Origin of the sequence: Malaciobacter mytili LMG 24559 (assembly GCF_003346775.1) — a bacterium.
In the GTDB taxonomy this organism is placed as follows: Bacteria; Campylobacterota; Campylobacteria; order Campylobacterales; family Arcobacteraceae; genus Malaciobacter; species Malaciobacter mytili.
On the sequence record NZ_CP031219.1, the window covers coordinates 1,152,341 to 1,210,011 of the forward strand.

General features: G+C 25.8%; 46 protein-coding genes (2 of these 46 running past the window's edge). 24 read left to right on the forward strand and 22 right to left on the reverse strand.

The window, feature by feature from the left end; translation table 11 throughout:
* Positions 1-45, reverse strand: partial view of a UvrD-helicase domain-containing protein gene (locus AMYT_RS05900; RefSeq protein ID WP_114841627.1) — the beginning only. The gene continues 1,572 nt to the left of window position 1, outside the view; the window shows 45 of its 1,617 coding nt (coding positions 1-45); it begins with the start codon at positions 43-45; its stop codon lies off the left edge, out of view.
* 9 nt (positions 46-54) lie between these two features.
* Positions 55-807 (reverse strand): hypothetical protein, encoded by a 753-nt coding sequence (locus AMYT_RS05905; RefSeq protein WP_114841628.1) that lies wholly within the window; start codon positions 805-807, stop codon positions 55-57.
* Positions 808-1,017: 210 nt separating this feature from the next.
* On the opposite strand from AMYT_RS05905, the gene AMYT_RS05910 reads away from it, so the two are divergent.
* From AMYT_RS05910 to AMYT_RS05925, 4 genes are read left to right on the forward strand one after another with little or no spacing between them, the layout of a single operon-like run.
* Positions 1,018-2,085: an FIST signal transduction protein gene (locus AMYT_RS05910; RefSeq protein WP_162919476.1), complete on the forward strand. Its 1,068-nt coding sequence runs from the start codon at positions 1,018-1,020 to the stop codon at positions 2,083-2,085.
* Positions 2,079-3,734 (forward strand): sensor histidine kinase, encoded by a 1,656-nt coding sequence (locus tag AMYT_RS05915; protein WP_114841630.1) that lies wholly within the window; start codon positions 2,079-2,081, stop codon positions 3,732-3,734. Before AMYT_RS05910 ends, AMYT_RS05915 begins: the two co-directional genes overlap by 7 nt.
* A 9-nt stretch (positions 3,735-3,743) precedes the next feature.
* Positions 3,744-5,618, forward strand: a complete 1,875-nt coding sequence (locus AMYT_RS05920; RefSeq protein ID WP_114841631.1) for a sensor histidine kinase — start codon at positions 3,744-3,746, stop codon at positions 5,616-5,618.
* 59 nt (positions 5,619-5,677) lie between these two features.
* Positions 5,678-6,790, forward strand: a complete 1,113-nt coding sequence (locus AMYT_RS05925; RefSeq protein WP_114841632.1) for a sensor histidine kinase — start codon at positions 5,678-5,680, stop codon at positions 6,788-6,790.
* On the opposite strand, the gene AMYT_RS05930 is transcribed toward AMYT_RS05925, so the two are convergent.
* From AMYT_RS05930 to pgp3, 11 genes are all read right to left on the reverse strand, one after another.
* Positions 6,787-8,049, reverse strand: coding sequence for a response regulator (locus AMYT_RS05930; protein WP_114841633.1), 1,263 nt, complete (start codon positions 8,047-8,049; stop codon positions 6,787-6,789). The genes AMYT_RS05925 and AMYT_RS05930 overlap by 4 nt on opposite strands.
* Before the next feature lie 41 nt (positions 8,050-8,090).
* A complete protein-coding gene (locus AMYT_RS05935; RefSeq protein WP_114841634.1) occupies positions 8,091-8,720 on the reverse strand; it encodes an HAD family hydrolase in 630 nt (209 codons plus the stop codon).
* Between the two features lie 4 nt (positions 8,721-8,724).
* Positions 8,725-9,102 carry a response regulator gene (locus AMYT_RS05940; protein ID WP_162919477.1) on the reverse strand — a complete coding sequence of 126 codons (378 nt, stop codon included), beginning with the start codon at positions 9,100-9,102 and terminating at the stop codon, positions 8,725-8,727.
* Between the two features lie 11 nt (positions 9,103-9,113).
* Positions 9,114-11,432: an EAL domain-containing protein gene (locus AMYT_RS05945; protein ID WP_114841636.1), complete on the reverse strand. Its 2,319-nt coding sequence runs from the start codon at positions 11,430-11,432 to the stop codon at positions 9,114-9,116.
* Positions 11,433-11,488: 56 nt separating this feature from the next.
* Positions 11,489-11,896 (reverse strand): ModE family transcriptional regulator, encoded by a 408-nt coding sequence (locus AMYT_RS05950; protein ID WP_114841637.1) that lies wholly within the window; start codon positions 11,894-11,896, stop codon positions 11,489-11,491.
* A 312-nt stretch (positions 11,897-12,208) separates the two neighbouring features.
* Positions 12,209-12,775 (reverse strand): LOG family protein, encoded by a 567-nt coding sequence (locus AMYT_RS05955; protein ID WP_114841638.1) that lies wholly within the window; start codon positions 12,773-12,775, stop codon positions 12,209-12,211.
* A gap of 54 nt (positions 12,776-12,829) precedes the next feature.
* The gene (locus AMYT_RS05960; RefSeq protein ID WP_114841639.1) at positions 12,830-14,437 is read right to left on the reverse strand and encodes a sensor histidine kinase; all 1,608 of its coding nucleotides are present in this window, start codon (positions 14,435-14,437) and stop codon (positions 12,830-12,832) included.
* A 76-nt stretch (positions 14,438-14,513) separates the two neighbouring features.
* Entirely contained in the window at positions 14,514-16,994 is a 2,481-nt protein-coding gene (locus AMYT_RS05965; protein ID WP_114841640.1) for an efflux RND transporter permease subunit, read from the reverse strand.
* Complete coding sequence (locus AMYT_RS05970) at positions 16,991-17,566, reverse strand: MlaC/ttg2D family ABC transporter substrate-binding protein (protein ID WP_114841641.1); 576 nt, start codon at positions 17,564-17,566, stop codon at positions 16,991-16,993. The genes AMYT_RS05965 and AMYT_RS05970 overlap by 4 nt, the downstream gene beginning before the upstream one ends.
* 3 nt (positions 17,567-17,569) lie before the next feature.
* Positions 17,570-18,328, reverse strand: coding sequence for an MlaA family lipoprotein (locus AMYT_RS05975; RefSeq protein ID WP_114841642.1), 759 nt, complete (start codon positions 18,326-18,328; stop codon positions 17,570-17,572).
* A gap of 76 nt (positions 18,329-18,404) precedes the next feature.
* Complete coding sequence (gene pgp3, locus AMYT_RS05980) at positions 18,405-19,253, reverse strand: peptidoglycan metallopeptidase Pgp3 (RefSeq protein WP_114841643.1); 849 nt, start codon at positions 19,251-19,253, stop codon at positions 18,405-18,407.
* Positions 19,254-19,358: 105 nt separating this feature from the next.
* On the opposite strand from pgp3, the gene AMYT_RS05985 reads away from it, so the two are divergent.
* Entirely contained in the window at positions 19,359-20,069 is a 711-nt protein-coding gene (locus AMYT_RS05985; RefSeq protein ID WP_114841644.1) for a YebC/PmpR family DNA-binding transcriptional regulator, read from the forward strand.
* Positions 20,070-20,096: 27 nt separating this feature from the next.
* Here AMYT_RS05985 and AMYT_RS05990 read toward each other — a convergent pair whose 3' ends face one another.
* The gene (locus AMYT_RS05990; protein WP_114841645.1) at positions 20,097-20,855 is read right to left on the reverse strand and encodes a M48 family metallopeptidase; all 759 of its coding nucleotides are present in this window, start codon (positions 20,853-20,855) and stop codon (positions 20,097-20,099) included.
* Between the two features lie 90 nt (positions 20,856-20,945).
* Between AMYT_RS05990 and yddG the strand changes: the two genes are divergently transcribed.
* On the forward strand, positions 20,946-21,842 hold the full coding sequence (gene yddG, locus AMYT_RS05995) for an aromatic amino acid exporter YddG (protein WP_228197902.1): 897 nt from the start codon (positions 20,946-20,948) through the stop codon (positions 21,840-21,842).
* On the opposite strand, the gene AMYT_RS06000 is transcribed toward yddG, so the two are convergent.
* From AMYT_RS06000 to AMYT_RS06025, 6 genes are read right to left on the reverse strand one after another with little or no spacing between them, the layout of a single operon-like run.
* Positions 21,832-22,275 (reverse strand): YiiD C-terminal domain-containing protein, encoded by a 444-nt coding sequence (locus tag AMYT_RS06000; RefSeq protein ID WP_114841646.1) that lies wholly within the window; start codon positions 22,273-22,275, stop codon positions 21,832-21,834. The genes yddG and AMYT_RS06000 overlap by 11 nt on opposite strands.
* A 35-nt stretch (positions 22,276-22,310) precedes the next feature.
* A complete protein-coding gene (locus AMYT_RS06005) occupies positions 22,311-24,422 on the reverse strand; it encodes an alpha/beta fold hydrolase (protein WP_114841647.1) in 2,112 nt (703 codons plus the stop codon).
* A gap of 11 nt (positions 24,423-24,433) precedes the next feature.
* Complete coding sequence (locus tag AMYT_RS06010; protein ID WP_114841648.1) at positions 24,434-26,794, reverse strand: acyl-CoA dehydrogenase; 2,361 nt, start codon at positions 26,792-26,794, stop codon at positions 24,434-24,436.
* The gene (locus tag AMYT_RS06015; protein WP_114841649.1) at positions 26,782-28,887 is read right to left on the reverse strand and encodes a 3-hydroxyacyl-CoA dehydrogenase NAD-binding domain-containing protein; all 2,106 of its coding nucleotides are present in this window, start codon (positions 28,885-28,887) and stop codon (positions 26,782-26,784) included. Before AMYT_RS06015 ends, AMYT_RS06010 begins: the two co-directional genes overlap by 13 nt.
* A gap of 1 nt (position 28,888) precedes the next feature.
* Entirely contained in the window at positions 28,889-30,157 is a 1,269-nt protein-coding gene (locus tag AMYT_RS06020; RefSeq protein ID WP_114841650.1) for a thiolase family protein, read from the reverse strand.
* A 9-nt stretch (positions 30,158-30,166) separates the two neighbouring features.
* A complete protein-coding gene (locus AMYT_RS06025) occupies positions 30,167-31,876 on the reverse strand; it encodes an AMP-dependent synthetase/ligase (protein WP_114841651.1) in 1,710 nt (569 codons plus the stop codon).
* A 423-nt stretch (positions 31,877-32,299) separates the two neighbouring features.
* Between AMYT_RS06025 and AMYT_RS06030 the strand changes: the two genes are divergently transcribed.
* The 16 genes from AMYT_RS06030 to AMYT_RS06105 all read left to right on the forward strand — a co-directional run bounded on the left by AMYT_RS06030 (position 32,300) and on the right by AMYT_RS06105 (position 53,688).
* The gene (locus AMYT_RS06030; RefSeq protein ID WP_114841652.1) at positions 32,300-34,873 is read left to right on the forward strand and encodes a bifunctional aconitate hydratase 2/2-methylisocitrate dehydratase; all 2,574 of its coding nucleotides are present in this window, start codon (positions 32,300-32,302) and stop codon (positions 34,871-34,873) included.
* A 116-nt stretch (positions 34,874-34,989) separates the two neighbouring features.
* On the forward strand, positions 34,990-35,583 hold the full coding sequence (locus AMYT_RS06035) for a TetR/AcrR family transcriptional regulator (RefSeq protein WP_114841653.1): 594 nt from the start codon (positions 34,990-34,992) through the stop codon (positions 35,581-35,583).
* Positions 35,570-36,460, forward strand: a complete 891-nt coding sequence (locus AMYT_RS06040; protein WP_114841654.1) for an NADH-quinone oxidoreductase subunit B family protein — start codon at positions 35,570-35,572, stop codon at positions 36,458-36,460. The genes AMYT_RS06035 and AMYT_RS06040 overlap by 14 nt, the downstream gene beginning before the upstream one ends.
* A 3-nt stretch (positions 36,461-36,463) precedes the next feature.
* Complete coding sequence (locus tag AMYT_RS06045; protein WP_114841655.1) at positions 36,464-37,819, forward strand: nickel-dependent hydrogenase large subunit; 1,356 nt, start codon at positions 36,464-36,466, stop codon at positions 37,817-37,819.
* A 265-nt stretch (positions 37,820-38,084) separates the two neighbouring features.
* Positions 38,085-39,320, forward strand: a complete 1,236-nt coding sequence (locus AMYT_RS06050; protein WP_114841656.1) for a hydrogenase small subunit — start codon at positions 38,085-38,087, stop codon at positions 39,318-39,320.
* A 2-nt stretch (positions 39,321-39,322) separates the two neighbouring features.
* Complete coding sequence (locus tag AMYT_RS06055) at positions 39,323-41,062, forward strand: nickel-dependent hydrogenase large subunit (protein WP_114841657.1); 1,740 nt, start codon at positions 39,323-39,325, stop codon at positions 41,060-41,062.
* Positions 41,063-41,081: 19 nt separating this feature from the next.
* Positions 41,082-41,765, forward strand: a complete 684-nt coding sequence (locus AMYT_RS06060; RefSeq protein WP_114841658.1) for a cytochrome b/b6 domain-containing protein — start codon at positions 41,082-41,084, stop codon at positions 41,763-41,765.
* 80 nt (positions 41,766-41,845) lie between these two features.
* Positions 41,846-42,430, forward strand: a complete 585-nt coding sequence (locus AMYT_RS06065) for a HyaD/HybD family hydrogenase maturation endopeptidase (protein WP_114841659.1) — start codon at positions 41,846-41,848, stop codon at positions 42,428-42,430.
* The gene (locus AMYT_RS06070) at positions 42,414-43,940 is read left to right on the forward strand and encodes a Kae1-like domain-containing protein (protein WP_114841660.1); all 1,527 of its coding nucleotides are present in this window, start codon (positions 42,414-42,416) and stop codon (positions 43,938-43,940) included. Before AMYT_RS06065 ends, AMYT_RS06070 begins: the two co-directional genes overlap by 17 nt.
* A gap of 281 nt (positions 43,941-44,221) precedes the next feature.
* Positions 44,222-45,382 carry a hydrogenase small subunit gene (locus tag AMYT_RS06075; protein ID WP_114841661.1) on the forward strand — a complete coding sequence of 387 codons (1,161 nt, stop codon included), beginning with the start codon at positions 44,222-44,224 and terminating at the stop codon, positions 45,380-45,382.
* 3 nt (positions 45,383-45,385) lie between these two features.
* Positions 45,386-47,116 (forward strand): nickel-dependent hydrogenase large subunit, encoded by a 1,731-nt coding sequence (locus tag AMYT_RS06080; RefSeq protein WP_114841662.1) that lies wholly within the window; start codon positions 45,386-45,388, stop codon positions 47,114-47,116.
* Between the two features lie 9 nt (positions 47,117-47,125).
* A complete protein-coding gene (gene cybH / locus AMYT_RS06085) occupies positions 47,126-47,797 on the forward strand; it encodes a Ni/Fe-hydrogenase, b-type cytochrome subunit (protein ID WP_114841663.1) in 672 nt (223 codons plus the stop codon).
* A complete protein-coding gene (locus tag AMYT_RS06090; protein ID WP_114841664.1) occupies positions 47,794-48,357 on the forward strand; it encodes a HyaD/HybD family hydrogenase maturation endopeptidase in 564 nt (187 codons plus the stop codon). Before cybH ends, AMYT_RS06090 begins: the two co-directional genes overlap by 4 nt.
* Positions 48,341-49,996, forward strand: coding sequence for a hypothetical protein (locus AMYT_RS06095; protein WP_114841665.1), 1,656 nt, complete (start codon positions 48,341-48,343; stop codon positions 49,994-49,996). The genes AMYT_RS06090 and AMYT_RS06095 overlap by 17 nt, the downstream gene beginning before the upstream one ends.
* A 9-nt stretch (positions 49,997-50,005) precedes the next feature.
* On the forward strand, positions 50,006-52,240 hold the full coding sequence (gene hypF / locus AMYT_RS06100; protein WP_114841666.1) for a carbamoyltransferase HypF: 2,235 nt from the start codon (positions 50,006-50,008) through the stop codon (positions 52,238-52,240).
* Positions 52,241-52,341: 101 nt separating this feature from the next.
* Positions 52,342-53,688 carry a sodium-dependent transporter gene (locus AMYT_RS06105; protein WP_114841667.1) on the forward strand — a complete coding sequence of 449 codons (1,347 nt, stop codon included), beginning with the start codon at positions 52,342-52,344 and terminating at the stop codon, positions 53,686-53,688.
* 23 nt (positions 53,689-53,711) lie between these two features.
* Here the strand turns inward: AMYT_RS06105 and AMYT_RS06110 are convergent, their stop codons facing one another.
* Positions 53,712-53,987, reverse strand: coding sequence for a DUF3817 domain-containing protein (locus AMYT_RS06110; protein ID WP_114841668.1), 276 nt, complete (start codon positions 53,985-53,987; stop codon positions 53,712-53,714).
* A 303-nt stretch (positions 53,988-54,290) separates the two neighbouring features.
* Here AMYT_RS06110 and AMYT_RS06115 point away from each other — a divergent pair, with 303 nt between their 5' ends.
* Positions 54,291-56,669: a methyl-accepting chemotaxis protein gene (locus tag AMYT_RS06115; RefSeq protein WP_114841669.1), complete on the forward strand. Its 2,379-nt coding sequence runs from the start codon at positions 54,291-54,293 to the stop codon at positions 56,667-56,669.
* A 1-nt stretch (position 56,670) separates the two neighbouring features.
* Here AMYT_RS06115 and AMYT_RS06120 read toward each other — a convergent pair whose 3' ends face one another.
* Positions 56,671-57,324, reverse strand: a complete 654-nt coding sequence (locus AMYT_RS06120; protein WP_114841670.1) for a hypothetical protein — start codon at positions 57,322-57,324, stop codon at positions 56,671-56,673.
* 117 nt (positions 57,325-57,441) lie between these two features.
* Between AMYT_RS06120 and hypB the strand changes: the two genes are divergently transcribed.
* A protein-coding gene (hypB, locus tag AMYT_RS06125) for a hydrogenase nickel incorporation protein HypB (protein ID WP_114841671.1) crosses the window boundary here: on the forward strand, positions 57,442-57,671 show its beginning. It continues 568 nt past the right edge of the window; the window shows 230 of its 798 coding nt (coding positions 1-230); its start codon is at positions 57,442-57,444; the stop codon falls past the right edge of the window.

The following is a 57,671-nucleotide window of genomic DNA, read 5'->3' on the forward strand; positions in this document are numbered from 1 at the left end:
CTCTTTTGAGTTTATAATATCTAATTGTTCTTTGGTTAAATTCATCTAAAACTTTTAAATATAAGGAGTTATTTGTGGTGGAAACTCTTTAAATGACTCTTTTATTGCTTCTGTAATTGAAGCTTTATATTTTAAATTTTGCATAGGTGTTGCAAACTGAAGTAAGCTAATAGCACCTTCTAGTGATTTTTCTTTTTTATAAACAAAAGCTACTTTTTTCCCAAGTTTTAAGGCATTAGTATAAATAGCTCTAGCATAATCATCTATATAAGGAAACTCTTTTGAGTTTATTTTTTCTCCCCAAGAAAAGAAAACAAACTTTCCACTAGGAATTAAATTTTGTGCATCAAGATACATAATATCTCTATCAAATTCAGTATTTTGATTTGAATTATATTTTTCTAAATCACTATTAAATTTTACTAATAGGTTAGAAGCATCAATATTTTTTTCATTTAAATTAAATAGATTTCTTATTTCAACAACTTTTCCTTTAAACTCTTCTTTTTTCATAGCATTTTTAAAAACAGTTAAATATGTCTCTATTTTTATCTCTATTAACTTAGAAAAATCATTAAAATCTTGTTCTAATAAAAACTTATTAGAATCATAACCTACTGGTGTAACTAAAGGATTATATAAAAAAATTGTTCCAATAATATTTTTTTTTCTTAATTTAGTATTGTTTATTAACTCTTTTAATTCTTTGGCTGTTATTATATCTTCTTCGTCTTTATTGATATAAAGATAACTTTCTGTTAAAAATAGTTCTTCATATTTAGTTTCGAATTTTCCAAAATATTGCATCAGTTTCCTTGTTATTAAATCTTGTGGAATTTTATCTAATTTTTTCACTTACATAGCTTATTTGTCTTTTTTTTCACTTAAAATAAAAAAGATTATAATTTAGCTAGGAAAATTTAATAATTTTGATACTTTTATGATACTATTACTTAGTAAAATAACATTGTAAGGTATTCTATGATGTTATACTGTATTGTAATGAAAGGAGTTACAATGAGTATCGACATAAAATATTATAAAACTTTAGATACTTTTGTAAGGGATTGTAAAGGGGATAATAATAGATATTTACTTTTTATTGCACAAGAGTGTAAGTTTTATATTTCATTATTAAAAAATTCAAAAATTGAAGCATATGGGGCAATATTCCCAGAAATTATTCTAGATACAATAAGTTATAAAGAGGGCTTAATAGCTTATAAATTAAATAAAAATGAAAAAGTTTTTCTTCAACAAGATATAAATAATTTAACATTAAAAGAAGATGACTTTGAAAATATAAATTCAGTAATTACATTTGTAGATGGCTTAAGTTTAAATATAAACTCTTATTTGGATTCTTTATATGAATTATTAGCTCCTGAGACACAAGTAATAGGTGGAGGAGCTGGAAAAATTCCTTTTGAACAAAAAGAGAATATTTTTTCAAATGAAGGGATTTATAAAGAGGCAGCTTTAATAATTTGTTTAGAAAATAAAATAAAAGTAGGTTTTGAACATGGTTGGAGTTTAATGCAAGAACAAGCAATTGCAACTTTAAGTAAAGAAAATACTCTTTTTCAAATAGATTATATAAATGCATATGAATTTTATAAAAGTATGATTGAAAAAGATTTAAATAAAACTATTTTAGATGAAGAGTTAGAAACTTATTTAAAAACATATCCTTTGGGTTTAGTTAAATTTGATAATGAAATTTTAGTAAAAGAAATAATAAAAATAAATAAAGATAAATCTTTAGTATTAGGTTCTTCAATACCTCAAAATTCTATTATAAACTTTTTAAAAGGTGAAAAGGATGTGGTTATAGAAGCATCTAAAAAAGCTGCATTAAAAGCAGTGGAAAATTGTAATAATAAACAAAAAGCAGTTTTTTTATTTGAGTGTGTAAGTAGAAGATTATTTTTAGATGAAAATCATAAAAATGAGATAGAAATAATAAAAGAAAATATTAATGAAAAGCTTTTAATTGGTCTTTTAACTTTAGGGGAAATTGTAAACAACAATGATATGAACATAAACTTTTATAATAAAACTTGTATTGTAGGTGCCTTATGTTAGTAGAACAATTAGCCTTAACATATAAATGTCATAGTGCAATAGGAAATAGTTTAGATTTAAAAGAGATGTTAAAAGAAGTTTTAAAAACTTTTATAAATGAAACTTTTGCACTTTATGGAACTTTTTATTTATATGATGAAACAAAAAAAAGTTTAAATAAAATAATTAGTATTGGTAAAATTAAAGATTTTAATATTGAAGAGTATAAAGATATATACGATAGTTTTAATATCTTAGATAATAAAAACAATCCTACTCAAAGGGTTTTAATTCTTCCTTTAGATAGAGGAATAATGTTTTTTATATATAGCAAAAAAAATATGAATATGAGTTTTTTAGGTTCTATGTTTCAAGGTCTAGCTCATAAATTAAATATTAGTATTGACTCATGTTTAAATGTAAAAATTATGAAAAAAAGAAATGAAAAACTAAAGATTTTAGCTTTAGAATTGGAAAGACAAAGAAAAGAGTTAATAGAAGCAAATAAATATAAAAATGACTTTTTAGCAAATATGAGTCATGAATTAAAGACTCCTTTAAATTCTATTATTGTTATTTCATCAGTTATGAAAAAAAACAAAAAAGGTAAATTAGATGAAGAACAAGTAAGAAATATGAATATTATTAATAACTGTGGTAATGATTTACTTATTTTAATTAATGATATTTTAGATATTTCGAAAATTGAAGCAGGGGAATTAGCCTTAAATTTAAAAAAAGTAAATATTGAAGTTTTAATTGATAACTTATATGAAAGTATGAAACCACTTTCTGATGAAAAAAATTTAAAATTTATAAAGACTTTTGAGATAGATAATACAGATATTTTAACAGATGAATCAAGATTAAAACAGATTATAAAAAATCTTTTAAGTAATGCTTTTAAATTTACAGAAAATGGTAAAGTTGAAATAAAAGTAAAAGCAGATAGCGAAAATATCTTTATTTCAGTTATTGATGAGGGTATTGGTATTTCAAAAGATAAACTTTTAAATATTTTTGATAGATTTAAACAAGCAGATGGAAGCACTACTCGAAAGTATGGCGGAACAGGTCTTGGACTTGCAATTTCTAAAGAATTAGCTCATCTTTTAGGCGGAGATATTAAAGTAAGTAGTGAAGTTAATATGGGAAGTGATTTTCAAGTAATTTTACCTAAAAAAGCAATTATTAAAAATATTTCTGATGATAAAGTTGATATTTCAAGTGGGGAAGAGACTGTAAAAACAGATGAAATTGTATTTTTTAATATGGAAGATAGCCTTAAGCTTGAAACAATAGAAGAAGTGGATATAAATAGATTAAATAATCTTTTAATAATTAATGGTGATCATAGTTCACTTTTTTCAAGTTTAGTTGCATTTAAAAAAGATGGAGTAAACATTGAACATACAAACTCTATTGAAAATGCACAAAAAGTTTTACAAAATAGTATTTTTGATGCTTTAATAATTGATATTGAAAACTCAAAAGAACAAAATATTAAAGAATTAATAAAAGTTGCAAAGAAAAATAATACTTTATTTGTTGCAGTAGGTGATGAAAAAATTGAAGATATAGATGTTAATATTTCAAGAAATAGTATAGATATTTCTTTTGTAAAACGAGTTCAAAACTTAGTAAAAGCAAAAAAAAAGAATTTGGATTAAGAGGGTAATATGTATAGTTTTAAAAACTCTTTATCTTTTTTAGTATTTAAAAAAATATTTATTTGGTATTTTTTTATTGCAACTATTTTTACAATTTATGAAATATATATGCAGTATAAAATAGTAAATAATAATATAATAAAAGAGTTAAATATTGCTAAAAACTCTTTTGAAAAGATTTTACAAACAAGTATTTGGAATTTGGATATAAAAAAGATAAATGAGGATATAAAAGCTATTTTAAACTCAAAGAATATTATTGGTATTTCTATAAAAAGTTTAGATGAAGAGATTATAAGTAGAATTGGAGTATTACCTTTTGAAGAAAAAAAATATACTTTATATTTACTAAAAAATAAAGAAGAAGTTATTTTTAATGATTCTTTAGAAAAATTTACTTTTTTTATAGAAAATAGCAAAAAATTAGGTGAAAAAAAACTAGCAGTAGTTGATTTTTATTATTCAAAAGATACACCTTATGAGATGATTAAAGAAAATATTTTTTTAATAGTAGCAATAACATTTTTAAAATTATTTGTCTTGTTTTTATTGTTTAATTATTTTCTTAAAAAAATTATCACTAAACCTCTAAAAAATTTAATAGAAGCTACAAGGCATCTTGATGGTAGAAATAGGGTATTTGTAGATACTAATATTAAAAACAATTATCACACAGAATTAAATGTATTAACTGATAGTTTTAATTATATGTCAAAGAAAATTTATGAAGATTTTGAAAGTTTAACAAAATTAAATGTCATATTAAAAAAACAAAAAAAAGAGTTACTTGAAGCATATGAATATAAAAATTTCTTTTTGGCAAATATTAGTCATGAGTTAAAAACTCCTTTAAATCCCATCTCACTTATCTCTTCAACTATGATTAAAAATAAAGAGAATAAATATGATGAGGTAACAATTGAAAATTTAAAAATAATAAATAAAGCTTCAGCAGAATTAAAACTATTGATTGAAGATATTTTAGATTTAATAAAAATAGAAGCAGGAGAAGTAAAAGCAAATTTTGAAGAAGTAGATTTGCAAGTTCTTTTTAATATTTTAATTTCTTCGTATAAAGAAGTTATAAATGAAAAATCTTTAGAACTTAACTATAACGTACAATTAAGTAACTCAAAACAAATAATTGATGTAAGAAGATTTAACCAAGTTTGTAGAAATCTAATAAGTAATGCAATAAAATTTACAAAAGAAGGAAGTATAAATATCACTTTAAAAGATGATAAAAATAATATCTATTTTGAAGTAATAGATACAGGAATTGGAATTGATTTTAAAGATATTGATAAAATTTTTACTACTTTTAAGCAATTAGATGCTTCTACTACAAGGAAATTTAATGGTATGGGTGTGGGACTTGCTATTTCTAAAGAGTTAGCTAAGCTTTTAGAAGGTGATATAAAAGTTTTAAGTCAAAAAGATGCGGGAAGTACTTTTACTTTCTTTTTTAAAAAACAAGATAAAAGTAAAATTGGTATAAAAAAGCAAGAAGAAAATCTTGAGTTATGCTCTTTTTCTTTAGAAAATAAAAACCAAAACAATCCTTGTATAAAAATAAAAGTTTTTATTTTAAATGATAATCCTTTACTTTTTTTCAAATTAGGGGTTGCTTTAAATAAGCAAACTTTTATAAATTTAGAACAAATTAAAAGTTTAGATGAGTTGGGAAGTTTTGAAGATAGAATATATTTGATTATACAAGCACAAGAAAATAAAAAATTAGAAGAGATTAAACAGATAAATAAAAATTTAAAAATTATAGCTTTAGGTAATATTGAAAGTAACTTATATGATAAGTTATTTGAGTTTCCTTTTGAAAACGAATGTTTAATAGAATATATAAAAGAAGATTATAAAAAGAATTAAATATATATTGTTTTAAATATTTGTTAAAATATTTATAGATAACTTTAAAAGGTTTTATTATGAAAAAGTTTAGTATTTTACTTGTAGATGATGTAGCTGAAAATATTCACTCTTTAAAAATGATGATAGAAGATAGTTTTGATGTGGATATTTATAGTGCTTTAAGTGCTCAAGAGGGTATGGAAATCTTAATGAAAAATGAGATAAATCTAATACTTACAGATATTCAAATGCCAGAAATTGATGGATTTGAATTTGCAGAGTATTTAAAAGGTATCGAAAAAACTAAAGATATTCCTTTGATTTTTATTACTGGAATTTATGATAAAGATGAGTATAAAAGAAGAGGGTATGATATTGGTGCAATAGAGTATATTACTAAACCTATTGATGATATTTTACTTGATGCAAAATTAAAAGTTTATATTGATATTTTTGAAAGAAGTAAAAAAAGAGAAGATGAAATTGAACAAAAAAATGAGATATTAATTCATCAAGCTAAAATGGCAACAATGGGAGAAATGATAGGGGTTATTGCCCATCAATTAAAACAACCTTTAAATATTCTTTCTTTATATTGTAATGATGTAAAAGACTCATATAAATTTGGGGAAATAAATGATGAATTTATAGATGAATTTACAAAAAATACTAAAAAAAATATAGATTTTATGAGTAAAACAATTGATGATTTTAGAGACTTTTTTAATCCAAAAAAATCAAAAAGAGTTTTTGAACTTAAAAAAGTTATTGATACAAGTTTAGAATTACTTTCAAAACAATTGGAAAATAATAATATACAAGTAAATGTTGATGTATCAGAGGAGACTGTTTTTGGAGTTGATTCTGAATTAGAACAAGTTATATTAAATCTATTAACAAATGCACAAGATGCTTTTATTGAAAGAAAAATAGAAGAAAGAGAGATAAAAATATCAGCTGGTTCAAATAAAAATTATACGATTTTAGTTTTTGAAGATACCGCAGGTGGAATTAAAGAAGATAATTTAGATAAAATTTTCGATCCTTATTTTACTACAAAAGAAAAAGGTACAGGAACAGGATTATATATGGTAAAACTTGTTGTAAAAACAAGTTTTAATGGAGATTTAAAACTGGAAAATAGCTCAAGAGGAGCTAAATTTATCCTAGTTTTACCTTCTAAAAGTTAATTTAATATAATAGAAGGATCTAGCTTTTTAAGCTGGATTTCTCTATATTTAACCACATCATTTAAATCTTCAATTCTTTTTCTTTTTAATTCTAGCATCTCTTCTTTTCTTTCTATATCTAGTTTCCTTTCAAGAAGTTCTTTTTCTAAAACATGTGTTTTTTCAAGTAAAGCTTCTTTTTCTTTTTTTACTTTTGCTAGCATAATTCTATAGTCTTCAAACTGTTTATTTTTAGCTTTTAAAATATGTTCTTGTTTTTCATCAAAAGTTAATTTTTCAGTTTCTAAATGTTTTAATTGATTAAGCCTTGTTTGATTTTTCTTTTTTTCATTTTCAATTTCTTCTTTTAGTAAAACTATAATATTTTCATATTTTGATATTTTAAGTCTTAATTCTTCAACTTCTTTTTTATAAATTAAAATCTTTTGATTTTGTTCTTGAATATTTTTAAGTACTTTTTTCTTAAATTCCCTTTTTTCTAAATTCTCTTTTGTTGATACAAATCCAATATTAATAAAAAGTTTTTTATTGTTCTCTTCTATTTCAAAAATAGTGCTATTTACATAAAAAGGGTTATTATCACTACTTAAGTATTTTAAATCACCTTCCCAAATCTTATTTTTATTTATTATTTCAAATAGTGAATCTATAACTTCTTTTGAAATATCTGTATGAATTAACTCTCTAAAACTTGTATTTAAAATTTCATCTTCATTTTTATCAAATGATTCTAAAAATGAACTATTTATAAAAGTAATATTTCCTTCTTCATCAAATTTTAAAACAACTGCAACATTATCTAAAGCTTTTAAATATTGTTCTAATTCTTGGTTTTTTAATAAAAGCATTCTTTCATAATATTTTTTTTGACAAACTTCTTGAGATTTTAAAACAACATCTTCCATATCAATAGGTTTTAAAATATAGTGATTTGCTTTTAATTCAATCGCTTTTAAAAGATTTTCAGATTCAGATCTTGCTGTTGTGAAAATAAATGGAACTTCCTTATCTAGTTCTCTTATTTGTGCTAACATCTCAATACCACTCATTTTAGGCATATTTATATCACTTAAAACAAGATCAACAGGTGTTTTTGCAAGATGAAGTTTTTGAAATTGAATATAACCTTCAAGTCCATTTGGAGCTAAATAGACTTTTTTAAATAATCTATTTAAGGTTTTAGCTAGTTTCTCTCTAGCTACATCTTCATCTTCCACATATAAAATAGTAAGTTTTTTTAGAAATTCTACATTAATCATAGTGGTCTCTTTATAGTTTAATATTAAATTTTATCATATATTTACAAAAGTTCTTTTAAATTTTCGAACTTATCTATAAAATGTTTTGCTTTATTAAAGTTATGACTTTTAGTAAACTCATTTTTTACTATAATACAATCTATATTTGCACTATATGCTGAGTCTAAACCTCTTTGACTATCTTCCACAACAATAGCTTCATTTGCAGTTGCATTAAATTTTTCTAAGGCTTTTAAATATGGCTCTGGATGTGGCTTTGCTCTTTCATAATCTTCAACACATAAAATAAAATCCATATATTTTGTAATACCTCTATTTTTATGAATTAACTCAAAATTAACTCTTGTTGATGTTGTAACTATTGCCATTTTATATTTTTTACTTAGTTCTTCTAATGTCTCATTTATTCCAGCAATTGTAATATCTTTAGTTTGTAAATAGTGTTGATATAATTCATCTCTTTTTTCTTTAAGATTTTCAACTTCTTTTAAAGAATATCCTTGATTAAAAGCTAATTCCCAAGCTGTACCACCTCTAATCATAATCTTTTGATACTCTTCAAAAGCTAAATGAATATCTAAAGTTTTTAAAATATCGTAATTTGCTTGATAATACCAAGCCTCTGTTTCAACTAAAACACCATCATTATCAAATAAAATATATTTTTTCAATTTACTAATCCACTATTGTATTTATAAGTTTTATAATATCCATAGGTTTTACTAAATAACCTTTAATATTTAAGCTATTTGCTCTTTTTAAGTAAGGAGTTTCAGAGTGTGCTGAAAGTATTATAAACTCAATATTTTTATAGTTTTTTTGTATCTCTTCTATTAATTGTAAGCCATTCATATTAGGCATATTTATATCTGTTATTACAAAGTTTATATCTTTATTTTCTTCTAAAATTTTTAAAGCTTCTTCTCCATCAGCTGCTATAAAAAAATTTACTTGTAAATTATTTAAGATATTAGATAAGGCATTTTGTATTGAAACTTCATCATCAACAAAAAGTAGTTTTAGCTCTTTTAGTTTATTAATTTTATCTTGCACTGTTTTTCCTTTTATAACTTTTGTGGTTTATGGAAATAGTATCCTTGAGAGTAATCTATTCCTAACTCTTTTACTTTATTAAATATCTCTTCATTCTCAACAAATTCAGCAACTGTTTTAATCTTTTGTTTCTTTGCAAAAAGAATAATAGCTTCAACAACATGCCTACTAAACTCATCATTAACAATATTTTTAATTAAGGAACCATCTATTTTTAGAAAATCAGGTTGAAAATCTAATAATCTTTCAAAATTAGAATATCCAGAACCAAAATCATCAATTGCTATTTTTACATTTCCCATTAATTTTGCTAAAGATATAAAATCTTTTATAATATTAAAATCTTTTATATTTTCATCTTCTAATAATTCAAAAGTAATTCTTCCTTTAAATTCTTCTTTCATAACTGATTCTAAAAGTAAATTTCTTATTTCAATATTTTCTATATCTGTTCCAGAAAGATTTATGCTTATATCTTTATTTGTTAATTTTAAAGCTTTAAAAGAGTTCTCAATTATCTTTTTTGTGATTTTTGTATAATAACCTGTTTTTTTAGATAATTCTAAAAAATGATAAGGAGTTAAAGGTTCTTCATTTTTGTTTTTTAATCTAACTAAAGATTCATATTTTACTATTTCTTGTGTATTATTATCAATAATACCTTGAAAGTGTGATTCAAAGCAGCTATTATCATTGGCAAGGGCATCTTTTATCATTTGAAGAATTTTTAGTTTTTTTCTAGCTTCAATTTGAGCTCTTCTATAAAAATCTTTTGCATATACTACTTGTGTTTTGGTCTCTATTGCATATTTTATTCCTAAACTTACATCATCATAAATATAAGATTTTTCATTTGAATAACTTAAGCAAATTTCCATATCATAAATATTATCTCTAAATAAAACACCTTTTTCTTTAAAGTTTTTTATAACTTCTCCTAAACAAATATCGATATACTTTGATTCTAAGTATTGATTTTTAAGTAAAGCAAATAAACCATTGCTTAAATTGTATACTTTTTTTAATCCACTATATTCAGGAAAATATTCAAGTAGTTTTTTTGCAAGTTCTTCTTCAAATTGATGCATAATTGTTTCAGAATAAAAATCTTGAAAAAGTTTATAATTTACAATCTCTAAAAAGATTAAAATAGGATTTTCTATATATTTTAAATCATCTAAAAGTTGTCTTTTGGGATTCATAATATCAGTTATATCATGTCTTATTCCAATTATCTCTTTTATCTCTCCATTTATATCCAAAATAGGAGAAATAGTTGCATCAACATAATAAACATTTCCATCTTTTTTTCTATTTTTTATAATATTTTTATATGTTTTTTTCTCTTTTATATGTTCCCACATCTCTTTAAAAATTAAAGAAGACATATCTGGGTGTCTTACTATGTTATGAGGTTTTCCTAAAAGTTCTTCTTTTGTATATCCTGAAATATTTACAAAATTATCATTTACATAAGTGATAATTCCTTTTGGGTTGGCTTTACTTATAATATCGCTTTCATTTAAAAGTCTTTTATATTCACTTAACTCTTTTGCCTGATTTGCTATTTCTTGTATTTGTTTAGAGTGTTTTATATGTAAGTTGGCTTTTAATAATATTTCTTCATTTAAAAAAGGTTTTCTTATAAAATCAATTGCTCCATGTTTTAAAACCTTGGCATAGCTTTCTCTATCTTTACTTCCTGATAGAACTAAAATTGGAATATCTTTTGTATTTATATCTTTTTTTAAAATATTTATAAATTCTATTCCATCAATATTGGGCATCTCTAAATCTGAAAAAATTAAATCTACTTGCTGTTTTTTTAATATCTCTAAAGCCTCTTGTACATCTGCTGCTAAAAGAATATTATAGTTTTTAACGCTTAAAACAAGTTTCATTGTTTTTCTTACAAAAGAGGAGTCATCTACTACTAAAATAGAACTTTTATTATTTGTTAAAATATCACTTATAATAGTATCTATTTCTTCTACTAAGTCTTTTAAGGGTGCTTGTTTTGACAGATAATCAACAACCCCATGTTCAAATAAAAAGTTTCTTTTTTGAATATCCTGTTCACCACTTAATACAATTATTTTTGAGTTTTTATTGTTTTCAAGTAATGAAAGTTCTTTTATTAATTCTTCTCCTTCTTTATCTGGAAGAATTAAATCTAAAATAATAAAATTAAAAGCTTGGTTTTTTAATATCTTTTGTGAGTCTGCAAAAGTATATGCTGGAGTTATTTTATAATTTTTTTGTTCAAGTAAAACACTTAGTGCTTTACTATATGATTTAGAATCTTCTATAAGAAGTATATTTATTGGCAATTTATAAACCTTTAGAAAATATAATAATTATTTATTATACATAAATAAGGTTAAATTTAATCATGTTTGAATTTTTCAAACTCTTCATCATAAAAACAACCCAATTGACAATGGGTAACTTTAATATCAGAATTTTTTATTGTAGAACCTACTTTTTTAAGTGTTGCACCTTTTGCTTGTGCTTCTTTCCAAGCAATTTCACACTCAACTTTTTTATTTTCAGTGGTATTTTTAGTTAGTGAATTATAAATTTTATCATCCATTTCTGAAAATGTAAGTTTTCCAAAAACTCCTAATTCACAATTTGTTATAGTTATATCTAAACTTTTTGCAATTTCTGCCATATCTTTAGGTTTCATACCTATTAGTCTTGCAACTTTAAAGGCCTTTAGACAAGATAGTTTACCTTCTTCATCTAAATTTGTCATTAATAAATCTGTTTGTATATTATCTAGTTTTTTCATTTTTACCTCTATTAAGATTTAAAAAATCTTAATTAAAAAACTTATATGAATAAGTATTCAATCTATTATATATTATAATAAATATATAACGAACTTAATATAGTGTTTTTGTATATAAAATATAAAATATGTTAATTTTCTTAACAGTAAGAAAAGAGAATATAGTTTTAAGTTATAAAAGAGGAGCCAGTTTCCTCTTTTATATTCTATCATTTATCAAGGAGAGAATATACTGTGATTGAAAGTATATTGCTTGATTAAAATTCTAACTATTTAATATTAACAAAATTGTAACAAAAGATTAACAAAGTATTAATTATCTTCCCATTTAGATTTAGGAGGAGTATAGTTTATTATTCTTTGAAAAATTTCCTCTATATCATCTGAAAAGATTATCATATCATAATGTCTTTTTGTTAAAAAGCCTTCTTCAACACAATTTTTTAAAAATTGCATTAAACTATTATAATATCCATTTACATTATAAAAAGCACAAGGTTTTTTATGCATTCCTATTTGAGTATTTGACATAATCTCAAATATCTCCTCAAAAGTTCCATATCCTCCAGGAAGAGCAATAAAAGCATCACTTAATTTTTCCATCATAGCTTTTCTTTCTCTCATAGTTTCAACTTTATATAATGTTTTTAAGTTTTTATTGGCAATTTCTTTATCTTCTAAATCATAAGTAATTACCCCTGTTACTTCAACTCCAAGTTTTAAGGCTTCATTTGAAACTATTCCCATAATTCCAGCTATGCTTCCTCCATAAACCATATTAAATTTATATTTTGCAAAAGTTTTAGCCACTTCTAAAGCTTTTATTTTATATATTTGTTTATCACCAAATTTTGAACCACAATAAATAGCTATATTCACTTTGTACCTTTTTATAAATTGTAAAAGCAATATAATAATTAATTTAAATTAGAGTTACTTTAAAGGAAGGGTTATTTTAAATAAGGCACCATAGTATTGTTCATTTTCAAAGAAAAAGTTAGTATTTTTTACTTCTATTTTTCCATACATATGTTTTGATATTATCTCTTGTGACATATATAATCCAATTCCTGTTCCTTGAGATTTATGCTTTGTTGTAAAATAAGGTTCAAAAACTTTTTCAATTATATGTTGAGGAATACCATTTGCATTATCTTTTATTTCTATTATGCAATCATTATTTTTTTTATAGACATTTATAAAAATAAGTTTATTTTTAATATCGTTTAAAATCAATGCATCTTCTGCATTATTTAAAATATTTATTAAAACTTGTAATAACTCATTTTCAAATCCAAAAATAGGTAAATCTTCAATATCTTTTATAAAATTTATCTCTTTATTTTTAAACTTTGCACTTGTTAGATTTAATACCTTTTCTATGGTTTTTTTTATGAAAAAATCTTTTTTGCTTCTATTTTTTAAAAAAAAGCTTCTAAAATCATCTATTGTTTTAGTTAAATATTTAGTTGAATTCAAAATATTATCTAAGGCTTCATCAACTAAATCTTCATTTAAAACTCCAACTTCTCTTTGAATTTTAACAGCTGAGGCACAAGTAGAAATAAGGGAAAGAGGTTGTCTCCATTGGTGGGCAATATTTTCTAGCATTTCTCCTAAGCTAGCCATTTTGGATTGATGAATTAAAAGCAAATTTTTCTCTTTAAACTCTTTTTCATCTATATCTTTTTGCATAGCAATACTGCATAAATGTGAAAAAGAATCAATAAGTCGTAATTCATAAGAAGAGGGGCGTTTAGATTCTTTATAATAAAAAGTAAAAGTTCCTAAGATTTCATCAATACTTGAAAATATTGGTTGAGAACAACAGGCTTTTATTCCTACTTCATTGGTTATGTATTTATATGCTTGCCAGTATGGATGAGTATTGATATTTTTGATAATCACTCTTTTTTTTAAAAAAGCAGCAGTTCCGGAAGCTGCCACTCCAGCTGCAATTTTAATACCTTTAATATTTTTTATATATGAGTTTGGTAAGGAAGGTGCAATTGCTTTTTCAATTCTTTTTTTATCTTTATTTAAAAATAAAATTGAGCACATTACATTTGGACATTTTTCTTCTACAAAATTTATTATAGTATTTAAAATCTCTTCTAAAGGTTCTTTTTTTATTATCATCTCAAAGATAGTTTGATTTTCTTGATATAAAATTTCATATTGTTTTCTTATTGTAATATCTCTTGATATTCCTAAAATTCCTATGGGATTATTTTTTTTATCATAAATAATTGTTTTTATTGTTTCTAAATAAATTGTTTCTTCTTTATTATAAATTCTTTCATCATATGTTTTAGTGATTTTATTTTTTAAGAGTTCAGTATCTGATTGAATAAAATTCATTGCTGTTTTTTTATTAAAAATTTCAAAATCATTTTTACCAACAATTTCATTCATATTTTTATTAAAATATTCTAAATAGGCTTTATTACAATTTTGATAAATTCCATCTAAGTCTTTTAAAAAAATTAAGTCATCAATGAGATTTATAATATCTTCTGGTTTTATATCTTTTTGTTTCATACTTAAATTTTAATAAAATAAATATTAAAATTACTTAAAAGTAAAAAAAAATATTATTTTCAAAATAGAATTTTTTCTATTTTGAAAAAGGTTCAAAAAGTATAATCAATCTTGGAAGTAGTAATATTGCTGAAAGTAAAATTGTAGCCATAACTATAACTGTTAATAATCCAAAGTATATTGTTGGAATTAGATTTGATAAAACTAAAATTGAAAAACCTACCATTACTGCAACTGAAGTATAAACCATAGCAAAACCAATAGTTTTATGTGAACGTTTCATTGCTTCAATATAATTATGATCTTTTTTAAATTCTGTTTTAAATCTATGAATATAGTGAATTGTATCATCTACTCCAATCCCAATTGATATAGCAGCAATAGTAATAGTCATAATATCTAAAGGTATCTCTAGCCAACCCATAATTCCAAAAATAATAGAAATAGGAACAATATTTGCTAATATAGCAATGGTTGCTAGCATTAAAGATCTAAATAAAATTATAAACATTATAAATAAAGTTAAAATTACAAATCCCAAAGTTTTAACTTGTGAATCAAATAATGATTGAAGCATATTATTATATAAAACCATTAAATTTGACAATCTATATTCAACACTATTATCATTGATTACATTTTTTAAATCATAATTTATTTTTTTAAGTAATTCATCTCTTCTTAAATTATCATCAGAATCAATAATTCTAAGTGTAATTCTTGCTTGGTCTTTTTGAATATTTATATATGGATCTAATACTATGGCTTTATATTCATTTGGTAATTTATTATATAAAAGTGCTAATTTAAAAGAATCTAACTCTTCATTGTTATTTAAGATTTTTCCAACTTTTAACATTGTTGCTAAAGATTGAACTTTTCCCACTTGTGGAATACTTTCTAAATAATCATGAACCTTAATAATCATATTCATTCTATGTTCAGTAAACCAATATTGTTCATTATTTTCTGTTTGATTAAATTCATCTTCAAAAGAAGCCAATATATCATCACTTGAAGTTTTTTTACTGTTCTCTTCTTTTTTTGTTTCATTAAAATTAATAATAATATCTAAAGGAGTTGTTCCACCTAGTTTTTGATCAATTACTTTCATACTTTTATATATCTCTGTATCTTTTTTAAAATAAGAGATAAAGCTATTCTCAACAAGTAATTTTGAAGCACCTGTTAAAGCAAAAGCAATAAGTATAATACTTCCTATTAAAATAGTATTACCCTTAGAAGTTACTATTTTTATAGCATAATCTATAAAGTGAAGATTATTTTCAAATGTTTTATATGGTAAAACTTTATTTAATAAAATTAAAATAGTTGGAAAAACTATAAATGCAATAATAAGTGAAATAGCAATTCCTGTACTCATCATCCAGCCTAAATTAATTACGGGCTGAATATTTGATAATAATAGTGAACCAAATCCTGCTATTGTTGTAATAATTGCAAAAAAAGATGGATTTAATTTTGATAACATAGTATTTAAAATAATCTTGCTATGTGAAGAGTTTTTATAAGTAATTGTTAGTTCTCTATATCTTACAATTAAATGTAAAATAATAGAAATAGTAATAATTAACTGTAATGAGATAAAATTAGAAGAGATAACTGTTACTTCCCAATTAAAAAATCCCAACATTCCACTTGTTGCAATTACTGATAAACTACAAATTAAAACAGATAAAGCAACCCATCTAATTTGTCTAAAAATAACCCATAAAATACCTATTAGCAATAAAATCAAAGTAGAACCATAAATTACTAAATCACTTTTTACAAAGCTTATAATATCAGTGGCTATCATATTTACACCACCTAAAAATAGAACTCCTTCATTTTTATATTTTTTTAAAATTACTCTAATATTTTTTATATAGTTATGTTCTAAAATTCTTTGTTTATCTCTATATTCTTTAAACTCTAAAGTTACTTTTTCAAGTTCTTTTAGTTCATCTTTTGAGATATTTTTTTCTCTTTTTTTGCTTAATAAGTCATTTCTTTTTTCAACTAAAGTAAAAAATTGTTCATTTCTTTTTAGATTTATAATAATTGCAGTTGTTTCAAAATCATTACTTACTAAACTATTTTTATAAATTGCAGAAGTTAAAAATTCATTTTTTACAAGTGCTTTATTTATATCTTTGCTATTTTCTAATGTTTTAACTTCTTCAACTAATTTTTGAAGTTGAGCTGTAGGAGACTGAAATAAAGGTACATTTAAAATAGAAATAATACTTTGTGTTTTATTTAGTTTTAAAATATCTTCACTTAAATCTTTAATTGTTTTTAGATTATTATTAGATAATAAGTCTTTATCTTTTGGAGTAAAAGTAATAACTAAAATATCTTCACTTTTATAATTTTTAGAAACTTCTCTTGCAAAAGCTAAATCTTTATCATCATCTAATAATAAAGTTTCAGCTGAAGCATCTATTTCAAGTTTTGTTGCATAAAAACCTAAAAAAGCTATTGATAAAAATACTAAAAATAGAATTTTTTTAGGGTTTTTAAATAATATATTTGTATAAAATTTTTTTATCATACTTCATTTTTTGTTTTAAGATATTCTATTAGACTCTCTATAGATTTATCTTTTAAATATTGTTCAAATTGAGTTCTATATGTTTGAATAATACTTACTCCTAGAATATTTACATCATAAATAAACCATTGATTATTTTTATTATTTTTATAAAATTTATAATCAATAGGAAAATTTTCTTTTTCTCCAACTAAAAGAGTTTTTAAAACTAATCTATTTTTAATCTCTTCTAATTCATTAATTTGCATTTTTTGATTAGTATATAATTCTAATTTATCAATATATGAATCTTTTAATCTTATCTCAAAAGCTTTAGAAAAGTTAGATTTTTGTTCATTTGAAATACTCTTCCAATTAGAACCTAAAGCTAACATAGACATAATTTGATAATCAAATGAAGTATCCATAATTTTTATAATCTCTTTACCTTTTTGTTCTTTTGAAAGAGATTTATTTTTTAATATTTCTAAAACATTATAAATATTTTTACTCATATTTTCTTTTATATCTTCTTTTTGCATAGCAAATAGGGATGTTGTTAATAATAAAATAGTAATAAATTTTTTTAACATTGATTATTCCTTTATCTCTTTATCTCTTTTTTGTTTATGTAGCTCTTTTAAATAAGGATATAAATCAATTGCATCTTTTTTAATTTTTTCATAAACTTTTAAAGTAAAAGATGAATTATTTACTAATTTATAACTTCTTAAAGCCAAGCTCTCTTCAAATGAGTTTGCTAAATAAAAAGAAGAATGTCCATTTTTTAACGGATTTGCATAGTCATCAACTAAAAATCCTAAAAAATCCCTTAGATTAGAATTACCCCAAAATGGTAAAACAATTGGAAAACCATCTCCTACTCCCCAAGTAGCTAATGTTTGTCCAAAATCTTCATGATGATGTTTTAAATCAAAGTTATTTTCTTTTGCAACATCAATTAAACCTGCAACTCCAAATGTACTATTTAATAAAAATAGTTGTAGCTCTTCCCATGAATTTTGAAATTTAAGTTGTAACAAATTATTTATAAATCTAATGGGAAACCCAAGATTTGTAAAAAAGTTTGAAACACCTGTTCTAACTGGTGAAGGTACTACATCTTTATATGTTGTAATAACAGGTTTAGAAATATAAACATAAAAAGTATCATTAAATGAAGTCATTGCCCTATTATATCTTTCAAGTGGATCAAAATCCTCTTTTGGTGACTCAAATTCATTTGAAAACTCTTCAAACTGATTATTAACATTAAATTCTTTACTATTAATTTCTTGTGCATTTGCATAAAAACATAGTAAAAAAAATATTAATACAACTTTTATCCTTCTCAAATCTTTTTCCTTATGTGTGTTGGGCGAATATTATAGTTAAAATATGCAAAAAAACAATTAAAAGAAATTTATTTCTTTAATTATTAAGTTGATTTAAAATTAAAATAGCTTGTAAAGGGTCAATTAATTTAGAATTAATTCTTATACTAAAATGTAAATGTGGTCCTGTAACTCTTCCTGTATCTCCACTTAAAGCTATAATTTCACCTCTTTTTACATAATCGCCTTCTTTATAGTTCATCTTACTTAAGTGAAAGTAACAAGAATAAACTCCTTGTCCATGGTCAATTATAATAGAGTTTCCTGCATAAAACCTATCTTTTGCCAATACTACAATACCATCATTTATAGCTTTGATTTTTGTTCCTATTGCAGCTTTAAAATCAGTTCCACTATGAAAACTTTTTATTGTATCATTATAAACTCTTTTATTTCCAAAATTACTTGTAATTTTGCTATTCATAGGATAGATAAAGTCTTTAGTCCAAAAAATCTTAGAAGTTGAAGTATTGTAAATATCCATTGCTTCTTTATATTCATATTGAGTTCTTATCTTATCTTTTTCATTTAAAGTTACTTTAGATTTTTGAACTTTAATGATTTCACTTTTATAGTTCCCATCTTCTACAAATATCTCTTGACCAATAAATTCTCTTTTATTATTTTTTAAATAGGAGATTATAATTTTATATTTTCCACTATTTGTATAATAATCAATTGGCAATAAGGCATAAAAGCTATTAGTTTTAAAAGGGTGTACTTTAAAGTCAATATTTGACTTTTCAAAGGTTAATTTAACATCACTAATATCTTTTTGTGTAAGTTCTAAAAGTAAAGTGTTTGCATTTTTTACTTTTGTTGAACTAATTTGTATTGCAAAGAGTGAATTTATAATTAAAATTAAAAATATTAAAACTTTTTTCATAATGAAATAATAACAAAAAAATATTTATTCAAGATTATTTATAAGTATATTATTACAAAATTGATATAATTGCAAAAATTTTGAGATTTTTATTGGAGTAATTTAATGGGTAGAGCCTTTGAATATAGAAAAGCAGCAAAGATGAAAAGATGGGGAAATATGTCTAGAGTTTTCCCAAAACTTGCAAAAGCAATTGAAATTGCAGCAAAAGCAGGAGGTGGAGATCCTGAAATGAACTCTGCTTTAAGAACTGCTATATTAAATGCGAAAGCTGAAAATATGCCAAAAGCAAATATTGATGCGGCAATAAAAAGAGCAACTGGAAAAGATGCTGCAAATTATGCTGATGTTAATTTTGAAGGAAAAGGTCCTCATGGTGTTTTAGTTTTTGTAGAAACTGCAACAGACAATAATACAAGAACAGTAGCAAATGTAAAAATGCATTTTAATAAAAATGGTGGACAAGTTGTTCCAACTGGTTCTTTAGAGTTTTTCTTTGATAGAAAAGCTATTTTTGAATTTAATAAAACAGATGATATGGATTTAGATGAATTGGAATTAGAACTAATTGATGCTGGATTAGAAGAGATTGAAGAAGAAGAGGGTATTGTTTTAGTTTATGCTGATTATAAAGATTTTGGTAATTTAAATAATAAATTTGAAGAGTTAGGAATAGCTTTAACAAAAGCAGAATTAAAAAGAATCCCAAATAATCCACAAGAGTTCACAGAAGAACAACAAGATGATATTGCTAAACTAATTGAAAAGCTTGAAGATGATGATGATGTTCAAGCTGTATATACAAATATAGCATAATAGTTAAATAACATAGAATTTTCTATGTTATTTATTTTGAATTTTTTTAATTATATTTTTAATATTTTCTATTCTTGTAGTTGAATTTGGATGTGTTGAGAAAAATTCTATACTTTCTTTTTTACCTTCACTCATATTTTCCCAAAATTTTAAAGCTTCATTTAAATTATAGCCTGCTTTATGCATTAGATAAATACCTATTTCATCAGCTTCACTTTCTTGCATTCTTCCATAAGGCATTAAAACTCCATATTGACTTCCTAAACCATATGCAATATTAAAAGTTTTTGAGTATTGTGGTGCTTGAGTACTTAAAGCGATATTTCCTAAAACTTGAATACCTTGTGAAAGCATACTAGCACTTACTCTTTCTGCTCCATGTCTTGCAAGTGCATGGGCTATTTCATGAGAAATAACTGTTGCTAATTGATCATCATTTTTCGCAACTTTTAAAATACCTGTATAAACTACAACTTTCCCACCTGGTAAACAAAAGGCATTTTTAGCTTCATTTTCAATTAAGTTAAATTCCCATTTATAATCTTTTTGATTAGCTACTTTTGCTATTTTTTCACCTATTTGTTTTACTTTATTTGAATCTTTTGTATTTTTTATAACTTTTGACTCAGTTAAAGTCTTTTTATATGAACTTTCACCTAAGGCTAGTTCTTCTTCTTGTGAAATTAGTATTAGTTGGTCTCTATTTGTATATGGTGCTTTATGAGTGCAACCTACAAAAATAGAGATAACTATAAGAAATAATATAGATTTTTTTAATGTTTTCAATTTTTCTCCTTTTGATATTTAATTTTATCAAAAAAAAAATTATTTTAAGACAAATAAGAGTAAAATCAATAAAATTTATAAAGGTATATTTTGAATATTGAGCATACAAAAGGAAATATTTTAGGACTTATTACCATTCTTTTATGGTCTTCTTTAGCACTTTTTACAGTATATTCAGGTTCTATTCCTGCTTTTGAACTTTTAAGTATCTCTTTTTTTATTGCTTCTTTTATTGGTTTACTTATGCTTAAAAACCAAAAAAGAAAAGTAAAAGAGCTTTTTAAAATTCCTATTAAAGCATATATTATTGGAGTTTTTGGTCTTTTTGGTTATCACTTTTTTTATTTTTTAGCAATAAAAAATGCTCCTGCTGTTGAAGCAAATTTGATAAATTATTTATGGCCTTTATTAATAGTTTTATTTTCTGCTTTTTTACCAAATGAAAAATTAAAATGGTATCACATTTTAGGAACTCTAATAGCTTTAATAGGAGCTATTTTATTAGTTTTAAAAGGTGGCTCATTTGAATTTGAAATAAAATATTTAGCTGGGTATCTTTTTGCTTTATTTGCTGCAATTATTTGGTCTAGTTATTCAGTAATTTCTAAAACTTTAAAACATGTACCAACTTTTGCAGTTACAGGATTTTGTATTTTAACAGCAATTTTTTCTTTAATTGCGCACTTGATTTTTGAAAATACAGTTATACCTTCAAGTACAGAGTTATTTGCAGCAATAATGTTAGGTTTAGGTCCTGTTGGTGGAGCTTTTTACTTATGGGATTTTGCCCTTAAAAATGGAGATATAAAAATCTTGGGTTCTTTATCATATTTAGCTCCTCTTTTATCCACATTAATACTTGTAATAATGGGTGTTGCTTCTATGAGTATTTATATTAGTTTAGCATGTTTATTTATTATTTTAGGTTCTTTAATTAGTTCAAAAGAGTATTTAAAATTAATAAAAGGTATCTTTATTAAATCTTAATTACATAGATACCTTTAAACTCTACACAAACTTTTTCATTTTCAATAATTTGAGAAGTGATTGTAATTGAAGCACTATTTTTTTCTTGAAGTTTTCTTTTTAATATTTCAATTTGTTCCAATGTGGGCATAAGTGTTTTACAAACCATATCTTTTGTTATTGGAGTTCTATATGAAGTATCACTTTTAATAATTGCTATCATACTTTTTTCATAACCTAAAGCTTTTATCTGCAAATAACAAGCACTCCATGCTGAAATAGTTACAAGTGTACTTAAACTTCCAGCAAAACCTGTACCTTTATCATTTATATTGGGAGCTAAAGGAATTTTTGTAATTAAAGTATTATCTTTAATTGAATCAATATTTAATTGCATAAATTTTGTAAGAGGAATCTCTTTATGTAATTTTTCTTCTAAATTTTTTAAATTCAAATCTCTCTCCTATAAAAAAAAGATTTTATCATATTTTAGCTTTTTACAATAAAGTTAAGAATTTCCTCAAATACTCTTTTACTCTCTTCCCCTTTTATAATCACATGTTCATTTTGTTCTAAAACTATTAGTTCTTTATTTTTAGAGTGTATTTTTTCATATATTTCATAAGCAGAAGTGATATTTACTATTGGGTCATCTTTTGCTTGGATAATTAAAGTATTTGCATTTATTCTATTTAAACTTTTTCTAGTTTTACTCATTAGTTCTTTTAGTTGCATAATAGCTTTTACATAATGCTTATCATAATTTATCTCTGGGTATCGTGGATGATTATCTACATACTCTTTTGCAAGAGTATTTGCATTAAAAGAACTTACAATTTCATTCCAAAAATTAATTGCAGGAAGTATGGTTTTAATTCTCATATCTTTTAAATTTAAAGCTGCATTTATACATACAACTCCTTGTAGTTGTAAAAAATATTTTTTTGAACTTAAAAGAGCTAAAAGTCCCCCTGTTGAAAAACCAACTAAATAGACTTTTTCATATTTTAATGTTGCAATAGTAATAGCTCTTGAAACACTATTATACCAATCTTTATAATTTCTATTTTTTAAATCTTCTGCTACTGTTCCATGACCTCTTAATCTTGGGGCATAAACATTTAAACCTTTATAATTTAAATATAAAGCCATCTCTTCTACTTCTTTTGGTGCAGAAGAAAAACCATGTATTGCAATAACACATTTATTTGAATTTATATTTGTAAAAGTATAAGGTTGTCCTATTCTTTTATCTTTTATATTATCTATATTTTTAAATTGCAAATAATCATTTTCAAACTCTTCTTGTTCTTCTTTTTCTAAAATTTCAAGAAGTTTTGAATTAATCTGTTTTGAACAAAGAGCTATCTCTTCTTTTACAATATCATTCATTTTTTCTATTATTAAAACTTCATTTAAAATTACTCTAATAATATTTTTTAATCTTATTGTATTGTGTGTATGTTTATTTAAAAGATTTTCTTTATTTATAATATAATCATTTTTTGTTTGAATAATAATTTTATCTCTTATGGCAATTTTTAATATTTCATTAAAAGGTATATATTTTTCATAAGAAATAAGATTTATAATATCCTTTTGCAAATCCTCTTCAAAAAGCTGACAATCTTGTTTTACTTTAGTTGCTATTAAATATAAAAGTCTTTTAAAATGATTTTTACAGATTACTTCTTTAGGGTAGTGATATAAAGTAAGAGCAAAAATATGCTCAAATCTAATAGTTAGATTTTCATAAATTCTTTTCATAAATTTATGAGTTAAATCATATCTTAATCCTTCAATTGTAGTTTTATGATTTAATTCAATTCCATAACTCTCTTTTAACATTTTATGTAAAGAAATAGGTTTTAGTATTCTAATAATTGTTTTAGATTTTAGGACAATATTACTTTCTATTTCTATTTCTTCTAAAAATTTTTCATCAATATTATCAAAAAGTTTTTTAGCTATTTTTTTTAGAAAATTTTCACCATTTCTTAGGGGAGAATAGCTAATATTAATTGGTACAATCATTGTCTCATTAATATTAATTGTCTCCTCATCTTCTATTAGATATTTTCTTTTAAATTTTGTAATATTTCTAATTTTTTTATTTAGATAATCTTTTCTTAAAAGTTCGGAGTATAATGCAAAAAAAGCTGAACCTGTAAAAACACGACTCTCTTCATTATCTATTCTTACACAATAATGATTATCCATTTTTACTATATCTTTAGCTTTTACCATTCTTCCTTCTGGAAATATCATCCAATCTTTTTTTCCAGTTAAAATCTCACCTAAGATTATATTATTTCTATTTGGATGGGATTTTGGTAAAGCTCCAATATTTTTTAGAAAATTACCAAAATAGGTTTTAAATAGTCCATCATCTGCTATTACTCCTACTTTTTTACCTGTTAATTCATATAAAGCATAAGGAACTACTATTGCCTCTGTTCTTGTAAAATGGTTTGCTACAAAGATTCTAGGATTGTTTTTAGGAATATTTTCTATTCCATCAATTTTTATATCAGAATCCAAAATCTTTTCTAATATATTTAAAACATAACCACTAGAATCTATAAGTAGATCTTTTTTCATTTTAAAGCCTTTTATCTTTGCTGTTTATAAATTTTATCTTTAAAATAATCTACATGAATAACATCCATTTTTTTATTATATGCAAGTTTTAAAGCCTCATACTCTTCATTTGTAATTACTCCTACATTATGAGACTCTTCAAGCATATCTAAAAATGCAGCTTTTTTTATGCTTTCATGTTTTACAGCATATTTAATTCTATCAAGGATTTGTTTATTTTCATTTTGTAAATCAAGAGCTTCTTCTAATTTATATAAAGGATCTTTTTTATTTGTTGGTGTATATAAACCACTACAAAGTGAGTTTAGATTTTCTTTATTTGTTAAAAACTCTACAATTTTTCTATTTAATTTATCTTCTGGTTTTATTCCAATTGGATTTAACCTAATAAAAGGTAAAAGAATTTTCATAAAGCCTAGATTTTGAATAATATCCTCTCTTGCTTCTTGAATTTTATAAAAACCATATTCACAAATATACTCAACTAAAATTTTATCTTCTTGTTTTTTACTATTTTCAAACTCTCTAATAGTTGCAGTTATAAGATATAACCAAGATAAAATATCTCCAAATCTTGCACTAATATTCTCTTTTTTCTTAATGTTTGCACCAAGTAAAACTAAAGAGAAATTTGATAGAGCTGTAAAGCTTGTTGCAGACCAAATCAATCTTTTTTTATAAGCTTGCAATTCTTTAGAAGTTTTTATAAATTTTCCTCTACTTATAAAATATACAAAAGATTTTATAGTTGAGTTAATTGATAAAGCAATGTGTTTTCTTAAAACTGTATCAAAAGAGTCTATATCATTATTTTGTATAGCTAATACTTGTTTATATAAATATGGATGAGATTTTATTAACCCTTGTCCAAATTGCATTAGATTTCTAGTTAAAATATTTGCACCTTCAACTGTAATAGATATTGGTAATGCAAAATAAGCATGAGCTAAAAGATTTTTTTCACCTCTAATTATTGCTGCTCCTCCTAATACATCCATACTGTCATTTATAATCTCTCTAAATTTTTCTGTTGCATGGTATTTCATTATTGAGTTTATTACTGCTGGTTTTGCCCCATTGTCAATTGCATCTAAAGTATAATTTCTTGAAGCATTTAATAAATAAGTAAAAGCTGCAATTTTTGCAATTTTTTCTTCTACTCCTTCAAATTTATCTATACTTAATCCAAATTGTTCTCTTAGTTGAGTATAAGTGCTTACAACTTTTAAAGCAAGTTTACTTCCACCTAAACTAACACTTGGTAAAGAAATACCTCTTCCTATTGATAAAGACTCAACTAGCATTTGCCATCCTTTACCAATCCCTTCTTTACCACCAATAATATTTTCTAAAGAGATTACTACATTTTTACCAAATATAGGAGAGTTTACAAAAGCAATTCCAAGAGGGTCATGTCTATTTGAGTTATCTACTCCTTTTGTTTTTGAATCAATTAGACCAAAAGTAATACCTAAATTTTCTTCATTTGATAGTAAATGATCTGGGTCTTTTAACACAAAAGCAAGACCAATTAATGTTGCAATATTTCCTAAAGTAATATATCTTTTTTCAAAATTAAGTTTTATTTTTATCTCACCTTTTTCATCTTTAAATAAAACTCCACTTGAAGTAATAGAAGTGGCATCACTACCTGCATTTGGTTCTGTTAATCCAAAACAAGGAACCTCTTGTCCTTGTGCCAATCTTGGAAGATAATAATCTTTTTGTTCTTGTGTTCCATGTTTTAAAATAAGTTCAGCAGGTCCCAATGAATTTGGTACCATTACTGTTATTGCTAAAACCTGTGATTTAGATACAAGTTTTTCTATAACTTTAGAGTGTGCTGTTGCACTAAAACCTAATCCCCCATACTCTTTTGGAATAATCATTCCAAAGAATTTTTTAGTTTTTATAAACTCCCAAGACTCTTTACTTAAATCTCTATTTTGAAAAATTTGCCAATCACTTTCTATTGCACATAATTGTTCAACTTCATTATCTAAAAAATCCTGTTCTTCTTTATTTAAAAGTGTAATTTTTTCATTTTTTACTTTATTAAAATCAACACTTCCTTTAAAAAAATCTGCTTCTATAAAGTTTGTTCCAGCTTGCAGTGCTTGATCTTCTGTTTTTGAAATTTTTGGAATTAAACCTTTTTCTTTTATAAAATTTAAAATAGATTTTATAATAAAGTGTTGTCTAACCTCTTTATTTAAAATAACAATTGCTAAAAGAGCAAATACTATCCAAAAAAGAACACCTGTACTAAAAAATGTAAGAGAATAAACTCCTATAAAAACAAACCATAAAATGGCTGGATATGAATAAAATCCAAATATCAATAATATTAAGGCAAAAATTAGTGTTTCCATAGCTCTTCTCCTGTGCTAAAATCTAATTTAGCTTCATTTAATTTTAATAATAAATTGCTAACTTTAAATCTTTTATCGTATAAATATTCTAATCTATTTAGTTCTTTTACGATTTTTTTAATACCTATTTCATTGGCATATTTTAATAATCCACCTTTATATGGTGGAAAACCAGTTCCTGCAACCATTGCAAAATCTAAAATATCTGCATCTTTCACAATCCCTTCTTCTAAACAAAGACTAGCTTCATTTATCATAATATAAATACATCTATTTCTAATCTCTTCTTCTGTTATAATCCTTGTATCTTTTGTGTAGTTATAAACTTCTTTATTTTCAACTATTTTTTTACTTGAGTAGTCATAAAAACCTTTTTTATTTTTTACTCCTAAATATTTTTTTTCATACATTTTTTCTAAAATAGGAGCAATTGCCATTCTTTCTCCATAGGATTTATTTAAAATAGTAGCCACATGAAAACCTATATCAATTCCTACTGTATCAGCAAGGCTAAAAGGTCCCATTGGCATACCAAAATCTTTTAAAACCCTATCAATAGTAGTTATATTACTTCCTTCACCAAGAATAAATCCAGCTTCATTTAAATAAGGTAATAAGATTCTATTTACTAAAAATCCTGCACAATCACCAACAACAATTGGCATTTTCCCAGCTTTTATTAGAGTTTGCTTTACTTTATTTATATTTTCTTCTTTTGTATATTTTGTAGGAATTATTTCTACTAAAGGCATCTTATTTACTGGGTTAAAAAAATGAATACCCATAAAGTTTTCTTTATTATTTAAAGAAGAAGCTAATTTTTCAATTGAAATTGAAGAAGTATTTGATGCAATAATTGCTTCTTTTTTCATTACTTTTTCTAACTGTTTGTAAGTTTTGATTTTTTCTTCTTCTTCTTCAACAATTGCTTCAAGAGCCAAATCTATATTTTGTAAACCTTCATAATTTTGCGTATAACTTAAAGAACTTAGTTTTAAATCAACTTGTGCTTTTGTCATTTTTCTAGTTTTAATAAAAAAATCATAAAGTTTTGCAACATCACTTATTATTGTTGAGGCATTTTCTAAACTTCTTAATTTAATTCTAACTTCTTTTAAATATTTTGAAAATAACCAAATAATACCTTTACCCATAACTCCACTACCTATAATTACAACAGAGTTAATCTCTTCTTTAGTTTTTATATAATCTTTTTTTATCTTTTCACTTAAGAAAAAAAGTTCTATTAAATATTTTGATTCTTTTGTAATTGCAAGTTGTGAAAAAGTTGAAGCTTCAATTTTTAAACCTTCGTTTAAAGATAAGTTATAAGTATTTTTTAAAACTTCTAAAGCTTTGTATGGAGCTTTAAAATCTTTATTTACCTTTTGTTGTAAATTTTGTAAAGCTTTTTTAAAAATAAGCTCTCTTGTAAAAGAGAATTTTTCTAAAAATGATTTTCTATCTTTTCTTAAAACTTTATGTTCTTTTACTTTTGAAATAAAAGCATTTATTTTACTTTTTTCTTGTCCTTCATCAAAGCATTCATCAATTAAACCTATTTTATAAGCTTTTAAACTATCAATTGTTTTACCTGTAAATATTAAATCCATAGCACTTATAAGACCTATTAATTTAGGTGCTCTTTGTGTTCCTCCAAGACCTGGGAAAAACCCTAGTTTAATTTCAGGAAAAGCAAACTTTGTACTTTTATTTGTTGTTGCAATTCTATACTTGCAAGCTAATGCAAGTTCTAAACCTCCACCCATACAAGCACCATTTATATATGCGATTGTTGGAATATTAAGATTTTCAATTTTATTTAAAATGGCATCACCTTCTAATAGTGCATTATAAACTTCTTCTTTATTTTTAAATTCTTTAATTTCATTAATATCAGCACCTGCAATAAAAATATTTTCTTTTAAACTTTTTATAATAAGGATTTTAATATTGCTATTTGATGAAATTTCATCAAGCTTTAAATTAAGTTCATTTAAAACTTCAAAAGATAGTTTATTTACTTTTTCATTTTGTAAATCAAACTCTAAAGTTGCAATATCATTTATTACAGTTAGATTTATATTATTCATATTACACCTCCAGTAAAAAAGAAGCCCCTTGGCCTCCACCCACACATAAAGTTGCAAGACCAGTTTTTAAGTTTCTTCTTTTTAACTCTTTTAATAAGTGTAAAACTATTCTAGTTCCACTCATACCAACTGGATGACCTAAGGCTATTGCCCCACCATTTACATTTAAAATCTCATTATTAATTTCGCCTAAAACTTTACCTTCAAAATGTTTATTGGCAAATTCAATAGATTTAAATGCTTCAAGATTTGCAAGAACTTGTGAAGCAAAAGCTTCATTTAGTTCTATTAAATCTATATCTTTTAAAGTAATCTTACTCCTATTAAATAGCTTATGAGTAGCATATAAAGGACCTAATCCCATTTTATCTGGTTCAAGTCCTGCATAAGCATAATCTTTAATATAACCTAAAGGCTCTAAATTAAGCTCTTTTGCTTTACTTTCACTACAAATAATAAGCATAGAAGCTCCATCAGAAACTTGTGAAGAATTTCCCGCTGTTACTGTTCCATTTGCATCAAAAATTGTTCGAAGTTTTCCTAAAGCTTCAAGAGTTTGATTTAATCTAACTCCATCATCTTCAAAAATTGAGCCATTTTTTGAAATAATTGGATGTATCTCTTCTTCAAAAATCTTATTTTCAATAGCTTTTTGCGCTTTTAAATGGGAATTTAAAGCATATAAATCTTGTGTTTGTCTATCTATTTTAAACTCATTTGCTAAATTTTCAGCAGTTTTTCCCATAATTTTTCCTGAAATTGGATCTGTTAATCCAGAAATTAGGCCAATTACAGGTTTTAAATCTTGAAGTTTTAATTTTGTTAAGATTTTAAGTTTCTCTTTTATGCTTTTTGTATTGGAAATTTCAGTTAAAATATTTTTAAAAGCTTGTGTATGAAGTAGGGGAATATTACTCATAGATTCAACTCCTCCAACTAAATAAAGTTCCCCTTGTTTTGAATGTATTTTTTCAATTGCACTTGAAATTGATTGCATTCCAGAAGCACAATTTCTATGAACTGTGTATGCAGGAGTTGAAATGGGGAAACCAGCTTTTATGGCAATTACTCTTGCTATATTTGCTGCATGTGTTGGTTGGGCAACATTTCCTATTATTACTTCATCAAACTCTTTATAATCAATACCACTTCTTAAAACTAGCTCTTTTGCTATAATACTTCCAAGTTCTTCTGCTTGAATATTATTTAATTTTCCATAGGCTTTTGCTATTGGACTTCTTAATCCATCTATAACAACTATTTTTTCCATCTTAGACTCCTAATACATACTTTCAATTATATCTTTATATTTTTTTTCGATATTTGTTTTACTTATTTTCATAGAAGGAGTTAATTCTCCTCCTTCAATAGAAATATCATTTGTTATTATTTCGTATTTAATAACTCTTTCCCACTTATTTAAATCTTTGTTTATTTTAAAAATAGTTCTTTCAATAGAGTTTCTTACGCTTTTTTGGTTAAAAAACTCTTCAATACTTAAATTACTTTTTGTTTGCAAATAAATATCTTTATTTACAAAGATAAGGCATGTTACATATTTTTTATTATTTGCAATAACAGTTGCAAATTCAATATATCTATTTTTTGTAAGTGCTTGTTCTATTTTTATAACTGAAACATATTCTCCTGTTGAAGTCTTTACTACCTCTTTTAATCTACTTTCAATAAATATATATCCCTCTTCATCAATTTTACCCATATCACCTGTGTGAAGCCATCCATCAATAATAGTCTGCTTTGTAAGCTCTTCTTGGTTTTTATACCCTTTCATTAAAGAATCACCCTTAACTAAAAGTTCATTTTCTTTTGAAAGTTTTACTTGAACACTAGGTAAGGCTTTCCCACAAGAACCTATCTTACTATTTTTTGGTGTATTTGTACAGATAACTGGAGAAAATTCTGTTAAACCATAACCTTGATATAAAGGAACTTTTATATTTACAAAAAATTTATAAATATCTTTATCAAGTGCAGCACCTCCACAAACTAATTGATTTATTCTTCCACCAAAAATCTCTCTAAATTTACTATATACTAGTTTGTCAAAGATTTTATAGATAATTCCTCTATGTTCAAAATTTATTGCATACTTAATAGCAGTTATGGCAATTAGCTTCGAAATTAAGGGTTTTGTAGAGATGTTTTCTTGAATTTTATTAAAAATTTTTTCAAGAAGTCTTGGAACTACTGTCATTGTAGTTGGTCTTACAAGTTTTAAAAGCTTTGAAGTATTTTCTATTTCATCAACAAAATAAATACTCATACCTTTACTTAAATAATAACTCATAACAGTTCTTTCAAAAATATGAGCTAAAGGAAGAAGTGAAAGGGCTATTTCTTTTTGCTCTAAATAAAAAACTTCATTAATATCTTTTAACTGAGAAATAATATTTTTATTTGTAAGTTCAACACCTTTTGGAGTTCCCGTATTACCACTTGTATAAATTACTGAAAAAATAGAGTTTTCATCACTTGAAGCAAGGAACTCTTTTTCTTGTTTAAAAAACTCTCTTTCTCCTAAAATAAATAACTCATCTAAACTATAAGTTTTATTTTTTTTAATATAAAAGCTATATGTAATATATGTTACATCTTTTTTAATATCTTTTATTCTTTTTGAAGAGTCTATAAATACAAAATCAATATTTGAATCTTCTATTTCAAATTCTAAATTTTTTGTAGAAATATTTGAAAAAATAGGTACACTTATTGCTTTTATTAAATGTAAAGCAAAATCAAATATAAGCCAATAGGGTGAAGATTTAGCGAAGATTGCAACATTATCACCTTCTTTTATACCAATTTTATTAAGAGCTAAACTTAGATATTTAACTCTTAATTCAAACTCTTTTATGGAAATATGTACATATTTTCCATCTTCAATATAGTTTAAAAAATTATTATTTTCATAGTTATTTATTATATGAAAAAATAGTTCTTCATAGGTTTTAAAATTGTAAGAAATCATAGTGACTCCTTTTTCTTAAGTTAGAATAATTGTATCATTTAAATTAAAATATGTACACAAAAAAAAATTTAATTTTCCAGTTTAAAGAAAAAATAATAAATCAATCAAAAAAAATATTTTTTTAATTAAACTTCTTAAAAAAAGACTTTTTTTTTCTTTTTGTGTACAATTATTGTACAAGTAATAAAAAAAAGAAAAATTAAGTTTTTTTTTCAAACTTAGTCTTTGGTAAAAAAATATTATTAGTAAATCTTTTAAAACTATCTAAAAATCGATTTATATATAAGCATAATTGGAAATTGTACTTTTTTTGTAACTTTTTTTTACAAAAAGACAAACTTGTACATAAATATACAAAAATTGTACATTTCCTAAAGCTAACATTATGTTATACTGTCAGTACAAATCAATTAGGAGATATTAATGAGTTTAATTGCTGATTACAAAGCGCATACGCAAGAAAGATTAAATGAAGGTGGATTACCTCCATTAGCTTTAACTGCTCAACAAACTGCTGAATTAGTTGAATTATTAAAAGCAGATTCAGTTGTAGAAGCTGAATATTTATTAGATTTATTTAAAAACAAAATCAACCCAGGTGTTGATGATGCTGCATATGTAAAAGCTGCATTTTTAAATGATATTGTACAAGGAAATGTTGCATGTTCTGTAATTTCAAAAACTGAAGCTATTGAAATTTTAGGAACAATGATGGGTGGATATAATGTTTCTCCACTTGTTGAAGCATTAAAAATTGATGAAGTAGCTCAAGCTGCAGCTGAACAATTAAAAAACACTATCCTAGTTTATAACTCATTTAATGATGTAAAAGAATTAATGGATGCTGGAAATGCAAAAGCAAAAGAAGTAATTGAGTCTTGGGCAAATGCTGAGTGGTTTACAAATAAACCAGAACTTGAAAAAGAGATTACTTTAACAGTTTATAAAATTCCTGGTGAAACAAATACAGATGATTTATCTCCTGCAACAGTTGCATTTACAAGATCTGATATTCCGTTACACGCAACAGCAATGTTACAATCAAGAATGGAAAAACCACTTGAAACTATGGCTTCTTTAAAACAAAAAGGTCATCCTTTAGCATATGTTGGAGATGTAGTAGGAACAGGAAGTTCTAGAAAATCAGGTATTAACTCTGTTCAATGGCATATGGGTAGAGATATTCCAGGTGTTCCAAATAAAAGAACAGGTGGTGTTGTAATTGGTTCTATTATTGCTCCAATTTTCTTTAATACAGCAGAAGATTCAGGATGTTTACCAATTCAAGCAAATGTTGATAGTTTAGAAACTGGAGATGTAATTGTTGTTAAACCTTATGATGGTGTTATTGAAAAAGATGGAAAACTTGTTTCTGAATTTAAACTTGCACCAAATACATTAACAGATGAGATGAGAGCAGGTGGAAGAATTCCTTTAATTATTGGAAAAGGATTAACTGCACGTGCAAGAGAAGCTTTAGGTTTAAGTGCTTCAACTATGTTTATTGCTCCTGAGCAACCAGCTGATAATGGAAAAGGATTTACTCAAGCACAAAAAATGGTTGGACGTGCTTGTGGAGTTGAAGGTATTAAACCAGGAATGTATGTTGAACCAATTGCAACTACTGTAGGTTCTCAAGATACAACTGGACCTATGACAAGAGATGAGATTAAAGAACTTGCAGCATTATCTTTTGGTGCAGATATGGTTATGCAATCTTTTTGTCATACAGCAGCTTACCCAAAACCAGCAGATATTAAATTAAGACATACTTTACCAGATTTTATTAATTCAAGAGGTGGGGTTACTTTAAGACCAGGTGATGGTGTTATTCACTCTTGGTTAAATAGATTATGTTTACCAGATACAGTAGGTACTGGTGGAGATTCTCATACAAGATTCCCAATTGGTATCTCTTTTCCAGCAGGTTCAGGATTAATTGCATTTGCAGGTGTTACAGGTATGATGCCTTTAACTATGCCAGAATCAGTATTAGTTAAATTTAAAGGTGAAATGCAACCAGGTATTACTTTAAGAGATTTAGTAAATGCTATTCCTTATTATGCAATTAAACAAGGATTATTAACAGTTCCTAAGAAAAATAAAAAGAATATCTTTGCAGGTAAAATTATTGAGATTCAAGGTTTACCAGATTTAAAAGTTGAGCAAGCATTCGAATTATCAGATGCTTCAGCAGAAAGAAGTGCTGCTGCTTGTTCTGTTCAATTAAATAAAGAACCAATTATTGAATACCTATCTTCAAATATTGCTTTAATTGAAAAAATGATTGAAGAAGGTTATGAAGATGCAAAAACTCTTCAAAGAAGAGCTGATAAAATGAGAGATTGGATTAAAAATCCAGAATTATTAGAGCCAGATGCAGATGCAGAATATTCAGCTGTAATTGAAATTAATTTAGATGAGATTAAAGAACCAATTTTAGCTTGTCCAAATGATCCAGATGATGTTGCAACTTTATCTGAAATTTTAGCTGATGATAATAGACCTAAGAAAATTGATGAAGTATTCGTAGGTTCTTGTATGACTAATATTGGATTATTTAGAGCTTTAGGAGAAGTATTAAAAGGTGAAGGTGTTGCACCTGCTAAATTATGGATTGCTCCTCCAACAAAAATGGATGAAGCACAATTAACTGAAGAGGGATACTATTCAATTTTTGCAGCAGCTGGTGCAAGAATGGAAATTCCTGGATGTTCATTATGTATGGGTAACCAAGCACAAGTAAATGAAGGTTCTGTAGTATTCTCTACTAGTACAAGAAACTTTGATAATAGACTTGGTAAAAACTCTAAAGTTTACTTAGGTTCAGCAGAAGTTGCTGCTGTTGCTGCACTTTTAGGAAGACTTCCAACTGTTGAAGAGTATATGGAAATTGTACCTAATAAAATTACTGAGCAAAATAAAGATGGAGTTTATAAATATTTAAATTTCCACCAAGTAACTGCTGAGCAATTAACAAACCTAGTACACTCTTAATAGACAAACTTAAGCCATTTTTATGGCTTAAGTTCTTTTAATGCATATGAATTTTCATTCACTCTTAACAAAAAATATACTATTATTAAGTCAGATTTAAATTAAAAGGTAAACCATTGTCTGCAAAAGAGTTAAAAAAGAATAATATTATTGAAAATGCACTAAAGTTATTTTCTAAAAAAGGCTTTTATAATACTACTATTCCTGATATAGCAAAAGCCATGAAAATGAGTGTTGGAAATATGTACAATTACTTTGCATCAAAAGAAGAATTAGCAAAATATGCAATTAAATATTCTACAAATATTTTAGCAAATCAGTTAAAAGAGATTAATCATAAACAAATTTCATCAAAAGAAAAAATCTTTTTATTTACAAAACAATATTTGGAAAATGTAAAAAATTCTCCAGAAGTAATTGAATACTTCTTAAGAGTATATCTTTCAAATAGGGAAGTTTTTGCACAAGGATGTGAAGGTTTTTTATGTGTAAGTGAATTTGTAACAGAAGTTATGATATTACTTGATGAAGGTGCACAAAGTGGTGAATTTAGAGAGCAAGAGTTTTTTACTGCTTTTTCTATGATTATGGGATGCCTTGGTGGTTTTGCATTCTTAAGTGGAGAAAAAGTTTTAGATAAAGACTTAATTGAATATTCTAATTCAATTTCTGAAAATATTTATAGAGCATTAAAAAGTGATAAGGCATAAACCAAAAGTTGTTTGGATTCAAGCAATAACATGTAATGGTAATACACACTCTTTATTAAGTTCAAACTATAGTAGGTTTGAACTTTTTTTAAATAGTTTTGATTTTTTTTATCATCCTTCTCTTACTACTCAAAATTCATTAGAAGATGTTTTTTCTTTAAAAGAAATAGATTTTTTATTAATAGAAGGTGCAATAAGTTCTAATAAAGAATTTTATTCAATTTCTAATAATGATACTTTAAGTTTACTTGAAAAACTAGCAAATAAATCAAAATATATAATATGTGTAGGTTCTTGTGCTTCTTATGGTGGAGTTCATGCAAAATTTGAGGAAAATAAGCAAATAAAAGGGGTAAGTGATTATCTTATTTCATGGAATTTAGAAAAAATAAAACACCCTATAATTAATCTTACAGGCTGTCCTGTACATCCTGAATGGATACTTCAAACTCTTTTTTCATTAAAACAAAGAGAAACTATAGCCTTAGATGAAAATAAAAGACCAAAAGAGATATATTATGGTTTAGCTCATCATGGCTGTACTAGAAATGAGTATTTTGAATGGAAAGTTGAAGCAAAAAGTTTTGGAGTAAAAGAGGGATGTTTATTTTATGAACAAGGTTGTAGAGCTCCTATGACACATAGTAATTGTAATAGAATTTTATGGAATGATGTAAATTCAAAAACAAGAGCAGGTATGCCCTGTATTGGTTGTACAGAATTTGATTTTCCAAGAAATAATATGCTAGAAACTAAAAAAAATATTGGTATTCCAATGGATGTACCATTGGGAATTAATAAAAGAGCATATTTAACCCTAACAGGGGTTGCAAAAACTTTTAAAATAGATAGACTAAATAAAAAATTAATTGAGTAGAAAATGAAAACAGTTGATATAGTTGAAAGAATAGAAGGTGAAGCAAAACTAGTATGTTCTTGGAAAGAAAATAAAATTTCTGATGCAAGAATTGAGTTTTTAAATTTTAGAGGTTTTGAGTATATTTTACAAAATAAACCTATTTTAGATTCATTAGTATATACACCAAGAATTTGTGGAATTTGTGGACAAGCTCATCTAAAAGCAACTGTTGAAGCTTTAGAAAATATTTATGAAAATGTAAATGAAGCTTTAGTTATTACAAATAAAGCAAAATTATTAAGAGAAATAGGTTTAAATATAGAAATTATTGATTCCCATATTAAATGGTTTTATATGTTTATTATGCCTGATATTGCAAAATTATCAAATGATATTAAATATAATAAATATGAACCTTTAAAGGGTTCTTTATGGTTAAATGCTTCAAGAGTGGCTAGTGAGACTATTAAAGCAATAGCAATAATTGGTGGACAATGGCCACATACTTCATATATGATACCTGGTGGGGTTATGAGTGATCCCACACTATTTGATTTAACTTCAATGCAAAACTATTTAGAACAAGCAATTATTTTTTTTGAAAATACTTTAGGTGGTATAGATTTTGAAGAGTATTTAGCTTTTAGCAATATGGAAGATTTTCTAAAAACTAATGGTTCTTTAATTGATTTTAAAAATATAGCTTTTAAAAATAATTTGGAAAAAATTGGTAAAGCCTATGATTCTCATATAGTTTTAGGTTCTAGCTCTTTATTTGAAAGTGGAAAAATTAAAATAAAAAATATAAGTAAAATAGATAGCTCAAAAATCTCTGAAAGTAGTATAAATACTTTTAAAGTTAATATTTCAAAAAAAGAAAATGAATATACTTGGTCAAAAACAGCTTTATATGCCAATGAATTTTATGAAACAGGTCCTTTATCAAGGGCACTAATTTCAAATAGAAAATTTATAAAAACTATACATAAAGAGTATCAAGATAGTGTTTTTACAAGAGTATTAGCTAGGATGGATGAATTGGCACATCTTTTATATACTACTAAAAAATTAATTTCAAAAGTAGATACTAGTGAACCTTCTTTTATAAAACCTAAATATTCTTTAAATGATATTGAAACTGCAATAGGTAGTTCTTTTATAGAAGCTTCAAGAGGCTCATTATCTCATAAAGTAGAAGTAAGTAAAGGATTAATTAAAACTTATGATGTAATTACTCCTACTGTTTGGAATTTGGGACCTGGAATAAAAGATAAATATGGAGTTGCACAAAAAGCAATTGTTGGTTTAGATTCTATATCAAAAGCAGAAATAGTTTTAAGAAGTTTTGATATATGTTCTGTATGTACTACACACTAATGCCACTATTTTTGTGAATATTTGAAACACTAATTTAAATATAAAAAATAGTTATCTTTCCTATAATAAATACAAATAATAAAACCCTTTTATCTATTTTATGGTGCTTTTTGAAAAATAAGTTTTCAAAATACCCATAAAATGCTACTTTGATGCTACTTTTAATTAAAAGTAACTAAAAAAATTAAGTTTTAGATAAGTCTTTAATAGATATTTTTCCTTTAGTAAATGAATGTTCATTTTATATTGTCAAAAGGAGAGATATATGGTAGATTCTCAAGATATGGTAAAAAAAGTTTTTACCCAAAAATCTGCAAGAATTGATACAAATAAAGGTGAGGAGTACTACAACTGCTTATTTGAAAATGCAAAACAAAGAATATCTATGCTACAAAAACAGCCAGCATTAAAAGACATAGATATGATAGATGTAATTGAAAGTGAAGGTATTAATAGAAGAGATTTTATGAAGTGGGTTAGTGCTACTACAGCAACACTTATGCTTCCTCCTATGTTTGAACCTTTAGTTGCACAAGCTACAGAGCTTATGAATAGAGTTCCTGTTGTTTGGATTGAGTTACAAGACTGTGCGGGGAATTCTGAAGCACTTTTAAGAAGTTCTGCTCCTACAGTTGATGATTTGCTTTTTGATGTGCTTAGTTTAGAGTTTCATGAAACACTACAAGCTGCTGCTGGACATGATGCTGATAGACAACTTGAAGAAGCGGTTGAACACTTTAAAGGAAAATATTTACTATTTGTTGAGGGTGCTATTCCTATGGCAAATGATGGTAAATATGGAACTATTGGTGCAAGTGGAGAGACATTTCATGAACATTTAATGAGAATGTCAAAAGATGCAGCAGCAGTTGTTGCGGTTGGTACATGTGCTACTTTTGGAGGAATTCCAGCTGCTGCTCCTAACCCAACAGGTGCTGTTGGAGTTATGGATTTAGTAAAAGGTAAACCTGTTGTAAATATTCCTGCTTGTCCTGCAAACCCAGCTAATATGGTTGGTGTTATTTTACACTTTGTTTTAACTGGTCAAATCCCTGAATTAGACTCACTTTTAAGACCCAAATTTGCTTTTGGATATAGAATTCATGATAACTGTGAAAGAAGAGCACACTTTGATGCGGGTGAATTTGTTGAAGAATGGGGAGATATAGGTGCACAAAATAATTGGTGTTTATATAAAGTTGGTTGTAAAGGACCAATGACTTTTAATAATTGTTCTATTATAAGATACAACGAAGGTACAAACTGGCCAGTTGGTGTTGGTAGAGGTTGTATTGGATGTAGTGAACCTGACTTTTGGGATAAATATGCTTATGAAAGACCAATGGCAAATGCAAATATTAAAGCTCCAACTGGTGGAGTAGAAAAGACTGTTGATGAGTTTGGTCTTGGATTATTAACTGCTACAACAATTGGTATTGGACTACATGCAGTTGCAAGTGCAATTGCTGGTAAAAAATCAGAACAAAATGAGGAAGAATAAATATGACAAAAAAACATTTAGTAATTGATCCAATCACAAGAATTGAAGGACATCTTAGAATTGAAGCAATCATTGATGAAAATAACGTTGTAACTGATGCCTATGCTTCTTCTACTATGTTTAGAGGTATTGAGGAGATTTTAAAAGGAAGAGATCCAAGAGACTGTGGACTTTTAGCTATGAGAATTTGTGGAGTTTGTACAGGTACACACTACCAAAGAAGTATAGAGGCTGTTGAGCATGCTTTTGGTATTACAATTCCAAAAAATGCAAGACTAGTTAGAAACTTAATGCAAGGTGCTTTATATGTACATGACCATATTGTTCACTTCTATCATTTACATGCACTAGACTGGGTAGATATAACAGAAGCATTAAAAGCTGACCCTAAAAAAGCAGTAGCAGAAGCTCAAAAATGGGCAAGTGTATCAGGTGAACTTCCATTTAATGCAAGTGAAGATGTATATAAAGAAGTACAAGAAAGAGTAACAAAATATATTAAACAAGGAAGACTTGGAATTTTTGGAAATGCTTATTGGGGTTCAAAAGGTTTTAAATTAAATCCTGAGCAAAACTTAATAGGACTTTCTCACTATTTAGATGCATTAGAAATTCAAAGAGAACTTGGAAAAATGATGGCTATATTTGGAGGGAAAAATCCACATCCACAATCACTTGTTGTTGGTGGGGTAACTTGTGTTCAAGATATTAAAAACCCTTCAAGAATTGCTGAATTTAAACAAATTCTTAAAAAAGGTAGAAAATTCTGTAAGCAAGCATATTTACCTGATGTTTATATGGCTGGAACTATGTATGCAGATGAAGCCTTAGAAGGTATTGGTGGGGGAATTGGAAACTTTATGTCTTATGGAGATTTTAATTTAGATGATTTACCATTTTATAAAGCTTCTAAACTTTTCCCATCAGGAATTGTAAAAAATAAAGATTTATCAAAAGTTTATGAATTAGACCAAACAAAAATTACAGAAGATGTAACTCATGCTTGGTATGAAGGGAACTCAAATTTACACCCATTTGATGGTGAAACAAAACCAAATTATACAGGTTTTGGTAAAAAAGAGGAAAATATTGCTTATTTAGATACTAAAAATAAGTATTCGTGGATTAAATCACCACTATATGATGATGAGAGAATGGAAGTTGGTCCACTAGCAAGGATGATTGTAGGAGTTGCAAAAGGTGATGAAAGAATTACTAAATATGTAACTACATTCTTAAAAAATGGAAATTTACCAACAAAAGTATTATTCTCAACAGTTGGAAGAACAGCTGCTCGTGCAATAGAGACTGAACTTATGGCTGATATTATGATGCAATGGTGTGATGAATTAGCTTCAAATGTTGCCCATGGAGATTTATCTACTTGGACAGAATTTGATTTTGACAAAGTTTCAAAAGATGCACAAGGTTATGGAATGGCTGAAGCTCCAAGGGGAGGATTAGGACATTGGGTTAAGATTAAAGATGGAAAAGTTGTAAATTATCAAGCAGTAGTTCCTTCAACTTGGAATGCAGCACCTAGGGATTATAAAGGAAGACTAGGGGCATATGAGTCATCTTTAATTGGAACAAAAGTTGCTAATGTTGAGCAACCATTGGAGATTTTAAGAACAGTACATAGTTTTGACCCTTGTATTGCTTGTGCGGTTCACTTAATTGATACAAAAGGGAAAGAATTAGGTGTTTATAAAGTAGATCCAGTAGGGGGATGCCGTGCCTAAATTTAAAAGGGTTGAGAGAATGACTCCAATCATGCGAACGATTCACTGGATGAATGCGATTTGCATGGTTGTTGCAGTTGCAACTGGGTTATATATCGGATATCCATACTATCAAACATTAATTGCAGACCCTGCAGTTGATAAGTATGTTATGGCTTGGAATAGATGGGGACACTTTATTGCAGCAATTATTTTTGATGTTACTGCAATTTTAATTGGGTATCTTTATTTATTTTCAAATTTTGAAAAACCATATAAAAAAATACTTCCAACAAAGAAAAACTTTATTGAATTTTGTGAAGTATTTTTTAACTTAATGACTTTTAATAGAAGAAAAAAATTTGACTCATCACATAGTGATAGTTACAATATTATGTTTTTTACTCTATTTCATATTTTGTTAGTATTTATGTTACTTACAGGATTACAACTATATGTACATGGATTAGGTTCAGGACATAGTTCAATTGGAGCTTGGTGGCCATGGATTTTACATTTAAGTACAGACTGGACATTAAGTGTATTTGGTGGAAATATGGGAGTTAGAATTGCACATCATACAACAATGTATTTACTAATTATGTGGGTAATGTGCCATATTTATTATCAAATTTGGAGAACTATTTTCTGGCAAGAAGGTGATATTGCAATTGTATTTAGTGGATATAAATTTGCTAAAAATAAAAAAACAGAAGATAAATAAAACTTAAAGGCATAAGCCTTTAAGTTTTAATAGATTTTATAAAAATAGAATCTATTAAGACTTAAAAAAAGTGAGAATTAATGAAAAATATTGTGATTGGGGTAGGGAATCTACTTTTTAAAGATGAAGGTGTAGGTATTTATGCATCAAAATATATTGAAGAAAATTATAAGTTTGAAGGCAATTTAGAGATTATTGATGGTGGAACATTAGGGTTTAAACTAATGAGTTATTTTCAAGATTACGATAATGTAATTATTTTAGATACAGTTTCTATTGAAGATAAAGTAGGGGGGATATATAGACTTCCTTCTGATGTTTTATTAGGCTTAGGTAATTATAGAAAAACAGCCCATGAAGTTGAGATTGTTGAGATGTTAGAAATTTGTTCTGTTTTAAAAAAACATGCTCAAGTTACTATTATAGGTATTATCCCTCAAGATATTGAAAAAGTTGAAATTGGTTTAACAAATGAGATTGAACAAGCCTTTGAAGGTTTTATAAATACTGCAATAACTGAAATAGAATCAATTGGAGTAAAAGCTTTTAAAATTAATAATAAATCAATAAAAGATATTGCACAAGGACTTATTGGAAGTTATAATGGGGAACATTTAAGTAGAGTACCAAATGAAGAGGATATTAGATATGCAAATGTTTTATAAAATTGAGTTTAATAATACAAATGAATATTTTATAAATCTTATACAAGAACAAATATTTGAAGATAAAATAAATATACAAATAAAAAAATATGAAAAATTTATTATATTACATATAAATGATAGCGAAGAAAAAATAACTGAGTTTTTTCAAAACTTAGAAAAAAATCTTCCCTTATCAATCTTTTTAAAAGGTGCTAGTTTTATAGAAAAAATACCTGAAGAATTAAAAGAGTTAAGCTTAGATAACCTACAACAAAATATCTCTTTATCAAATAAAGAAATTTTAAAATTAGTAGAAAATAGAACTGTTGATTTTACAAATGAGATAAAACAGTTAAAAGAAGGTAAAATTATTGAGCTTTCTACTTCAAATGGAATAAAAAAATTTTCATTACCAAATAAGGAAAATAGAATAAAACTTCAAGAGGAAAATGAAGTTAATCTTTTTGTTTCAAATATAAATGCTATATCCTCTTTATTGGAGTGTTCTTCAAAGGATTTACAACTTTTATGTTCAATTGAAAGACCACTTGTAAAATTAAAGTTTAACTTTTTACAAAATAAGGATTTACAATACTCTTGTATCTCTTTTATTTATACAAAACTACCTGATGATAAACTTACTTTTGAATTTGCTCTTGCACTAAAAGAAGAGGGGATTGATTTTTTAATTTATAGTGATTTTAATGTAATGCAAAAAGATATACAAGTTACATATTTTAAAGATGAAAATATAATTATTAGAGGAGATAAAACTCTATTTCCTAAATATGATATTCAAGATAAAAAGGTTTATAACTCATCAGATGAGTTTTTCTGTTTAAATGGTGGAATATATAAAACTATTATAAAAAAAGAAAATAAAAGAAGTTCAAATTCAATTGGAGTATATTTTTCATATAATAGTGAAGAAAGTAAAATAAGTTTAAATCTTCCAACAAAAGGAATAAAAGATATTGTATATATTCCAAATATAGAAAATTCTATTAGTTCTTGTATGGAAGATATTGCTTCTATGGATGAAAATACTGCAAGATTAGTGGAAAACTATAAGAAAAAATTTCCTTTATATTTTAAAAAAGATTTAGATCAAAATACAAATGGATTTGTATCTATTTTAAATTTTATTGCAGTTATGCTTGGTATGAAAGACTATAAAGAGTTTGAATCTTATGCTCATTCTTATAATTCAAAAAGTGGAATACAAATAGATATGAAACTTTTTAAATATAAAGATAAAAATTATTTAGATTATAGAAAAATTGCCCACTCAATTTTTAGCTATAAACTTGCTGATGTTGATAATGCTCTTTTAGCTTTTTCATTTTATGAAAGTTTAAGTGAGTTTATAAAAAATAGTATTGAAGAGATAAATAAAGATATTGAAAGTAAAAATATAATTTTATGTGGAGATATAATAGTAAATTCTATTTTACTTTCTAAGTTGGATAAAGAATTATCAAATAATTTTACACTAGTAATTCCAAAAAATTATCCAATTGATTATTAAAGTGGGTTAAAAATACTCACTTAAAAGTAAATTAAACCAAAAAGTATTATTTTATAACCAGTTAAGATTAAGTTTGGTAAACTTTTTTTAACTGTTTATAGGAATATGAACAACAAGGAAATGTTGAGACCAAACCTTTTAAAGTTTGGTTTTTTTTGAAAATGACATATGAATGACTATTCATTTATTTTATTTTAAAAGTTTATGAGTATTAAGGGGAGAAATACTTTTAAAAAATAAATGACCGTTCATTTATTTTACTTTAATTTAAAGGAAGTATTTTGAAAACAACTGATTTATTTAGTAGGTTATCAAAGAGATTATCAAGTTTAGAAAAACTTCCAAAACTTGATGATAAAAAGTCAATACCTTCAGTTTTAGAAGAAAAAGGTATTAACAGAAGAGAGTTTATGAAATGGGCGGGAGCAATGACTGCTATGCTTGCACTTCCTGCAAATTTTACTCCATTAGTTGCTAAAGCTGCTGAACTTAGTGATAGACTACCAATTATTTGGCTACATATGGCTGAATGTACAGGTTGTTCGGAATCTCTACTTAGAACAGATGCACCAACTATTGATTCACTTATTTTTGATTATATCTCTTTAGAATACCACGAAACTTTAATGGCTGCTGCTGGATGGCAAGCTGAACATAATTTAGAGTCTGCTATTGAAAGATATAAGGGGCAATATATTTTAATGGTAGAAGGTGGAATACCATCAGGTGAAAATTCTTTTTATTTAACTATTGGTGGTCATGGAAAAACAGGTGAGCAAAATGCAAAAGAGGCTAGTGAGCATGCTGCTGCTATTTTTGCTATTGGTACATGTTCTAGTTTTGGTGGAGTTCAAGCTGCAATGCCAAATCCAACAGGAGCAGTTGCCTTATCAAAAGTTACAAATAAAACTGTTATAAATGTACCAGGATGTCCTCCTAGTGAAAAAAATATTGTTGGTACACTTCTTCATTTTATTTTATACGGTACATTACCTGCACTTGATGCTTACAATAGACCAAAATGGGCATATGGATTAAGAATTCACGATTTATGTGAGAGAAGAGGAAGATTCGATGCTGGTGAGTTTGTTGAAGAGTTTGGTGATGAGGGTGCAAAAAAAGGTTATTGCTTATATAAAGTAGGTTGTAAAGGACCTTATACTTTTAATAACTGTTCAAAAAATAAATTCAACTCACATATGTCTTGGCCAATTCAAGCAGGACATGGTTGTATTGGATGTTCTGAACCTGACTTTTGGGATACAATGGGACCATTTGAAGAACCAGTTGCAGATAGATTATATGATACTGTATTTGGTGGTTTAGGTGCTGATGCTACTGCTGATAAAATTGGAGTAGGATTATTAACTGTTACAGGTATTGGGATTGCTGCACATGCTGCAATTTCTAAATTTAAAAACCCAAAAGAAGATGAGGAGTAAAAAATGGCTAATAAAAGACTAATCGTTGATCCAATTACAAGAATTGAAGGACACTTAAGAATTGAAGTTGAAATCGATGAAAATAATGTAATTCAAAAAGCTTACTCTTCTTCAACTTTATGGAGAGGTTTAGAAACAATTGTAAAAAATAGAGATCCAAGAGATGCTGGATTTTTAATGCAAAGAATCTGTGGTGTTTGTACATATTCACATTATAGAGCAGGTATTGAAGCTGTTGAAGATGCTTTAGGTATCGTTCCTCCTTTAAATGCAAAATTAACTAGAAGTTTAATGAATCAAGCTCTGTTTTTACATGACCATATTATTCATTTCTATCATTTACATGGACTTGATTGGGTAGATGTGGTATCTGCACTTAAAGCTGATCCTGCAAAAGCTTCAAAAGAGGCTTTTAAATATGCAAAATATCCAATTGCAACAGGTGAAAATGATTTAAAAGCTGTACAAGATAAAGTTGCATTATTTGTAAAAAAAGGACAATTAGGCCCTTTTGCAAATGCATATTGGGGACATGAAACATATAAATTAACACCTGAACAAAATTTAATTGCCTTATCACACTATTTAAAAGCTTTAGAAATTCAAAGAGAATTAGCAAAAATGATGGCAATTTTTGGAGGAAAACAACCACATCCACAAAGTTTAACTGTTGGTGGAGTTACTTGTATTATGGATTTATTAGACCCTTCAAGAATGGGTGAATATTTAACTATTTTTAAAATGGCTCAAAATTTTGTTGATAATGCTTATTATGCAGATGTATTAATGGCTGCAAAAGCTTTTAAAACAGAACCTTCTGTTGTACAAAAAAGAGGGGTTATGAACTTTATGTCTCATAAAGAGATGCAGTTAAATAGAAGTGAGTTCTTATTTGATACAGGTATTATTATTAATGGTGATATATCAAAAGTTTATCCAATTAATGAGGATTTAATTACTGAAGAAGCAACACACTCTTGGTATAAAGATAATCAACCATTACATCCTTATGAAGGAAAAACAAATCCAAATTATACAGGTTTTGTAAATAGAGATACAATTGGAATGGATGGAAAAGAAATTCATTCTAAATCAATTGATGAAAAAGGAAAATACTCTTGGATTAAATCACCAAGATATGATGGAAAACCAATGGAAGTTGGTCCTTTAGCAGCAGTTTTAGTATCTTATGCTAGTGGAAATAAAAAAATTAGAAAAGTAGTTGATGAGTTTTTAGCACTATCAGGACTTCCTGTTGAAGCATTATTTACTACTTTAGGAAGAACAGCAGCAAGAATGCTTCAAACAAAAGCAATTGCTGATAATGGATTAGAAGCATTTACAACTTTAATTGAAAATTTAAAAGTTGATCAAGAAACTTATACTTCTTATAAAATTGATAAAGATAAAGAGTATAAAGGAAGATTTATTGGAGACGTTCCAAGAGGTATGTTATCTCACTGGATTAGAATTAAAAATGGAGTTGTAGAAAATTATCAAGCAGTAGTTCCATCAACATGGAATGCAGGTCCAAAAGATGCAAATGGTTTAATAGGACCATATGAATCAAACTTAGTAGGAATGAAAGTTGCTGATATTTCTCAACCATTAGAAATTATTAGAGTTATTCATAGTTTTGACCCTTGTATTGCTTGTGCTGTTCATGTAATGGACACTAAAGGTAATGATTTAGGTGTTCATAAAGTAGACCCAATTTATGGGGCAATCTGCTAGGAGCTTGCTATGATAAAAAAACATTATGAATTTTCTTTTTGGCTTAGGGTTACGCACTGGGTTAGAGCTATTGCGATTATAATCCTAACTGCAAGTGGTTTTTATATTGCCTATCCATTTATAGCTCCTGCACATAATGGTGGTGAGCCTGTAAATTTTTTAAATGCATTATTTAGATCTTGGCATATAATTTTTGGATTTTTACTAATTGCTGTTACTATTGGTAAATTTTATCTATTTTTCTTTGATAAGCAAAGTCATATTGAAAGGGCTTCTTTTAAAGATTTTATTAATCCAATGGTATGGATTAAACAGATAAAATATTATCTATTAATTGGTAAACATCCTCATGGAAAAGGGGTTTATAATCCTTTACAATTTATGGCATATGTGGGAGTTTATATCTCAATAATAGTTATTTCATTAACAGGATTAATTTTATATATACATGTGTACCATGAAGGTATGGGTGGGTTTTTATATGAAATCTTAAGACCTATTGAAGTATTACTAGGTGGTCTTGCTTGGGTTAGAGAATTACACCATATTGCAATGTGGATATTTATTATTTTCCTACCTGTACATATTTATCTTGCTATATTTAATTCAGTATATGGTAAATCAGGAGCAATGGACTCAATTTTTAGCGGATATAGATGGATTAAAAAGAACGAAAAATGAATATCTTAATTTTAGGTATTGGAAATATCCTTTTTCAAGATGAAGGGATGGGAGCACATTTTATTCACTATTTAGATGAAAAATATGAATTTACTAGTGAAGAAAATAGTGTAAGTATAGTAGATGGTGGAACATTAGCCCATAGGCTAATTCCACTAATCGTTAAATATGATTATATAATTGTAATAGATTGTATTGATGCTCTTAATTCAAAAGCTGGAGATGTATATTTCTTTGATTTTGAAAATACTCCTAAAGAGATTGATTGGCAAGGAAGTGCACATGAAATTGAGATGCTTCAAACACTTAATATGATAAAAATGAATGGTGATTTACCTAATACAAAAGTTTTAGGAATTATTCCTAAAAGAGTTGCTGATGATACTACTTTTGAATTAAGTCAAGAGGTTATAATTGCAACTTCAACTATGGAACATACTATTATTGAACATCTTAAAGATTTAAATATAACTTGTAATATTAAAAATAAAGATGTAACTATTACAGATATAGCAGAAGTTTCTTATAAAAGAGAGATTATAAATGGTCCTAAAATTTAATTTTTTATATAACTCAAATAATAGTAATTTATTATTTTTTTTAGAAAATATAGTTAATCAATCAGCTTTAGAGTATAAACTTTTAAAAAAAGAAGCTATTGAACTATATGTACAAGGAAATGAAGAAGAGTTAATCTCTTTTTCAAATGAATTAAGTTCATCTTTACCTATGTCAATTTTTTTAAAAAATAGTACAGCAGAAGTTGTACCACAAATACCAACTGAAGAAAATACTACTTTTAAATTAGAAGAATTAAACTTGCCATTTTGCTCTTCATGTTTAAAAAAAGTAGAAGATTCTACAAAACTTGATAATTTTTACAATCCTTTCGTATCATGTACTATTTGTGGTACAACTTGTGATGTAAAAGAGTTGAAACTTTTAAAAAATAATATCTCAATTGAGATAAAAGATAATAAAGAACTTTTTGAAAAAGTTGCAAGTTTAATAAATGAAGATAAAAGTATAAAAATTAAAACTTTATCAGGTGAGTTTATATTTAAAAAATTTAATCCTTCTTTAGAAAATAATACAATACTTTGTACAAATCTTGAAAATATTTCAAAAGTTTTTGTTGCTTCAAAAGCTGAAGTAGTTGCCCTTGCAAGTATTGAAAAACCTTCAATAGATTTAAGAATAAATGAAGTATTTAAACTATCAAATAATGTAAAACAAGAGATTTTAAATGTAAGATTTGTAAATGATTTAATTTTATATTTAATAAGTAAAGAGTTAGAAAAATATAATATTGATTTTTTAAGTTATGATAAAACTTCTTTATATGATTATGAAGTAACTTTTGAAGGAATAGTTAAACCTTTAGATATTTTAAAAGTTAAAATTTTAGAGAATGATACTGTTATTTTAGAATCAAATTCATATGATAAAACTTTAGATACTATTTATTCAAAATTTAAAGAAGAATCAAAAGGTCATTTTATGGTACTTTTACATGAATATGATTTTTATGAAAAAGCTATTTTAAATTTTTATTCTTCTTCAAAAAATGATGATAATATTATTTTATATTCAAAAGAGATAGATGGTTTTTTAGATATTGTAAAATATGAACTTCCCCAATCAATAAATGAAATTTTTGAGACTTTAAAAAGTGATGAAGTAGCAACTAGATTAGTTGATAATTATAAAAACAAATTTCCAAATGAGTATGAAATAGCTCTTTCTTGTGATATTTCTTCTTTAAAAGAAAACTCTATTTATTCATATTGGAAAATTGTTTCTGTTATTTTAGGTTTTACTTCTAAAATAGAACAAAATAATATTCTTTTAGAAAAAGCAATGGCTTGCGTTTTAGAAAAGGGACCTAGAATTGATTATAAGTTAAAAGAATCTGATAAGATTTTTAATAGAAATTTTTTATTATATAAATTAATTCAATCTGGAATGAGTTTTAAATTAGCAGGAGTTGATGATAATACTTTAGCTTTAGGGTATATTGAAAGTTTTGCTCATTATATTGCAACTTTAGTTGATGATATAAATAATGAAGTAACTTTAGATGGTATTAGTTTAACAGGAGATATTTTTACAAATACCTTAATTTCAAAATTGGTACATAAAAGTATTACTAAAAATTTTAAAATATACTATAATAAGGACTTCGTAATACAAAAATAAGAAGTTTTGATGGTAAAAAGTGTTTTAGTTAAAGTAAAAGGAATAGTTCAAGGAGTTGGATTTAGACCTTATGTTTATAATCTTTGTATATCTTTAAATCTATTTGGGTGGGTTAATAATGATGAAGAAGGTGTAAATATAGCTTTAGAAGCAAAAGAGAGTCTAATAGAAGAGTTTTTAAATACTTTAAAAAACTCTCCTCCTCCTCTTGCTAAAATTGACTCAATAAAAATTTTACCTAAAGAGTTTGAAGATTTTAAATGCTTTGAAATTAGACAAAGTGAAAATAATTTTAATAAATCTACAATAATCTCTCCTGATATGGCTATTTGTCAAGATTGTATTAATGATATAAATGATAAAACTAACCCTAGATATAACTATGCTTTAACTAATTGTACAAATTGTGGACCTAGATATTCTATTATAAATACTGTTCCTTATGATAGAGTTAATACTTCAATGAGTAAATTTGAATTGTGCTCTTTTTGTAAAGAAGAGTATATAAATCCTCAAAATAGAAGGTATCATGCACAGCCTGTTTGTTGTGAAAAATGTGGACCTAAAATAGAACTTTTTAATAATAAAAATAAAAAATTAAAGGAAAATTATACTGCAATTGAAGAACTTGCAAAGCTTATAAATCAAGGTGAAATTGTTGCAATTAAAGGAATAGGTGGTTTTCATCTAGTTTGTGATGCAACAAATGATAAAGCAGTTTTACAATTAAGAAAAAGAAAAAATAGACCTTCTAAACCTTATGCTGTTATGTTTAAAGATATTTTACAAGTAGAGAAGTTTGCTAATTTAAATTTAAAAGAAAAAGAAACTATTTTATCAAAAGAGAAACCTATAACTTTAGTAAATAAAAAGCAAAACTCAATTTTAAGTTCTTTTGTTGCACCAAACATTGATAGACTAGGTTGCTTTATAGCTTATACTCCTTTGCATATTTTACTATTTAGAAATTTGAAAAACCCAATAATTGCAACAAGTGCAAATTTAAAAGATGAACCAATAATAAGAAGTAAAGAAGAACTAATTGAAAAACTAGGAATGGTTGTTGATTATATTTTAGATTTTAATAGAGAAATAATAAATGCAATTGATGATAGTGTAGTTCAAATTGTGGATAATAAACCTTTAAAGTTAAGAAATGCAAGGGGATATGCTCCTACAAGTATTAAGCTAGAAAAAGTACAAAATAAGAAGATTTTAGCCCTTGGTGCAAATCAAAAATCAACTATTGCAATAGCTTTTGAAGATAATTTAGTTTTATCTGCTCATATTGGAGATTTAAACTCTATTAATTCAGTTGAATATTTTATAAGAACAATTGATACTTTTAAAAGATTTTATGATTTTAAACCAGAAATTTTAGTATGTGATAAACATCCAAGCTATGAAAGTACAAAGTGGGCATTAGCTCAAAAAGATATAAAACTTATTCAAATACAACATCATTATGCACATATTTTAAGCACTATGGCAGAATACAAACTTAAAAAGGAAGTTTTAGGTATTTGTTTTGATGGTACTGGTTATGGTGATGATGGTAATATTTGGGGTGGAGAGATTTTTATTGCTTCACAAAAAGAGTATAAAAGAGTTCATCACTTTAAGTATTTTAAACTATTAGGTGGAGAAATTGCTGTAAAAGAACCAAAAAGAATAGCTTTATCTTTACTTTTTGAAAGTTTTACTTTGGAAGAAGTATTAAACTTATCTCATCCTTTAATAAAACAGTTTTCTATAAATGAAATTAAGATGTTTTATACTATTTGGCAAAAAAACTTAAATGCTCCTCTTACAAGCTCACTAGGTAGAATCTTTGATGCAATTGCCTCCTTTGCAAATCTTATGCATATTCAAACTTATGAGGGAGAAACAGGTCTTTATATAGAGAAATATTATAATAAAAATATAACTGAAGTTTACTCTTATAAAATTGAAAATGAAGATATTGATATTTCTTTAATGATAAAAGAGTTATTAAAAGATACAGAAGTTGAATATATTTGTAGTAAATTTATTAATACTTTAGTAGAAATTATTTTAGATATTTCAAATAAATATAAAGATTTACCCCTTGTCTTAACAGGCGGAGTTTTTCAAAATAAAACACTTTTAGAAAAATTAATTTATAAATTAAAAGAAGAAAAAAAAGAATTTTATTATTCAAAAGAAATACCTTTAAATGATGCAGGAATAGCCATAGGACAGCTGTATTCTCAACTATTATAAAATATTAAATTTATAAAAAGTTTCAAAAAGTAGTTTAAAAATTGCCTTTTTTAACTTGATTTTAGATAAAATCTAGCTTTTAATATTTCATAAGGTTGGCTATGAAAACAGCAAGATTTAGTAGAATAGGTTTTATTCTTGCTGCAGTAGGCTCTGCAGTAGGATTAGGAAATATATGGAAATTTCCATATGTAACAGGTGAATATGGTGGTGGTGCATTTGTATTAGTATATTTAATTACAGCACTATTTATTGGTATTTTTGTTTTAATTGCAGAATTACTTATTGGTAAAATGGGTCAAAGTGATGCTGTTTCAATGTTTGAAAATCTTGCAACTAAGCATGGCAAGATATGGAAACTAGCAGGTTTTATTGTTGTTTTACCATTGATAATTCTTTCATATTATTCTGTAGTAATTGGATGGATTTTTCATTATATAGTAATTTCATTTAATAACTTACCAACTACTGTAAAAGAATCAACTGATAATTTTTTAACACTATTAACTGCGGATTATCAAACACAGCTTTTTTATCATACTGTAGTATTTGTAATAGTAACTGCTATTATTTTAAAAGGTATAAAAGATGGAATTGAAAAAATAAATAAAATTTTAATGCCATTACTTGGTGTTATTTTAGGTATTTTGTTTATTTATTCAATCAATATTGATAGTTTTTCAAATGCGGTACATTTTATGTTTGACCCAGATTTTTCAAAACTTAGTTCAACTGCTATTGTTGTTGCTATTGGGCAAGCATTTTATACATTATCTTTAGGTATGGGTATTATTATTACATATGCTGCTTCATTACCAAAACAGTCAAATATTGTTAAATCATCTATGATTATTGCAGTTATTGATACTGTTGTTGCAATAGTTGCTGGATTAATTATCTTTACTTTATTATTTGATAAAGGTGCAGAATCAACAAAAGGTGCAGGATTAGTATTTATTTCATTGCCTTCTGTATTTTATGAATTTGGAAATGCAGGGCAATTTTTATCAATATTATTCTTTGTTGCAATTGCTTTTGCTGGACTTACTTCTGCAATTTCAATGATGGAACCAACAGTTTTATATCTAATTGAAAGATTTAAAATGACAAGAACTAAAGCTGCAATGATTTGTAGTCTTTTCTTTTATTTATTAGGAATAGTAACACTATTTTCAAATGTTAATGAATATTCAGAGATGTTAAAAGTTGGAGAAAAGAGTTTCTTTGACTGGGTTGATTTTGTATGTTCAACAATTTTAGTACCATTTGGTGGTATTTTAGTTGTGGTTTTTGTTGGATATTTTATGGATAAAGAAAAAATCAATGAAGAACTTATTCCTTTAATGGGAAAAACTTTTGTAAAGATTTGGTTCTTTATGGTTAGATATATTATTCCTGTTGCACTTGTAGCAGTTATTTTAAATGAAACAGGTATTTTTAAATTCTAAGAGCTTTTGCTCTTAGAATAAACTTATAAACTTTTGATTTTTCTTTCTATAACGATAGCTCCAAATGGAATTAGCGAATACACAAATAATTGAAAACCAAACCCTTTATCCCATTTATATTTAGAGATTGTTATAAATAAAGCAATTGCAAAAAAGATAAATAAAACTCCATGTGCCATACCTACAATTTTTACAGGATATGGATTTTCTCCTAAATATTTAATTGGCATAGCAATAAATAAAAGTATTAAATAAGATAATCCCTCAATTAATGAAATAATTCTAAAAGTATTTAACATTTTTTTCCTTTAATAAAAGTTTGCGTATTATAGTGAAATTTCCTTTATATTATTTCTATGTCATTTCTATGTCATTTTTTTATAAAAAAAATTATTTTCTTATAATTGCTATCTTATTGCTATGTTTTTTTGTTAATATAAAATATATACTTAATTTAAAATATTATGAAAAAATTAAGTTATAGTATATAAAAAATTAATTTAACGCAATTTATAAGTTAAAAAAGTCATTTTAAAGTCTTTTATTTTATAAGTTAATCTTATAAAATAAGTTTTAGTAATGTATATTATAAGGGGAAATGTATGAACTTATTTAAAAACTTAAACATAAGGGCAAAGATATTATCAATAGTTATAACAACTGTATTAATTATTGCTATTATTATTGCTATGAAAGCTATCTATTCAATTGAAGTTTTAACTCAAAAGAATATAGAAAACTATGAAAAAGAAGCCTATGCTCAAAAAGAGATGGAATTAAGAAGCTATGTGTCAATGGCTGTTAAAAGTGTAAAAAGTTTCCATGAAAGAACATCAAAAGAGAAAATTCAAAAGCTTGTGGAAGAGGAGCTAAATAAAAATACAGATTTTTTATTTTCAATTATAAATGACCAATATGAAACTTATAAAAATAGATTATCAACAAATGAGTTAAAAGCGAAACTTATAGAAATAGTTGAAGCTACAAAATTTGGTGAAGATGGATATTTTTTTATAAATGATTTTTCAAATAATATGGTTGCTCATCCAAATAAAAGTTTAGTTGGTAAAGATTTTTCAAATGTAAAAGATAAAAATGGCGTATATTTTGTAAAAGAGATGACAAAAATAGTGGAAAAATCAAAAGAGGGGTTTATTTCATATGTTTTTAATAAACCTGGAAGTACACAGTTAGAAACAAAAATTTCTTATGGAAGAATTTTTGCTCCATATAATTGGGTAATAGTAACAGGAAGATATTTAGATAATTTAGATGAAGAGATGCAAAAAGCAGCTTTAAGAAATTTATCTGAAATGAGATACTCAAAAGATGGTTATTTTTGGGTAAATGATTCAAATTATGTTTTACTTATGAATCCTAATAATCAAAAAAATATTGGGAAAAATATGAAAGAATCACTTGATTCAAATGGAAAAAAATATTTTCAAGAATTTGTACGAGTAGCAAAAGAGAAAAAAGAGGGACTTGTTAAATATTATAAAAATAAACCTGGTGAAAAAGTTGCTAAGCAAAAATTCTCATATATTGCTTATTTTGAACCTTGGGATTGGATTGTTGGAACAGGAACATATATTGAAGATATTGAAAATAATATTGCTAAAATGATTGAGCGTTCAAATGAAGAGATAAATAGTGTAATTTTACAAATAATAATAATCTCTATTATTGTAGTAGTTTTAGTTTCTTTAATTATTTCATATATTTCAAATAAGATTTTAGTTACTCCTATTGAAAACTTAAAAGAGGGACTTTTACAATTTTTTAAATTTTTAAATAATGAAACAACTGAGGTTAAACAATTAGAAGTATATGCAAATGATGAAATAGGGCATATGTCAAATGTAGTAAATGAAAATATTAAAAATACTAAAAGAGTAATTGAAGAAGATAAACAAGTAATTGCAGAAGTTTCTAATTTAGTTGAACATATAAGTTCAGGAGAATTATCTGGAAGAATAACAAAAACAAGCTCTAATCCTTCAATAAAAGAGTTAATCTTAGTATTTAATGATATGATGCAACATCTTCAAGATATAGTAAAACACTCTTTAAATGTCTTAAAAAAATATCAGCAAAATGATTTTAGAGTTGAAACAACTATGAAATGTAGTGGTGAAATTTGTGATTTAATGAATGGTATTAATGATTTAGGACATACAATTAGTGAAATGTTAGTTGAAAATAAAAGAAATGGTTTAACATTAAACGAATCAGCAAAAGTTTTACTTAGAAATGTTGATATTTTAAATAGTTCATCTCAAGAATCAGCTTCAAGCCTAGAAGAAACAGCAGCAGCTCTTGAAGAAATTACAGGAAATATTAGAGAAAATGTAAATCATATTCATACAATGAGTCAATATGCAAATGAGTTAAATAATTCTTCAAAACAAGGAAATGATTTAGCAACAAAAACTTCTGTATCTATGGATGAAATTGATTCTCAAGTTATGGCTATAAATGAAGCAATTACAGTAATTGATCAAATAGCTTTCCAAACAAATATTTTAAGTTTAAATGCAGCTGTTGAAGCAGCAACAGCAGGAGAAGCTGGAAAAGGGTTTGCTGTTGTTGCACAAGAGGTGAGAAATTTAGCTTCAAGAAGTGCAGATGCAGCAAAAGAGATAAAAGATTTAGTTGAACATGCAACTTTAAAAGCAAATGAAGGTAAAAATATTGCTGATGAGATGATAAAAGGATATTCATTATTAAATGAAAATATCTCAAAAACAATAATTTTAATAGAAGATGTTGCAAATGCAAGTAAAGAGCAGCAAGTTGGAATTGAGCAAATAAATGATGCTATTGCAGATTTAGATCAACAAACACAGAAAAATGCAAATGTTGCTATGAAAACTAAAGATATAGCTTCTCAAACATCTTCAATTTCTCAAAAAATTGTAGATAATGCTGATGCTAAAGAGTTTATAGGAAAAAATGAAGTAAAAGCTTTAAGCTTATAATTTATTTAAAATAGATATCTTTTAAGAGTGCTTTACAAATTGGCTTTGAAAAGTTATATTTGAATTCGCACTCTTTTAAGTAAAAAAAGAAATTGTCTTTAGTAATCCCTTTATATTTTTTTAAATTTTCTCTTAAAAATCTCCAAAAATCTTTTAGTGGTGTTGTATATGAGTTTTGAGATTGTAATTTATGCCATTTTAAATATCTTTCAAAGTTTTCATCTGGTTCTTGTAAAGGTAGCTTTGGAAGCGAAGGCATAAGCAGGGTATAAACTCTATTATTACAATAAAACCCAATTATATTAATAGCATCATATAAACTTTTATGTCTTTTTTGTAGTTGCTTTTCATTAAAATAATAAAACTCTTCATATGAAGTGCTATCTTGAATAGAAGTGTGATAAATATCTTCAAGATAATTTGCTATTAGTCTTCTAAAAATATCATATCTATTAGAAACAGTTCTATAATTAATTTGAAAATCATTTGAAACTTGAAGTGCAGAGATGTCTTCACAAAAAGCCTCTATAATATTTATATCCAATTGTAATTTTTTTAAAGAGAATTTTTTATTGCAATCTTTGCATTTTCTATAGTTATCTTTTAAAATATATAAGGTTTTACTATTGCAATATGGGCAGTTTGTTACTTTCATATAATTATTATATCAATTTTAGTTCAAAAAGTACATAAGCGTTGAATGAAATTTCATAAATTTTAAGAAAAAATAAGTAAACTAATGAAAATGAACAATTATTCAGAAGGATAAACAATGTGTAAAGATTGCGGTTGTAGTATAACAGACCATCACCATAGCCATGAGCATCATCATAACCATGAACATGGACATCATCATGAACATAATAGTGCAAGTCATCAAGCTGCACATGAGACTTTACATCATAACCCACAATTAAATGATAGTAAAACAATCTCTGTAATAAAAAAGATATTAGATAAAAATGACCATGAAGCAGGTCATAATAGAGCACATTTTGATAG

Bases quoted from the DNA above. Each gene is read 5' to 3' on its own strand.
- AMYT_RS06030 (WP_114841652.1), top strand. From the start codon at position 32,300: ATGAGTTTAATTGCTGATTACAAAGCGCATACGCAAGAAAGATTAAAT.
- AMYT_RS06110 (WP_114841668.1), bottom strand. From the start codon at position 53,987: ATGTTAAATACTTTTAGAATTATTTCATTAATTGAGGGATTATCTTAT.
- hypF (WP_114841666.1), top strand. From the start codon at position 50,006: ATGGTAAAAAGTGTTTTAGTTAAAGTAAAAGGAATAGTTCAAGGAGTT.
- AMYT_RS06080 (WP_114841662.1), top strand. From the start codon at position 45,386: ATGGCTAATAAAAGACTAATCGTTGATCCAATTACAAGAATTGAAGGA.
- AMYT_RS05920 (WP_114841631.1), top strand. From the start codon at position 3,744: ATGTATAGTTTTAAAAACTCTTTATCTTTTTTAGTATTTAAAAAAATA.
- AMYT_RS05910 (WP_162919476.1), top strand. From the start codon at position 1,018: ATGAGTATCGACATAAAATATTATAAAACTTTAGATACTTTTGTAAGG.
- cybH (WP_114841663.1), top strand. From the start codon at position 47,126: ATGATAAAAAAACATTATGAATTTTCTTTTTGGCTTAGGGTTACGCAC.
- AMYT_RS06010 (WP_114841648.1), bottom strand. From the start codon at position 26,794: ATGGAAACACTAATTTTTGCCTTAATATTATTGATATTTGGATTTTAT.
- AMYT_RS05970 (WP_114841641.1), bottom strand. From the start codon at position 17,566: ATGTTAAAAAAATTTATTACTATTTTATTATTAACAACATCCCTATTT.
- AMYT_RS05925 (WP_114841632.1), top strand. From the start codon at position 5,678: ATGAAAAAGTTTAGTATTTTACTTGTAGATGATGTAGCTGAAAATATT.
- AMYT_RS06070 (WP_114841660.1), top strand. From the start codon at position 42,414: ATGCAAATGTTTTATAAAATTGAGTTTAATAATACAAATGAATATTTT.
- AMYT_RS06095 (WP_114841665.1), top strand. From the start codon at position 48,341: ATGGTCCTAAAATTTAATTTTTTATATAACTCAAATAATAGTAATTTA.
- AMYT_RS06045 (WP_114841655.1), top strand. From the start codon at position 36,464: ATGAAAACAGTTGATATAGTTGAAAGAATAGAAGGTGAAGCAAAACTA.
- AMYT_RS05930 (WP_114841633.1), bottom strand. From the start codon at position 8,049: ATGATTAATGTAGAATTTCTAAAAAAACTTACTATTTTATATGTGGAA.
- AMYT_RS06050 (WP_114841656.1), top strand. From the start codon at position 38,085: ATGGTAGATTCTCAAGATATGGTAAAAAAAGTTTTTACCCAAAAATCT.
- AMYT_RS05985 (WP_114841644.1), top strand. From the start codon at position 19,359: ATGGGTAGAGCCTTTGAATATAGAAAAGCAGCAAAGATGAAAAGATGG.
- AMYT_RS05905 (WP_114841628.1), bottom strand. From the start codon at position 807: ATGCAATATTTTGGAAAATTCGAAACTAAATATGAAGAACTATTTTTA.
- AMYT_RS05960 (WP_114841639.1), bottom strand. From the start codon at position 14,437: ATGAAACAAAAAGATATAAAACCAGAAGATATTATAAATCTCATTGAT.
- AMYT_RS06015 (WP_114841649.1), bottom strand. From the start codon at position 28,887: ATGAATAATATAAATCTAACTGTAATAAATGATATTGCAACTTTAGAG.
- AMYT_RS06005 (WP_114841647.1), bottom strand. From the start codon at position 24,422: ATGAAAAAAGATCTACTTATAGATTCTAGTGGTTATGTTTTAAATATA.
- AMYT_RS06115 (WP_114841669.1), top strand. From the start codon at position 54,291: ATGAACTTATTTAAAAACTTAAACATAAGGGCAAAGATATTATCAATA.
- AMYT_RS06020 (WP_114841650.1), bottom strand. From the start codon at position 30,157: ATGGAAAAAATAGTTGTTATAGATGGATTAAGAAGTCCAATAGCAAAA.
- pgp3 (WP_114841643.1), bottom strand. From the start codon at position 19,253: ATGAAAAAAGTTTTAATATTTTTAATTTTAATTATAAATTCACTCTTT.
- AMYT_RS06090 (WP_114841664.1), top strand. From the start codon at position 47,794: ATGAATATCTTAATTTTAGGTATTGGAAATATCCTTTTTCAAGATGAA.
- AMYT_RS06025 (WP_114841651.1), bottom strand. From the start codon at position 31,876: ATGATTTCTTACAATTTTAAAACCTATGAAGAACTATTTTTTCATATA.
- AMYT_RS06120 (WP_114841670.1), bottom strand. From the start codon at position 57,324: ATGAAAGTAACAAACTGCCCATATTGCAATAGTAAAACCTTATATATT.
- AMYT_RS06065 (WP_114841659.1), top strand. From the start codon at position 41,846: ATGAAAAATATTGTGATTGGGGTAGGGAATCTACTTTTTAAAGATGAA.
- AMYT_RS06055 (WP_114841657.1), top strand. From the start codon at position 39,323: ATGACAAAAAAACATTTAGTAATTGATCCAATCACAAGAATTGAAGGA.
- AMYT_RS05950 (WP_114841637.1), bottom strand. From the start codon at position 11,896: ATGAAAAAACTAGATAATATACAAACAGATTTATTAATGACAAATTTA.
- AMYT_RS05965 (WP_114841640.1), bottom strand. From the start codon at position 16,994: ATGATAAAAAAATTTTATACAAATATATTATTTAAAAACCCTAAAAAA.
- AMYT_RS05915 (WP_114841630.1), top strand. From the start codon at position 2,079: ATGTTAGTAGAACAATTAGCCTTAACATATAAATGTCATAGTGCAATA.
- AMYT_RS06060 (WP_114841658.1), top strand. From the start codon at position 41,082: ATGACTCCAATCATGCGAACGATTCACTGGATGAATGCGATTTGCATG.
- AMYT_RS06105 (WP_114841667.1), top strand. From the start codon at position 52,342: ATGAAAACAGCAAGATTTAGTAGAATAGGTTTTATTCTTGCTGCAGTA.